61 protein-coding genes, 9 pseudogenes and 1 riboswitch (1 of these 71 only partly in view) are annotated in these 56385 nt (G+C 48.0%); of the genes and pseudogenes, 34 read left to right on the top strand and 36 right to left on the bottom strand.

The window, feature by feature from the left end:
• Positions 1 to 123: the 5' portion of a hypothetical protein gene (locus tag JCM17471_RS06595; protein WP_054777289.1), read on the bottom strand. It extends 201 nt beyond the left edge of the window; only the first 123 of its 324 coding nucleotides appear in the window; its start codon is at positions 121 to 123; its stop codon lies beyond the left edge, outside the window.
• A gap of 172 nt (positions 124 to 295) precedes the next feature.
• Here JCM17471_RS06595 and JCM17471_RS06590 point away from each other — a divergent pair.
• From JCM17471_RS06590 to JCM17471_RS06580, 3 genes and pseudogenes are all read left to right on the top strand, one after another.
• Positions 296 to 1619, top strand: a pseudogene (locus tag JCM17471_RS06590) (replication-associated recombination protein A).
• A 38-nt stretch (positions 1620 to 1657) separates the two neighbouring features.
• Positions 1658 to 2851: an acetate/propionate family kinase gene (locus tag JCM17471_RS06585; RefSeq protein WP_054777288.1), complete on the top strand. Its 1194-nt coding sequence runs from the start codon at positions 1658 to 1660 to the stop codon at positions 2849 to 2851.
• Positions 2852 to 2976: 125 nt separating this feature from the next.
• Positions 2977 to 4119, top strand: coding sequence for a trans-sulfuration enzyme family protein (locus tag JCM17471_RS06580; protein ID WP_054777287.1), 1143 nt, complete (start codon positions 2977 to 2979; stop codon positions 4117 to 4119).
• Positions 4120 to 4190: 71 nt separating this feature from the next.
• On the opposite strand, the gene JCM17471_RS06575 is transcribed toward JCM17471_RS06580, so the two are convergent.
• The 12 genes and pseudogenes from JCM17471_RS06575 to JCM17471_RS06525 form a co-directional block, all read right to left on the bottom strand.
• Positions 4191 to 4409 carry an LPXTG cell wall anchor domain-containing protein gene (locus JCM17471_RS06575; RefSeq protein ID WP_056993069.1) on the bottom strand — a complete coding sequence of 73 codons (219 nt, stop codon included), beginning with the start codon at positions 4407 to 4409 and terminating at the stop codon, positions 4191 to 4193.
• Between the two features lie 57 nt (positions 4410 to 4466).
• Positions 4467 to 5402, bottom strand: coding sequence for a WxLIP family cell surface protein (locus JCM17471_RS06570; RefSeq protein ID WP_054777285.1), 936 nt, complete (start codon positions 5400 to 5402; stop codon positions 4467 to 4469).
• A gap of 90 nt (positions 5403 to 5492) precedes the next feature.
• Positions 5493 to 6302 carry a WxL domain-containing protein gene (locus JCM17471_RS06565; protein WP_054777284.1) on the bottom strand — a complete coding sequence of 270 codons (810 nt, stop codon included), beginning with the start codon at positions 6300 to 6302 and terminating at the stop codon, positions 5493 to 5495.
• A 185-nt stretch (positions 6303 to 6487) separates the two neighbouring features.
• Complete coding sequence (locus JCM17471_RS06560) at positions 6488 to 6811, bottom strand: hypothetical protein (protein ID WP_054777283.1); 324 nt, start codon at positions 6809 to 6811, stop codon at positions 6488 to 6490.
• A 2-nt stretch (positions 6812 to 6813) separates the two neighbouring features.
• On the bottom strand, positions 6814 to 7143 hold the full coding sequence (locus JCM17471_RS13410) for a hypothetical protein (protein WP_439646755.1): 330 nt from the start codon (positions 7141 to 7143) through the stop codon (positions 6814 to 6816).
• Between the two features lie 44 nt (positions 7144 to 7187).
• A complete protein-coding gene (locus JCM17471_RS16790) occupies positions 7188 to 7478 on the bottom strand; it encodes a hypothetical protein (RefSeq protein WP_054777281.1) in 291 nt (96 codons plus the stop codon).
• A 97-nt stretch (positions 7479 to 7575) separates the two neighbouring features.
• Complete coding sequence (locus JCM17471_RS06545) at positions 7576 to 8313, bottom strand: amino acid ABC transporter ATP-binding protein (protein ID WP_054777280.1); 738 nt, start codon at positions 8311 to 8313, stop codon at positions 7576 to 7578.
• Between the two features lie 10 nt (positions 8314 to 8323).
• A pseudogene (locus JCM17471_RS06540) lies at positions 8324 to 9888 on the bottom strand (ABC transporter permease subunit).
• A gap of 118 nt (positions 9889 to 10006) precedes the next feature.
• Positions 10007 to 10182: riboswitch (Lysine riboswitch) on the bottom strand.
• 87 nt (positions 10183 to 10269) lie between these two features.
• On the bottom strand, positions 10270 to 10647 hold the full coding sequence (locus JCM17471_RS15145; RefSeq protein WP_225354166.1) for an ABC transporter permease: 378 nt from the start codon (positions 10645 to 10647) through the stop codon (positions 10270 to 10272).
• On the bottom strand, positions 10644 to 11003 hold the full coding sequence (locus JCM17471_RS15140) for an ABC transporter permease (RefSeq protein WP_225354165.1): 360 nt from the start codon (positions 11001 to 11003) through the stop codon (positions 10644 to 10646). Before JCM17471_RS15140 ends, JCM17471_RS15145 begins: the two co-directional genes overlap by 4 nt.
• Positions 10996 to 11730 (bottom strand): ABC transporter ATP-binding protein, encoded by a 735-nt coding sequence (locus tag JCM17471_RS06530; protein WP_054777279.1) that lies wholly within the window; start codon positions 11728 to 11730, stop codon positions 10996 to 10998. The genes JCM17471_RS15140 and JCM17471_RS06530 overlap by 8 nt, the downstream gene beginning before the upstream one ends.
• Positions 11730 to 12692: an ABC transporter substrate-binding protein gene (locus JCM17471_RS06525; protein WP_054777278.1), complete on the bottom strand. Its 963-nt coding sequence runs from the start codon at positions 12690 to 12692 to the stop codon at positions 11730 to 11732. The genes JCM17471_RS06530 and JCM17471_RS06525 overlap by 1 nt, the downstream gene beginning before the upstream one ends.
• 364 nt (positions 12693 to 13056) lie before the next feature.
• On the opposite strand from JCM17471_RS06525, the pseudogene JCM17471_RS06520 reads away from it, so the two are divergent.
• The 4 genes and pseudogenes from JCM17471_RS06520 (at position 13057) to JCM17471_RS06505 (ending at position 16388) form a co-directional block, all read left to right on the top strand.
• A pseudogene (locus JCM17471_RS06520) lies at positions 13057 to 14039 on the top strand (mannose/fructose/sorbose PTS transporter subunit IIA).
• A 93-nt stretch (positions 14040 to 14132) separates the two neighbouring features.
• A pseudogene (locus JCM17471_RS06515) lies at positions 14133 to 14926 on the top strand (PTS mannose/fructose/sorbose transporter subunit IIC).
• A gap of 31 nt (positions 14927 to 14957) precedes the next feature.
• Positions 14958 to 15869, top strand: coding sequence for a PTS system mannose/fructose/sorbose family transporter subunit IID (locus JCM17471_RS06510; protein ID WP_054777277.1), 912 nt, complete (start codon positions 14958 to 14960; stop codon positions 15867 to 15869).
• A 120-nt stretch (positions 15870 to 15989) separates the two neighbouring features.
• On the top strand, positions 15990 to 16388 hold the full coding sequence (locus JCM17471_RS06505) for a DUF956 family protein (protein ID WP_054777276.1): 399 nt from the start codon (positions 15990 to 15992) through the stop codon (positions 16386 to 16388).
• Between the two features lie 86 nt (positions 16389 to 16474).
• Here the strand turns inward: JCM17471_RS06505 and JCM17471_RS06500 are convergent, their stop codons facing one another.
• The 7 genes and pseudogenes from JCM17471_RS06500 to JCM17471_RS06475 all read right to left on the bottom strand — a co-directional run bounded on the left by JCM17471_RS06500 (position 16475) and on the right by JCM17471_RS06475 (position 23631).
• Positions 16475 to 18118 carry a WxL domain-containing protein gene (locus JCM17471_RS06500; RefSeq protein WP_054777275.1) on the bottom strand — a complete coding sequence of 548 codons (1644 nt, stop codon included), beginning with the start codon at positions 18116 to 18118 and terminating at the stop codon, positions 16475 to 16477.
• Positions 18115 to 18513, bottom strand: coding sequence for an L-type lectin family protein (locus JCM17471_RS06495; protein WP_054777274.1), 399 nt, complete (start codon positions 18511 to 18513; stop codon positions 18115 to 18117). The genes JCM17471_RS06500 and JCM17471_RS06495 overlap by 4 nt, the downstream gene beginning before the upstream one ends.
• Positions 18514 to 18925: 412 nt before the next feature.
• A complete protein-coding gene (locus tag JCM17471_RS06490; protein ID WP_156321631.1) occupies positions 18926 to 20617 on the bottom strand; it encodes a lectin-like domain-containing protein in 1692 nt (563 codons plus the stop codon).
• Positions 20618 to 20849: 232 nt separating this feature from the next.
• On the bottom strand, positions 20850 to 21473 hold the full coding sequence (locus tag JCM17471_RS06485; RefSeq protein ID WP_054777272.1) for a hydrolase: 624 nt from the start codon (positions 21471 to 21473) through the stop codon (positions 20850 to 20852).
• A gap of 86 nt (positions 21474 to 21559) precedes the next feature.
• Positions 21560 to 22021: an oxidoreductase dimerization domain-containing protein gene (locus tag JCM17471_RS16485; protein ID WP_369395818.1), complete on the bottom strand. Its 462-nt coding sequence runs from the start codon at positions 22019 to 22021 to the stop codon at positions 21560 to 21562.
• Positions 22013 to 22827: pseudogene (locus JCM17471_RS16480) on the bottom strand (FAD-dependent oxidoreductase); the annotation flags it as partial. The pseudogene JCM17471_RS16480 and the gene JCM17471_RS16485, both read right to left, overlap by 9 nt.
• Positions 22828 to 22980: 153 nt before the next feature.
• Positions 22981 to 23631: an alpha/beta fold hydrolase gene (locus tag JCM17471_RS06475; protein ID WP_054777271.1), complete on the bottom strand. Its 651-nt coding sequence runs from the start codon at positions 23629 to 23631 to the stop codon at positions 22981 to 22983.
• A gap of 104 nt (positions 23632 to 23735) precedes the next feature.
• Between JCM17471_RS06475 and yycF the strand changes: the two are divergent.
• The 16 genes and pseudogenes from yycF (at position 23736) to JCM17471_RS06395 (ending at position 38127) form a co-directional block, all read left to right on the top strand.
• Positions 23736 to 24448: pseudogene (gene yycF / locus JCM17471_RS06470) on the top strand (response regulator YycF).
• A gap of 11 nt (positions 24449 to 24459) precedes the next feature.
• Positions 24460 to 26352 (top strand): annotated as a pseudogene (gene walK, locus JCM17471_RS06465) (cell wall metabolism sensor histidine kinase WalK).
• Positions 26342 to 27661, top strand: a complete 1320-nt coding sequence (locus tag JCM17471_RS06460; RefSeq protein ID WP_054777270.1) for a YycH family regulatory protein — start codon at positions 26342 to 26344, stop codon at positions 27659 to 27661. Before walK ends, JCM17471_RS06460 begins: the two are co-directional and overlap by 11 nt.
• A 3-nt stretch (positions 27662 to 27664) precedes the next feature.
• Positions 27665 to 28462: a two-component system regulatory protein YycI gene (locus JCM17471_RS06455; RefSeq protein WP_054777269.1), complete on the top strand. Its 798-nt coding sequence runs from the start codon at positions 27665 to 27667 to the stop codon at positions 28460 to 28462.
• 91 nt (positions 28463 to 28553) lie between these two features.
• Positions 28554 to 29363, top strand: a complete 810-nt coding sequence (locus tag JCM17471_RS06450; protein WP_054777268.1) for an MBL fold metallo-hydrolase — start codon at positions 28554 to 28556, stop codon at positions 29361 to 29363.
• Between the two features lie 222 nt (positions 29364 to 29585).
• On the top strand, positions 29586 to 29876 hold the full coding sequence (locus JCM17471_RS06445) for a hypothetical protein (RefSeq protein ID WP_054777267.1): 291 nt from the start codon (positions 29586 to 29588) through the stop codon (positions 29874 to 29876).
• Positions 29877 to 29946: 70 nt separating this feature from the next.
• Positions 29947 to 30240: a hypothetical protein gene (locus JCM17471_RS06440; protein ID WP_054777266.1), complete on the top strand. Its 294-nt coding sequence runs from the start codon at positions 29947 to 29949 to the stop codon at positions 30238 to 30240.
• Between the two features lie 96 nt (positions 30241 to 30336).
• Positions 30337 to 31671 (top strand): S1C family serine protease, encoded by a 1335-nt coding sequence (locus JCM17471_RS06435; protein WP_054777265.1) that lies wholly within the window; start codon positions 30337 to 30339, stop codon positions 31669 to 31671.
• A 605-nt stretch (positions 31672 to 32276) separates the two neighbouring features.
• Complete coding sequence (locus JCM17471_RS06430) at positions 32277 to 32681, top strand: iron-sulfur cluster biosynthesis family protein (protein ID WP_054777264.1); 405 nt, start codon at positions 32277 to 32279, stop codon at positions 32679 to 32681.
• A 207-nt stretch (positions 32682 to 32888) separates the two neighbouring features.
• A complete protein-coding gene (locus tag JCM17471_RS06425; protein WP_054777263.1) occupies positions 32889 to 33224 on the top strand; it encodes a hypothetical protein in 336 nt (111 codons plus the stop codon).
• Between the two features lie 90 nt (positions 33225 to 33314).
• Positions 33315 to 33755, top strand: coding sequence for an Hsp20/alpha crystallin family protein (locus JCM17471_RS06420; protein ID WP_054777262.1), 441 nt, complete (start codon positions 33315 to 33317; stop codon positions 33753 to 33755).
• 165 nt (positions 33756 to 33920) lie between these two features.
• A pseudogene (locus JCM17471_RS06415) lies at positions 33921 to 35740 on the top strand (heavy metal translocating P-type ATPase).
• A 123-nt stretch (positions 35741 to 35863) separates the two neighbouring features.
• Positions 35864 to 36229: a GntR family transcriptional regulator gene (locus tag JCM17471_RS06410; protein WP_054777261.1), complete on the top strand. Its 366-nt coding sequence runs from the start codon at positions 35864 to 35866 to the stop codon at positions 36227 to 36229.
• Between the two features lie 16 nt (positions 36230 to 36245).
• Complete coding sequence (locus tag JCM17471_RS06405) at positions 36246 to 37097, top strand: ATP-binding cassette domain-containing protein (RefSeq protein WP_082395242.1); 852 nt, start codon at positions 36246 to 36248, stop codon at positions 37095 to 37097.
• Positions 37094 to 37282: a hypothetical protein gene (locus JCM17471_RS06400; RefSeq protein WP_054777259.1), complete on the top strand. Its 189-nt coding sequence runs from the start codon at positions 37094 to 37096 to the stop codon at positions 37280 to 37282. Before JCM17471_RS06405 ends, JCM17471_RS06400 begins: the two co-directional genes overlap by 4 nt.
• Positions 37279 to 38127, top strand: a complete 849-nt coding sequence (locus tag JCM17471_RS06395; protein ID WP_054777258.1) for a hypothetical protein — start codon at positions 37279 to 37281, stop codon at positions 38125 to 38127. Before JCM17471_RS06400 ends, JCM17471_RS06395 begins: the two co-directional genes overlap by 4 nt.
• A gap of 38 nt (positions 38128 to 38165) precedes the next feature.
• On the opposite strand, the gene JCM17471_RS06390 is transcribed toward JCM17471_RS06395, so the two are convergent.
• The 3 genes and pseudogenes from JCM17471_RS06390 to glpK form a co-directional block, all read right to left on the bottom strand.
• Positions 38166 to 38882, bottom strand: a complete 717-nt coding sequence (locus JCM17471_RS06390) for an MIP/aquaporin family protein (RefSeq protein WP_054777257.1) — start codon at positions 38880 to 38882, stop codon at positions 38166 to 38168.
• 173 nt (positions 38883 to 39055) lie between these two features.
• The gene (glpO, locus tag JCM17471_RS06385) at positions 39056 to 40882 is read right to left on the bottom strand and encodes a type 1 glycerol-3-phosphate oxidase (protein WP_054777256.1); all 1827 of its coding nucleotides are present in this window, start codon (positions 40880 to 40882) and stop codon (positions 39056 to 39058) included.
• A 23-nt stretch (positions 40883 to 40905) separates the two neighbouring features.
• A pseudogene (gene glpK / locus JCM17471_RS06380) lies at positions 40906 to 42425 on the bottom strand (glycerol kinase GlpK).
• 203 nt (positions 42426 to 42628) lie between these two features.
• Between glpK and JCM17471_RS06375 the strand changes: the two are divergent.
• The 3 genes from JCM17471_RS06375 to JCM17471_RS06365 all read left to right on the top strand — a co-directional run bounded on the left by JCM17471_RS06375 (position 42629) and on the right by JCM17471_RS06365 (position 44198).
• Positions 42629 to 43459, top strand: a complete 831-nt coding sequence (locus tag JCM17471_RS06375; RefSeq protein ID WP_054777255.1) for a tyrosine-protein phosphatase — start codon at positions 42629 to 42631, stop codon at positions 43457 to 43459.
• A 76-nt stretch (positions 43460 to 43535) separates the two neighbouring features.
• Positions 43536 to 43832 (top strand): hypothetical protein, encoded by a 297-nt coding sequence (locus JCM17471_RS06370; RefSeq protein ID WP_054777254.1) that lies wholly within the window; start codon positions 43536 to 43538, stop codon positions 43830 to 43832.
• A 177-nt stretch (positions 43833 to 44009) separates the two neighbouring features.
• Positions 44010 to 44198: a hypothetical protein gene (locus tag JCM17471_RS06365; protein ID WP_054777253.1), complete on the top strand. Its 189-nt coding sequence runs from the start codon at positions 44010 to 44012 to the stop codon at positions 44196 to 44198.
• A 67-nt stretch (positions 44199 to 44265) separates the two neighbouring features.
• Here JCM17471_RS06365 and JCM17471_RS06360 read toward each other — a convergent pair whose 3' ends face one another.
• From JCM17471_RS06360 to JCM17471_RS06330, 7 genes are all read right to left on the bottom strand, one after another.
• The gene (locus tag JCM17471_RS06360; RefSeq protein WP_054777252.1) at positions 44266 to 44529 is read right to left on the bottom strand and encodes a hypothetical protein; all 264 of its coding nucleotides are present in this window, start codon (positions 44527 to 44529) and stop codon (positions 44266 to 44268) included.
• A 50-nt stretch (positions 44530 to 44579) separates the two neighbouring features.
• A complete protein-coding gene (locus JCM17471_RS06355; protein WP_054777251.1) occupies positions 44580 to 45026 on the bottom strand; it encodes a hypothetical protein in 447 nt (148 codons plus the stop codon).
• Between the two features lie 416 nt (positions 45027 to 45442).
• A complete protein-coding gene (locus JCM17471_RS06350) occupies positions 45443 to 46507 on the bottom strand; it encodes an SLC13 family permease (protein ID WP_054777250.1) in 1065 nt (354 codons plus the stop codon).
• A gap of 540 nt (positions 46508 to 47047) precedes the next feature.
• On the bottom strand, positions 47048 to 47239 hold the full coding sequence (locus tag JCM17471_RS06345) for a hypothetical protein (protein ID WP_054777249.1): 192 nt from the start codon (positions 47237 to 47239) through the stop codon (positions 47048 to 47050).
• A complete protein-coding gene (locus JCM17471_RS06340; RefSeq protein WP_082395241.1) occupies positions 47236 to 47646 on the bottom strand; it encodes an ATP-binding cassette domain-containing protein in 411 nt (136 codons plus the stop codon). The genes JCM17471_RS06345 and JCM17471_RS06340 overlap by 4 nt, the downstream gene beginning before the upstream one ends.
• 64 nt (positions 47647 to 47710) lie before the next feature.
• Positions 47711 to 48448 carry a hypothetical protein gene (locus JCM17471_RS06335; RefSeq protein WP_054777247.1) on the bottom strand — a complete coding sequence of 246 codons (738 nt, stop codon included), beginning with the start codon at positions 48446 to 48448 and terminating at the stop codon, positions 47711 to 47713.
• A 220-nt stretch (positions 48449 to 48668) separates the two neighbouring features.
• The gene (locus JCM17471_RS06330) at positions 48669 to 49190 is read right to left on the bottom strand and encodes a TetR/AcrR family transcriptional regulator C-terminal ligand-binding domain-containing protein (RefSeq protein WP_263849440.1); all 522 of its coding nucleotides are present in this window, start codon (positions 49188 to 49190) and stop codon (positions 48669 to 48671) included.
• 265 nt (positions 49191 to 49455) lie between these two features.
• On the opposite strand from JCM17471_RS06330, the gene JCM17471_RS06325 reads away from it, so the two are divergent.
• A complete protein-coding gene (locus tag JCM17471_RS06325) occupies positions 49456 to 50649 on the top strand; it encodes a DHA2 family efflux MFS transporter permease subunit (RefSeq protein WP_225354164.1) in 1194 nt (397 codons plus the stop codon).
• Between the two features lie 62 nt (positions 50650 to 50711).
• Positions 50712 to 50894 (top strand): hypothetical protein, encoded by a 183-nt coding sequence (locus JCM17471_RS15135; RefSeq protein ID WP_225354163.1) that lies wholly within the window; start codon positions 50712 to 50714, stop codon positions 50892 to 50894.
• Between the two features lie 68 nt (positions 50895 to 50962).
• On the opposite strand, the gene JCM17471_RS14570 is transcribed toward JCM17471_RS15135, so the two are convergent.
• Entirely contained in the window at positions 50963 to 51133 is a 171-nt protein-coding gene (locus tag JCM17471_RS14570; protein WP_164479302.1) for a hypothetical protein, read from the bottom strand.
• Positions 51134 to 51226: 93 nt separating this feature from the next.
• Here JCM17471_RS14570 and rlmH point away from each other — a divergent pair, with 93 nt between their 5' ends.
• A complete protein-coding gene (rlmH, locus tag JCM17471_RS06320) occupies positions 51227 to 51706 on the top strand; it encodes a 23S rRNA (pseudouridine(1915)-N(3))-methyltransferase RlmH (RefSeq protein ID WP_054777245.1) in 480 nt (159 codons plus the stop codon).
• A gap of 88 nt (positions 51707 to 51794) precedes the next feature.
• Here the strand turns inward: rlmH and JCM17471_RS14030 are convergent, their stop codons facing one another.
• The 3 genes from JCM17471_RS14030 to JCM17471_RS06310 all read right to left on the bottom strand — a co-directional run bounded on the left by JCM17471_RS14030 (position 51795) and on the right by JCM17471_RS06310 (position 52939).
• Entirely contained in the window at positions 51795 to 51965 is a 171-nt protein-coding gene (locus JCM17471_RS14030) for a hypothetical protein (protein ID WP_156321628.1), read from the bottom strand.
• A 268-nt stretch (positions 51966 to 52233) separates the two neighbouring features.
• Positions 52234 to 52749 (bottom strand): TetR/AcrR family transcriptional regulator, encoded by a 516-nt coding sequence (locus JCM17471_RS06315; RefSeq protein WP_225354162.1) that lies wholly within the window; start codon positions 52747 to 52749, stop codon positions 52234 to 52236.
• A gap of 1 nt (position 52750) precedes the next feature.
• The gene (locus tag JCM17471_RS06310; protein WP_054777244.1) at positions 52751 to 52939 is read right to left on the bottom strand and encodes a hypothetical protein; all 189 of its coding nucleotides are present in this window, start codon (positions 52937 to 52939) and stop codon (positions 52751 to 52753) included.
• Positions 52940 to 53032: 93 nt separating this feature from the next.
• Here JCM17471_RS06310 and JCM17471_RS06305 point away from each other — a divergent pair, with 93 nt between their 5' ends.
• The 3 genes from JCM17471_RS06305 to JCM17471_RS14020 all read left to right on the top strand — a co-directional run bounded on the left by JCM17471_RS06305 (position 53033) and on the right by JCM17471_RS14020 (position 54097).
• Positions 53033 to 53344 carry a PadR family transcriptional regulator gene (locus tag JCM17471_RS06305; RefSeq protein WP_054777243.1) on the top strand — a complete coding sequence of 104 codons (312 nt, stop codon included), beginning with the start codon at positions 53033 to 53035 and terminating at the stop codon, positions 53342 to 53344.
• On the top strand, positions 53344 to 53784 hold the full coding sequence (locus tag JCM17471_RS06300; protein ID WP_054777242.1) for a DUF1700 domain-containing protein: 441 nt from the start codon (positions 53344 to 53346) through the stop codon (positions 53782 to 53784). The genes JCM17471_RS06305 and JCM17471_RS06300 overlap by 1 nt, the downstream gene beginning before the upstream one ends.
• A gap of 160 nt (positions 53785 to 53944) precedes the next feature.
• Positions 53945 to 54097, top strand: a complete 153-nt coding sequence (locus JCM17471_RS14020) for a hypothetical protein (RefSeq protein WP_156407390.1) — start codon at positions 53945 to 53947, stop codon at positions 54095 to 54097.
• 95 nt (positions 54098 to 54192) lie between these two features.
• Here the strand turns inward: JCM17471_RS14020 and JCM17471_RS06295 are convergent, their stop codons facing one another.
• Positions 54193 to 55050, bottom strand: coding sequence for an NAD-dependent epimerase/dehydratase family protein (locus JCM17471_RS06295; RefSeq protein ID WP_263849445.1), 858 nt, complete (start codon positions 55048 to 55050; stop codon positions 54193 to 54195).
• Positions 55008 to 55229 (bottom strand): NmrA family NAD(P)-binding protein, encoded by a 222-nt coding sequence (locus JCM17471_RS15910; protein WP_263849438.1) that lies wholly within the window; start codon positions 55227 to 55229, stop codon positions 55008 to 55010. Before JCM17471_RS15910 ends, JCM17471_RS06295 begins: the two co-directional genes overlap by 43 nt.
• A 114-nt stretch (positions 55230 to 55343) precedes the next feature.
• Here JCM17471_RS15910 and JCM17471_RS06290 point away from each other — a divergent pair, with 114 nt between their 5' ends.
• Positions 55344 to 55901, top strand: a complete 558-nt coding sequence (locus tag JCM17471_RS06290; RefSeq protein ID WP_054777241.1) for a TetR/AcrR family transcriptional regulator — start codon at positions 55344 to 55346, stop codon at positions 55899 to 55901.
• 35 nt (positions 55902 to 55936) lie between these two features.
• Entirely contained in the window at positions 55937 to 56323 is a 387-nt protein-coding gene (locus JCM17471_RS06285; protein WP_054777240.1) for a GNAT family N-acetyltransferase, read from the top strand.
• The last annotated feature ends 62 nt before the right edge of the window (positions 56324 to 56385 follow it).

Genomic DNA, 56385 nt, shown 5'->3' with positions numbered 1-56385 from the left:
GAAGAATTGATTGAGATCGGCCGGCGTTGTGTTTTCGGTATAAGGTAAGAAAAACGACATTTTAGCGGTTGAGAAAGCAGCAAATTCACCTTCTGGAAAACCGGTTAATGGGGTATCAGCCATGATAAAGCCTCACTTTCATTGGAGATGTACCGCTAGTGTAACACTTTGGGGAAATCCACGCGACAATGCTCACCGGTGAATCAGTGGCGAGATTCAAAGGGGCAATTTGCGTCATCTTTTGACAGGGCTTACAATGTTTAATATATCGCTATTATTATATAAGGAGGACGACATGACCGATTCATTATTTCAGCAAGACCAGTTTCAACCGCTCGCGAGTCGAATGCGTCCTCAAAAACTCGACGAGTATGTCGGGCAGACGCACTTGTTGGGTCACGATAAGGTGCTGTATCGGCTCATCACGAATGACGAAATCAGCTCGATGATTTTCTGGGGGCCACCCGGTGTGGGGAAGACGACACTGGCGCAGCTGATTGCCCGACAGACGGAAGCCCAGTTTGTGACGTTCTCTGCGGTCACTAGTGGCATCAAGGAAATCAAACAGGTGATGGCGGAGGCCGAGAACAATCGCGAGTTAGGCCAAAAACCATTGTCTTTGTCGATGAAATTCACCGCTTCAATAAGGCACAACAGGATGCCTTTTTACCTTATGTGGAACGGGGCAGTATTATTTTGATCGGGGCCACAACCGAGAATCCCTCGTTTGAAGTCAATGCGGCGCTGTTATCACGCATGCGGGTGTTTGTGCTGCAGGCGTTGACGACGGATGAGTTGGTTGATCTGCAGCAACGCGCGCTTTCAGATCCGCGTGGCTATGGCTTACAGCAGGTGACGGTCGATACCAGTCTGTTGCATCAAATCGCTGATTTTGCCAATGGGGATGCCCGCATTGCGCTCAACACACTCGAGATGGCCGTGACCAACGCGCAGACCAAGGATGGCGCCATCGTGGTCACGCAGGCCGACGTGGCTCAATTACTGACCAAGAAAGCGTTGCTGTACGACAAAATGGTGAGGAACACTACAATCTGATTTCAGCACTGCACAAATCCATGCGCAATTCGGATGTCGATGCTGCAATCTACTGGTTAGCCCGGATGCTCGAAGCCGGGGAAGATCCATTGTATATCGCGCGCCGATTGGTTCGTTTTGCCAGCGAGGACGTCGGTATGGCCGATAGTCGCGCTCTCGAATTGACCGTTACCGTGTATCAAGCGTGTCAGTTCTTGGGGATGCCGGAATGTACCGTGCACCTCACGCATGCGGTGACTTATTTGGCACTGGCACCCAAGTCAAATGCGCTGTACACGGCGTATGGTGCGGCTAAGGACGACGCGCTGAATACCCTGGCGGAACCAGTCCCCTTACAGATTCGCAACGGCGTGACCGATCTGATGAAGGATCTGGGGTATGGCGCCAATTATCAATATGCACATGATGCCGCCGATAGGTTGACCGATATGCAGACAATGCCTGATAATCTGATAGGTGCGACTTATTATCATCCGAGTGATCAAGGCAGTGAAGCGCGTGTCGCCGCGCGGATGGCACAAATCAAGGCATGGCACGAGCAATATCACGAGACACCAGAATAGAAACGTTCGATTCGGACGCGTAAAAGGGAGAATGAACTATGGTTAAAGTCTTAGCAGTGAACGCAGGAAGCTCCACCTTGAAATGGAAACTCTTTGAGATGCCCGAAGAAATCGAATTGGCGGATGGCTTAATCGACCGCTTGGGCCAACCAAAGTCAAACGTCAAAGTGAAGTATGGTGATGGCCAGAAGTTCACGGATGATCGTCCGATTGAGAATCACCAAGAAGCCGTTGCGTCATTAATGACCCAACTCAAGGACTTAGGATTAGTTACGCATCTTCACGAAATCGTGGGGATTGGGCACCGCGTGGTTGCGGGAGGGGAACAGTTCAATCGTTCCGTTGTCGTGGATGATCACGTGTTACTTGAAATCAAGAATCTTCGCGATTATGCGCCACTGCACAATCCGATTGAAGCGACGTATATCGATATCTTCCGTGAGGCGATGCCATGGGCGCTTGAAGTGGCCGTGTTCGACACCGCGTTCCATCAAAGCATGCCGGCAGAGAACTTCTTGTACAGCCTGCCCTATCAGTACTACCAACAATACGGTGCCCGCAAATACGGCGCCCACGGGACCAGCGTGCGCTATGTCGTGCGCCGGGCAGCCGAGATGCTCAATAAGCCATTGGAAGACTTGCGCTTAGTTGTCATGCATCTGGGCTCAGGTTCCTCCGTCACGGCGGTGCAAAATGGTAAATCTGTTGATACTTCAATGGGATTCACACCATTGGCAGGGGTAACGATGGGGACACGCTCTGGGGATGTCGATCCGTCTTTGATTGCCTACCTGATGAATAAGCTCGAGATTACGGATGTGAATGAGATGATTCATATTTTGAACAATGAATCCGGGCTGATGGGTATCTCCGAATTGTCACCGGACCAACGTGACCTCGAAAACGTTGAGGACACCAACGAACAAGCTGCGTTGGCCCTGAATATTTTCGCGAATCGCGTGTTCAAGTATGTCGGTAGTTATGCGGCACTTATGAACGGCATCGACGGGCTGATTTTTACCGGTGGTGTGGGTGAGAACGGCGCTGAGATGCGGGCCAAAATCATGGCGCATCTGAGTTATCTGGGTGCGACAATCGATCCAGAAGCCAATCAGGTCCGCGGCAAGGAAACCGACTTGAGTGCGGCGGATGCGACGGTTAAAACACTGTTGATTCCGACGAACGAAGAGTTGATGATTGTGCGCGATGTGATGGCATTAAAAGCAGAATAACAATCAAAGTGGGTGGCTCGTTTTATTGCCAGCCGCTTTTTTATTAATCTAAAAATGCTATACTAACGTAAGCAAAATTCGTGATGATGATTAGACTTACCATCAATGGAAAAGAGGATACAGACATGGAATTTGATACACAATTACTGCACGGCGGTATAAGCGAGGACGAACGGACTGGGGCGATGTCGATTCCGATTTACAACGCGTCTACCTTCCATCAACCTAAGCTGGGTCAGAATCAATATGAATATTCACGCTCGGGTAATCCAACCCGTGAAGCCGTTGAATCCCTGATTGCGACGATTGAACACGGGACAGCGGGATTCGCGTTTGCTTCTGGCTTGGCGGCTATCAGTACCGTATTCAACCTGTTCCAAAGTGGTGACCACATGGTGATTGGTGATGATGTGTATGGTGGGACGTTCCGGATGGTGGATGCGGTTTTCAAGCGGATGGGGATGACTTTTACCATCGTTGATACGCGCAATCTTGCGGCGGTTGAAGCAGCAATCACACCCGCAACCAAAGCCATTTACTTGGAATCACCAACCAATCCGTTGCTCAAGATTACGGACATCGAAGCGATTGCGACATTGGCGCACAAGCATGACTTGTTAGCAATCATCGACAACACGTTTGCGTCACCATACATTCAAAAGCCACTGGATATGGGCGTCGATATCGTGATTCACTCAGCTTCCAAATACTTGGGCGGCCACAGTGATGTGATTGCTGGCTTAGTGGTGACCAAAGACCCTGAGTTAGGGGAGCGCATCGGTTACCTGCAAAATGCACTGGGCGGCATTTTGGCACCACAAGAGAGCTGGTTATTACAGCGTGGTATGAAGACCTTGGGCTTGCGGATGCGGGCTCACTTGGCCAATGCCGAAGCGGTCTTTGCATTCCTCAAGGCACGGCCTGAAGTGGCTAAGATTTATTATCCTGGTGATCCGGATAATCCCGATTATGCCGTTGCCAAGAAACAGATGCATGGTTTTGGTGCGATGATTTCGTTTGAACTGCAACCCGGATTGAGCCCTGTCACATTTGTTGAGCAGCTCAAAGTGATTACGCTAGCGGAAAGCTTAGGCGCGCTGGAAAGCCTAATCGAGGTACCTGCTTTGATGACGCATGGTGCGATTCCTCGCGAAGTCCGCCTACAAAGTGGCATCCAAGATGAATTGATTCGGTTATCTGTGGGTGTTGAAGATAAGGATGACTTGTTGGCAGACCTGACGCAGGCGTTTGATGGATTGAAGAAGTAAAAGTTTCACGTGGAACATAACCAAAAATGCAGTAACCTCACCCATACGAGTGAGGTTACTGCATTTTTTGGTTAGTGACGTTTGCGCCACAGTCGCCAGAATAAACCGACGATAATCAATACCTCAATTCCAAGCACCAAGAGATACCATTGATTGTTATCACCTGTTGCTGGAAAGTAATTGAGCCAGTTGTGTGGCTGGCGGCCCTCGGTGACGCTGAACCAAGCCTTGGAATCAAGTGCGTGGACGGTGCGACTTGGCAGTAAGGCATTGATCAGATTACGCATCATCTTGTTCACGCTTCTTTCGCCGCCAGATGAGGAAGAGTAACAACAGAATGACCAGACCTAACACGCCAATGAGCAGCCACACCCAAGGAAATTGAGCCGGGGCATCGTCATCCATCGCTGTATTGAGTTTTGCGCCTGTGATTGACTGATTGTGAAGTTTTTGACGAAATGCCAGCTGAATGTGCCGGCTTTGGCGTCCATGGTGAGGGTGTAATCGCCAGGTGTGAGTGATTTGGTAGGAAAGGTCGCAAAATTCATGTTGGAGTTAGGCGCCATCTGATATCCCTTGACCTGCCGCGAAAATAGAACTGCTTTTTGACCGCGGCGTTGAACCTGACTCTTGATGGCTAAGTCACCAAACAGACGCGGTTGATCGTTTTGAATATTGGCGATAATGGCCGCCTTCTGTTCAGAGATGCCCGGGCTGACCTGATGCAACTGCAGACGTGGTGCAACGAGGGCAGTCGAGGTTTGCAGCTGCACGCCAATCACCATTGAGAAGAGCTTGTTGATGCGCACACCGTCATTCTTTTGGGTGCGCTTGGTGGGGTTCTCGACGAAAATACCGCCCAGTAGTTGGCCGGAAAAGCCGGCTGCTGGAATTTTGACGTTGAAGGTCACAGGCTTGGTTTGTTGTGCCTCCAGATGAACCGTGACGGGCTTCGAGGAAAGCTGGGTGAGCGTGTACTTCGCCGAGGCATCACGTGTGGCACCGGGAACATAGCCCACCTGGCCGTTATTCTGCGAGAAGGCATCGATCATCCGTGCGTTGAGCGTCATTGCCTTATCGGTCAAGTTAGCGAGCTGCACGGTGAGGGGTTGCGTGGTGTTTGGTTTGACGAGCAAATTAAACCACGTGGCCTTGTCCAATTGATTGGTAGGAATACGTGGTTGCACACTAAATCCAATTTCGTCAGCGGCATGCACTGACTGTGGCGCCCACAAGCCGACGAGCACGCCCAACAAAAGGAGATAGCGTAAGACTTTGGCCATGATGAATGGCTCCTTTCTGAGCTGATTATGAAAATGACCGACACACCCCAGAGTTTGGGTCGCATCGGTCAAATGGAGTCACGACATTAATTAGCCGGCTGGTACCTCTGCGGCTGGTACGTTGGCGAGCGTCCAGCGCAGGGTTGCTTGGTAGGTCTGAGCATCTGTATGCGCGTTTCGCTTGAGTGTGAGTGTGGCCGTGCCCGCACCAAACTTGACGTTGTTTTGACCTTGACCTGTATCAACTGCAGCTTGCCAGACAGCAGTTGATGATCCTAGTTGGCCGCCTTTGTCACCAGTGATAACAGAGACTTCTTTGGTGGGAATAGCGTTATCACCGTCAAAAGCAGTTGGTGTGACAGCTTTCAAAGTCAGGTTACCGGTCAGAGTACTGCCGTTAGCGGCGGTCTTAGAACCTTCGATAGAAGTTGGGTTCAACACGGTAAATGGGGTAATCTGGCCGTAGACCACCCAGCCAGCATTGGTGCCACGATAGTCGGTGACTTGAAGTACACCGTCAGAGTTACCATCAAAAGCATTTTTGCCCTTGGAAGTGCCACCAGTCTTTGCATCGTTCGAGCTGGAATTGAGGTTAGCGGTTGTAGTTGATTTCGTAACAAGTTGCGAAGTCTTGATGTCACCAAATTGAAAATCCGGTACGCGATCGAGCGTCAGGTTTCCAGGAGTAACGGTAAATTCTGCAGTAGAATTTGCGCTAGCTGGTGCGGCATCAGCACTCAGAAAACCTTCACCGATAGTAGTGGCTTCACTGATATTTGTGTCTGCTTTACCTGGGCCGGCTGTGTTTAAGGCAGCAGCGCCGACAAGTTGAGGACTAACTGTTAGTAGTGTGATTGCGGATAATGAGAGTAATGTTGCGAAATAGATCCCTTTACGCATGGTCGATTCCTCCAATGTAAAAAGTGTTTTTCCCAATTGAGTTGGGTTAAACCTATTATAGGAGGAGAAGTAAATGATGACAATGGAATAACGTATTGAAAATATTGAACAAAATAATTTTAATTAAAATAAAAAGCAGCCACTAACAATTAATGGATAAATTAATTGTTAGTGGCTGCTTTAATTTAATTATTGCGATCAATTACTAATTCAATGACTTGCTTATGAAAGGCAACATTCACACTGCTGATGGGTTGCGTCAGAATTTTGTGGTATTCATCGAGCACATCATCTGGCAGTGGGGTAAGGCGCGTCAGTTCATTGATGATATCACTGACGGAATGGGTATCACCAAGATTGACGAAGATATCAATCTTACTCAGGCAATCCTGCAGGAGCTCTGTGAGATAACTGTTGGGTTTGCCATCAGCCTCGGTAATCACAAATTGTTGGCGCGGTACTGCTGAATGTTCAACTTGAAGCAGTTGGAGAGCGGTATAGACAAGCATAATCAATTCACCTCATTAAATGACAGTAACAGGCGTTCCAGTAGGGACTTGTTCAAAAATATATTTGGCATCCGGCACACTGAGACGCACACAGCCGTGCGAGTTAGCACTGTGGCCGAGCGCTTGGCTTCATCCTTCAGGTAGTGACCTTTCCGATTCGTAGGCACCGTGTGAAAGAGGTAGATACCGTGATCTTTGAATGAGGTCCAGTAATGAGCCCCTTCACCGGATTTACTGTTATAGAAGAATTGGCCGCGCTCGGTTTGAATTTCAAACGTCCCTTTCGGCGTCGAATTATCTTTACCCGTGGAAGCATACATTGTGTAGAGCACCTTGTTTTTTGAACGCAAGAAGACGCGATGCTTGGTGGTGGATACTAAAATATTGAACTTTGTGGTTTGCTTGGCATTTGGATAAGCCTTTTTTCAGAAGGTTGCTGCCAATCAATGGCTTTAGCGACAGTCTTGGTCGTGGTTCTCTTAGGCGCTGCTTGATGTGTTGTTGCGATGTAGGTGGCTGTCCCACCAGCAACGGCAAGCAATAGCAGTAGCCATAACCACCAATGGCGTAAAAGGTTTTCTTTTTCATGATAATTTGATTCTATGTAATGTTTCCGCAAATTACAACTCACTTGTTCTTTTGTAATCAAATTGTGTTGTTTAACCAACGAAAAAACCGTCATGTCCCATAACGGGCATGACGGTTTTTGTTAGTTGAATGAGCAAAATTGTGCTTGCGACAGAATCAATTTTGCTTCTATATAATTAGGCGCGATTCAGGTAACGCTTCAAGAAGGCTTGCGTGCTTTCTTGTGTGGGGTGATTGAAGATTTGTTCTGGTGAGCCTTCTTCAGCGATGACACCCTGATCCATGAAGACCACGCGATCTGAAATATCACGCGCAAACGCCATTTCATGGGTCACGATGATCATGGTGAGACCGGTGTGGGCGAGTGCGGTCATTGCCGCCAACACATCATCCACCATCTCGGGATCAAGCGCACTGGTTGGTTCATCGAACAAGACGACTTCAGGATCCATGGCCACCGCACGGGCAATAGCGACCCGTTGCTTTTGGCCCCCGGATAATTGGCCGGGCTTCGCATTGATGAAGGGGTCCATACCGACTTGTTGGAGTAACTCGAGCGCGTGGGCCTTGGCGTCGTCTGCTGAGCGCTTCAACACGGTCTGCTGTGGGACAACGACATTGTCCAGCACGCTCAAGTTATTGAACAGGTTGAAACTCTGGAACACCATCCCAACCTTGGCGCGATATTGCGTCAGGTTGTACTTCGGCGTCAGAATATTCTCGCCGTGAAAAGTGATTTCGCCACTGGTTGGTGGTTCCAATAGATTGATGGCACGGAGCAAGGTGGACTTCCCGGACCCGGAACGACCGATAATAGAGACCACTTCACCTTGGTTCACGTCTAAATTGATGTCCTTTAAGACTTCATGTTCACCGAATTGCTTTTGTAAGTTGTTAATTTGAATGAGAGCCATGATAATCCTCCTAACCGATCTTTGGGGTTTCGACTTGCATCTGATTGTTCATCACGTTGTAATCCTTCGGGCCGTCCAAGCGCCGTTCAATCAGGCGGAAGAGGTGGCTGATGGTGAAGGTCAGAATCAGGTAAATCGCACTGACAATCAGGTAAGTGTGGAAGAATTGGAAACTTTGACCGGCGATGGTTTCGGCGCTGAAGAAGAGTTCAGAGACCGAGATGACGGACAGCACTGACGTATCCTTGATATTCACGATGAATTCGTTGGTAACGGCAGGTAGGCTGTTGCGAATCGCTTGTGGCAAAATCACCTTGATCATGGTTTGGAAGTGGCTCATGCCAAGTGCATTGGCGGCTTCGAATTGGCCGGGATCAACGGAGATAATCCCACCACGAATGATTTCGGAGATATACGCCCCAGTATTGATGGAGACGATGATTAACGCGGCCGCTGTGCGATCCATATTCAAATGAAAGGCTTGTGCAGCACCGTAATAAAGGACGGCCGCTTGCACAATCATTGGTGTGCCACGGAAGACTTCGATATAAACCGCGAGTAACCAGTTGCCGACTGCGAGTAAACCACGCTTACCGGTTGTCTTTGGCCGTGGAATCGTCCGAATGACACCGACTAACAAGCCAATGAGGAAGCCGACGATGGTCCCAACTAAGGAAATCAGGAGTGTCATTCCTGTCCCGCGTAACAACATTGGGCCGTATTGCTTCATGATGGTCATGAACCAGTTACTGTTGCTGTCGGTCTTTGGCTGTTGTGCCACCGCTTGCTTCATCAAGCGATTGCGTTCACTGGGACTAATTTTTGCCAGTTCAGCGTTGATGGCAGCCTTGTCGGGATCGTTCTTACGCAGGCCGACTGCAGAGACGTTATCGTCTGGGCTGGTCTTAAAACCGTTCGTCCCCTTGAAGCGAATATACTTCAGGTTAGGATTTGCTGATTCTGCCGTAATCCCTTCTGGTACTTCTGAAACATAGCCATCGATGGTCCCGGAATCGAGCGCACACGCATGGCTGGGAAGTTGTTCATCGCGGGTTCCTTGATGGCACCCGTGAGTTGCTTAATCATGTCATAGTGATACGTGTTGAGTTGCGCGGTAATCTTTGCGCCCTTGAAATCCTTAACGGAAGTGGCGTTGGCGTACTTACTGTTCTTGCGCACCACAACGGTGAGGTTAGCGGTGTAGTAGGCGTTACTGAAATCAATGGTCTTGCGCCGATCGGGTGTTGGTGACATCCCGGCGATAATCGCATCGATCTTGCCCGATGTCAGTGCAGGTGGGAGGCCATCCCAGTCGGTCTTGACCACGACAACCTTTTTGCCGAGTGCCTTGGCAATCTTCTTTGCGATCTGCACGTCGTACCCGTTTGCGTACTCAGAGCTGCCTTGAATCTTGACGGCACCATTGGCGGCAGAATCTTGCGTCCAGTTATACGGCGCATAACCCGCTTCCATGCCGACCTTGAAGGTATCATCCGCCGCGTGGACGGTTGCCTCCTGTACGTTGAACCCAATCCAGAGCAAAAGTGCGCTCATCACTAACCAAAACTTCTTCATGCTGACATTTCTCCCTTCGTTTTCGCTTTCGCGTTTTACCGTTGGGAAATAGAGAAACAAAATCGACCTTTATTAGAGAATGCTAATAAAGGTCGACTCTGCGATTTTAGTATAAAACCAGAATCATAGCGCTCCTTAGCAAATGCTAAGACAGTCCAGGAGTTATTCACCCGCTGGCCCAACAGTACGTTATCCCGTATATAACGCACCATTTCGGCGGTGATCCTTGAGCCTGATTCAACGTGTTAGGGCACTCCTCAGGGTTTGTGATCGACCGCGACCTCTATTTCTTGGTGGTGTATTCAAATGTCTGCCATGAGTTTATAATACCCATCTCATTTTTGTCAAGGCAGTATTTCTAGGGAAATATGATGCAAGCCCTTACTTCTGCCACTTAACCAGGTAACGTTCGGCCAGATTCAAGAGGCCAAACAGAATGAAGGCAACGAGGCTGATTACGATGATACCGCCGTACATCGCGGGATAATCGAGTCGATACCAAGCGTCCATGATGAAGTAGCCCAGCCCAAATTGCGTGCCATACACCTCGGTGAAAAATAAAGTGGCGATGGCGGTTCCTAGTGCCAATCGAAAGGCGGAAATAATCCCCGATAAAGACGCTGGCCAGGTGACGTACCGGAAACGTTCAAAGCGGGTGGCATTCAGGATATTCAGTGATTGATAGATGGATTCAGGAATGGCCGCAACGTAATCGCGCACGGTAATGATGACTTGGAAGACCACAATCAAGGTGATCATTGTGATTTTGACGCATCACCCAGCCCCATCAAGAGCATGACAACGGGTAATAGCGCGATCTTTGGGATCGGATAGGTGAAGTACACCAGGGGATCCACCCATGCGCCCACGCGGGGAAAGCGCACGATGATGATACCGGTCAGCGTGCCGATGACCATGGCCCATAACAGACTCCAAAATAACCGATAGAGGCTGAAGTAGATGTGCCAGCCCATCTGGGTGAGTAAGCTTGGTAACAGGGCATAGACGACGGTAGGCGCCGGCAGAATCGGCCGGTTGACGATGACTGCGGCGAGCCACCACAACAGATGCAACACAATCAAGGCGTAGAGTAACGAACGGATTTTTTTAGCCAAAGGTGAGTTGCACCTCCTGTTCTAAGCGCGCCAATTGTGGATAGAAATCCGGATGCGTGCGTCGATCGGTTTTTGCAATGCCGGCCAGCGGATTGGGGCGCATTTCACCGTGGTGATCGCGCAGAATCAGAAGCCGATCACTCAGCAAGAGCGCTTCGGTGAGGTCGTGCGTCACCAAAAGCGTGCTGACGGGCTGTTGCTGCCATTGCTGGAGAAATAAAGTGTGCGCTGTCTGTTTGAGCACGGGGTCGAGTGCCGAGAAGGCCTCGTCGAGCAATAGGAGATCCGGTATCAGCGCAAATGCCCGCGCGAGTGCCACGCGTTGCTGCTGGCCACCACTCAATTGCCCGGGAAATCGTTGCGCAACCTGCGTTAAACCCAGCGTGGTCATCAACTGCGTCACGTGCTCTTGCTGAGCGGGTGATAACTTGTGGTGTTGCCGTATCTGTGGGGCAAGGGCAATATTGCGGGCCACCGTTTGCCAAGGTAAGAGGCCGTAATCCTGTGGTACCAGCGCCAGTGTGTGCGTTTTGGTACTCAGTGGTGTCTGATTGAGGGTTATGGTGCCACTTGTGGGAATGAGCCCCAAAATCGCGCGTAATAGTGTTGTTTTACCCACACCAGATGGGCCAATGACGGCAACAATCTCTTGTTGCACATCAAACGTTAACTGGGACAAGATAGGTTGTTGGTCGTATGTGACCGTGAGTGCTTGCACCGATAGCATTAGTCAGCCTGAATCTTGAGTTGGTAAGACTCTGAATCCATTTCTTGCTTCAGAATCTGATGTTGATAGGCATAGTTGAACGCTTCACCGAGCATTTGATTAGGAACACGCTTGGCCTTGGTGTACGTTGGTAACTTGGCGGATTTAGCGATGGCTGTTGGATAGCCGAGTTGCTTGGTCAAAATTGATTGATAGTTGCTTGCTTTGTGGGCATTGATGGTTTTAACTGCGCGGTTGTACGCCGTGTAGAACCGTTTGCGAACATCGGCATTTTTACTGATCTTGCGATCGAATGCCATGATTGTTGTTTGATAGTTCTTGGGATTACTTTGAGCGAGCACGCGCAATCCAGCCGCCTTACCCATACTCAAGAAGGGATCAGGAACGACGGTGGCGCTCACCTGTTTATTTTCAACCAATTGCAGCCGCACGGGAATTTGTGGCACTTCACTGATGCTGACCGATTTTTCAGTCAGATTGGCTTTGGCCAGTTCAGTATTCAAATAGAATTGTGGTGTCTGCCGTGGTAACAGGGCGACTTTCTTGCCCGCGAGATCGGCGACGGATTTGACGCTGTCGTCGCCAGTGAGAATTCCGAAATACCCTGTGAGCCCACTACCGATTTTCCAACCCAATTGCCCATTTACATAGGTGGTGAATGCAATGATATCGGTCACGGCGCCATCCAATTGGCCGCCAGCAATCGCGGTGTCACGATCTTTGGGCGACTTGAAGTTCTTCAGATCGACATCGAGTCCAGCATCCTTAAAGTAGCCCTTTTCTTGTGCTACGTAGAGCGGCAGGGAATCGGGTGCGGGCATAGTACCCAAGGTCAGGTGGGTAGTTGTGCTATTGCTAGCTGATGAGGATGACGATTTGATGCTCGATTCCTTTGGCGCACAAGCTGCCAATAAGGTGACCAAACTGAGTCCTAATAAACCTACGAGAAACCATTTCTTCATAACAATACTGCCTCCAAATCTTTGTAGTAATGTCAGTGTAGCATAGCCAAAGAATAACGCCCAATTTGTTATTATGTTTATACATATATTAACCATGCCTAATGTAACCGATTTAATTTGGGTCATTTTGAAAGCGGTTAATCGCGTTGTTGTCGTTATTTGTTCGAATTTGAATAAAAAACACCTAAAACGAAAACCGGTGGTATAGGCCTTTCATGAAAATGACAGAAAACGATACCAGAAAGTGCTTGCATTTGGCCGTTTAACAGACCATACTTAATGACTGTGCAAGAGCTATCTATCGATTACTGTTATTATTTTTTGTTAGTAACGCACAATATAACATCATTTAGGAGGCGACATCATGGTCGGAATTATCCTCGCTAGTCACGGCGAATTCGCAGCCGGGATTAAGCAATCAGGACAAATGATCTTTGGTGAACAGGAAAAGGTCGAAGCAGTCACCTTTATGCCTAATGAAGGTCCAGACGACCTCAAAGCCCACCTCGAAGCAGCTATTGCAAAGTTCGATCCAGAAGATGAAGTACTCTTCTTGATTGACCTGTGGGGGGGTTCACCATTCAACCAGTCCAACGGTTTGTTTGAAGCTCACAAAGACAAGTGGGCAATCGTTACTGGTTTGAACTTACCAATGTTGATCGAAGCTTATGGCTCTCGACTCAGCATGGATTCCGCGCAAGAGATTGCAGCACACTTAGTTGATGCTGGGCGCGATGGCGTGAAGATCAAGCCAGAAAATCTCGAACCTGCTAAGGAAGAGAAGTCTTCTGCAGCAAGTACACAACCTCAAGGGGCATTACCTGAGGGGACAGTTGTTGGTGACGGCAAGATTAAGATCGGGCTCGCTCGTATCGACTCTCGTCTGTTACACGGACAAGTGGCCACAGCATGGACCAAGTCAATTGGCCCTAACCGGATCATTGTTGTTTCAGACAACGTTGCGAAGGACTCATTGCGTAAGACCCTGATTACGGAGGCCGCTCCTCCTGGTGTCAAGGCAAACGTGATTCCAATTGACAAGATGATCCAGATTTATAAGGATCCACGTTTGGTGGCACTAAGGCCTTGTTACTGTTCGAAAACCCTGAAGATGTTGTTCGGGTAGTCGATGGTGGTGTTGATTTACCAGAAGTTAACGTCGGTTCAATGGCGCACTCCGAAGGTAAGGTTATGGTCAACAACGTGTTATCAGTCAACCAAGAAGACGTCGATGCCTTCAAGCACTTGGAATCCAAGGGTGTGAAGTTCGATGTTCGTAAGGTGCCAGCTGATTCACCTGCCAACCTCGATGATTTATTGAAAAAGTCTGGGTTACAAAACGTCTAAGTGTGAGTCACACTTAGCACATATTGGAATGACAGACCCCATCCTTGCCTTACCGTTTGGATGGCGGTCAGACATATATTTAGGAGGAAAACAATGTTAGCAGTTATTCTTGCACTTATTGTGGCATTCTTTGCTGGCATGGAAGGGATTTTGGATCAATTCCAATTTCACCAACCAATCATTGCTTGTTCCTTAATCGGTTTGGTTACGGGACATCCAGTTGAAGGCCTTGTCTTAGGTGGTCAATTACAAATTATTGCTTTAGGTTGGATGAACATCGGTGCCGCTGTTGCACCTGATGCCGCCTTAGCTTCTATCGCTTCTGCCATTCTTGTCTGCATGAAGGGTGCCAGCGTAAGTAACGGTATCGCTTTAGCTATTCCTTTGGCTGTTGCTGGTCAAGTTTTAACTATCTTCGTTCGTTCATTAACTGTTGGGTTAGCTCATGGTGCCGATGCCCAAGCTAAGAAGGGTTCATTCCGTGGTGTTGAAACCATGCACTTGATCGCCTTAATGCTTCAAGGGTTACGGATTGTGTTACCAGCTGCGTTGATTATGGCTGTGCCAACCAGCGTTGTTACTGGGACACTGAACTCGATTCCTGATGTAATTACCAATGGGTTGGCTGTTGCCGGTGGGTTCATCGTTGCCGTTGGGTATGCGATGGTTATCAACATGATGGCAACACCACAATTTGGCCATTCTTCTTCTTAGGTTTCGCGTTATCCGCGGTTTCCGAATTGAACTTAATCGCTATGGGGATCATCGGTCTTGTTATCGCACTTGTTTACCTGCAATTGTCACCACAATTTAATGGCGGCGGTAAGGGTGGCAACAGCGGTAGCACCGGTGGCGATCCTCTCGACGACATCCTGAACGATTACTAGAAGGAGGACTAGACATGGCTGAAGAAATCAAATTAACCAAAAAGATCGAATTAGCGTTTGGTGGCGTAGTCAGTTCCTCCAAGCTTCTTGGAACTACGAACGGATGCAAAACGTTGGTTGGGCATATTCCATGATCCCAGCCTTAAAGAAATTGTATAAGACCAAAGAAGACCGTGCTGACGCCTTGAAGCGTCACTTGGAATTCTTTAACACTCACCCATACTTAGCTGCTCCTATTCTTGGGGTTGAATTAACCCTTGAAGAAAAGCGCGCAAACGGTGCTCAAATTGATGACGCCGCTATCCAAGGGGTTAAGATCGGGATGATGGGCCCTCTGGCTGGTGTCGGGGATCCTATCTTCTGGGGTACCATTCGCCCAGTTATTGGTGCTTTCGCTGCTTCCATGGCGATGTCACAAAACTGGATGGGACCTATCATCTTCTTCCTGGCTTGGAACTTAATTCGTATGGCCTTCCTCTGGTACACTCAAGAATTGGGTTACCGTCAAGGGGAAAACATCACCAAAGACCTCTCTGGTGGTTTGATGCAAAAGATCACTACCGGTGCTTCAATTTTAGGGATGTTCATCATGGGGGTTCTGGTACCTCGTTGGACAACCATGAAATTCCCTATGAAGATTTCCGAAGTGAAGGTTGCTAAGGACGGTCAAGTTGACTTTAGTGCGTTAACACATGGCCACGAAGTAACTGCAGATGCAATTCGTAAGGTTATCGGTCAAATCCAAGGTGGCGCAAGCGTTACTCCAACTAAGGTAACAACCTTGCAAGACACATTGAACCAATTGATTCCTGGTTTAATGCCACTTCTTCTGACCTTCTTATGTATCTGGTTACTGCGGAAGAAAGTTAGTCCTATTGTTATCATCTTCGGTTTATTCGCTGTTGGGATTCTCGGCTACTGGGCTGGTATCTTCGGCGTTTAATCGCAAAATGGTGTGGTGCTTCTACAGGGCGCACACAAACAAAGGCCGAAACCTCACGGGGTTTCGGCCTTTGTCATGCTATAATTGATCAGGTAGACAAGCACGTTAAGGAGGCCAAACATGGTTGAATCACTGAATAGAGAAGTTGAATATGCAATCAAGGTGAATTCGATGCTGAACCCTAATGATCCAAAACCCGGTGTCATGGCACTGGGGGATGCAGGTATCGAATATCGGGCCAACAATGGTGTCGGGTTTATCCAGATTCCGTGGGAGAATATTAAGCTGGTGCGCGCCCAAGTGATGTGGAAGAATCACATTCGGGGGTTTTATATCGATCTCGATGACAGTCGCACGATTAATTTCGTTGCGAGCGATGCGATACCCGCACTCAAGGTGATGCGTGAACACTTGGGTTCAGCCAAGCTGGTTCGCACCAAAACCATTGTGGGATCAGTATCGAAGTGGTGGCGGAAGAGGCATCCGAAAAAGCATAGCTTGTGTTGTGATAGGATTTAATTGTAGTGGTTGAACCCTACCTGTTGAAGACAAAAGGCGTTGATATCCCTCTAAATGAAGGAATATCAACGCCTTTTTTGGTAGATTTATCCTGTTGGCGTTGTCGCCAGCATCCAGGTCAACTGTGCGGTGTAGGTACCTGCCATGATGTGTGGCAGGCGCTTAATGGCAATCCCGGCAGCCGCGGCAGAGATGTTGACCGAATTCTGACCGGTTTTTGTGGCCGGTGGCGCACTGGTGACAGGAACAACTTGGTGAATGTCGCGAATACGGTAGGATAGCTGGGTATTCGTTGTAACGTTATTCCGCATGATCATTTGAATCATTGCGGTTCCGGCGTCATCCGGGTGTTGTTCGAGCGGTTGTTGCGTCACTTTATTGATAAATGGGCCCATTTCAACACTGAGATTCCATCCTGGGCTTTGATTACGTGCATCAGTGACGATGATTGACTTCAATTGTGCCGTATTTTGCTGAAGTAACCATTGTGACCGATCAGTCATAAGATTGGCGACACCAGGATACCGTTGATTAAAAATATCGGCGACGGAAAGGTTGGTGCCATCTGCTTTCTTGAATGAGAAGCTCGGCACGCTATCGAGCGTGAGGTCACCGTCTGGGACTTCAGGTTGGGTCACCTCTTTGTTTGGGGCAATCAACTGATAACTGAGTAACTTGTCAGCTGTTGCGGTCTCAAATATGAGCTGCGCATTATCACCGTACACAGTTCCGGTTTGCGCTTTGACTTGTTGTGGTGGAATGCCCGGTTCCATGGCATCAACTTGACCGGGAATCGTGAAGGACAACTTGACGTCCCTGCCTTGGGGGAATTGTGGAATACCGGTTACTGTTAATGTGTCGAGTGCGGTGAGTTGCGCGGTGAGCGTGACAGTGGTGTTGCCGACCGTGGCAGTAATAGGCATGGTTTGGCCTAACGTGAGCCGGGTACCGTTCGTATTGAGATAGCTGATACCAGATGCTTTGCTCAAAACGGCGGTCAGTGTGCCCGAAATGGGCCACGATTGTTTACCATCGCTCATGGCATGCAAGTCATATTGATAGTTAACGCGGTCGTTTGATTGTAAGCCTGTATTGGCAGTGACCACCTGGTTATTTTTGTACAGTTCAACTTCACCTGAAGCACTGACAATCCCTGGAATGGACCGGAAACTGACAACATTCGCTTCGGTGTTAAGGCCGGTTGAGCCAGTAAATCCCATATAGAGCTTGCTTGTGCCAAAAATCCGTGTAACATCGGCATTGCTCCAGTGAATATTCTTGCTGATTAACCCTAAGTTGCCTCCTGTACTGAATTGATAGGTGAGCGTACCGCCACCATTATCGGCATCGCGCTGCCAACTGACGTTGAAGGCGTGCCAAGCGTTATCGGCGAGATTATTGGGTACTTTGGTGATAGCATCTGCTGGGAAGTCCAGTGCCACTCTTGATCCGATAAATGGAATCCCAAAAGTCGTGTAGGCACTCGGCTGATTAGGATAGCCATGCGCAAGATACTGACGCACCGGGCCACCGCCACCGGGCCATATGCTGTGATCAAGCTCGTTTTGATTAGGATAGGTGTCAAACGCAACAACAAAACTCTTCTTTAATGTTTTGGCATCGTTAGCAGCACCAGTTGCAGCACTTGCTTCCTGCGAGCCCCACACACCGATGGATGCACCATTATTACCAATGACAGTCGGCTTGACACCAGTTAGTGCAAACGTCATTCCATCACCAGGATTAGAGAAAAATTCACCGGAACGTTGCCAAAGAACAGATTCATACTTGCCTGAAATGCACTTGAGGAAAGGTCCACAATGGGGGCATCACTCCACATGGCACCAGATTGCCAGGCTTGCTGTGGATTGACTTCAACACCGACATCGTATTGGCCACTCTTGATGACGTTCGCAGAATTTCCCGAGACTTGTAACGGTGAGAAGATTTGATTAAAAGGAATGAATCCTGGCCTGCCGTTGGTTCGGGGCGGTTCAAAGTAGCGATTGCCCCACGGTACTGTTGATACATCGGCCGCCGAAACGGGATTGAGCTTAACTGAGACAAATAGAATGAACAACAAAGTTAGCGCTATCATTTTTTGAACATGATTGTTGTTGGCCAAATACGATGGCCGCTCCCTCCCATAAATGATTATTTAAAATCATAGCACGATAATTTAGAGAGGTATATAGAATAATTTGAAATAATTTACATTATAAAAAGACACCGTTATACTCATGTTAATGAATATAACGGTGTCTTTAATTTATGCAGGCACAGCGGCAAGCTCCCATGTGAGTTCCGATTGATAATCATCCGCGATCACATTAGCGATGCGCTCAGTGATTGCTAATCCTGATGCCAAAACGGAGAAGCGATGCTCGTTGCTCGCTATTGGTAAGGTACTGATCGGAACGGGCTGTGCATCATCGCGAATTTTGGGGTGAGCCTTTCGACTTGGTTCGATTCATCCCGCAGAATAAATTCGAGCGCGGCTGCTTCATGGGCGCTGAGTAAGCGATGGGTATGCTGACTCACAAAGGTGACATGGCCACATTGAGGCGTAATGGGGCCTTGTGGTGGCCATCAATGCGAATGGCATCCTGCTGGTTACTAGGACCCCTCAACCAACTGCGATTATTCATCGGCAATGGGGATTGACCATCGAAGCGCTGATTGATGATGTCCGCGACAGTGGGATTGGTACCTTCAGGTGTTGTGAATGCAAAATTGTCGGGCACTTGAATCCCACCAGATGGATGTGGAGGCGTAATCGGCGCTGGTGGCGCCACCAGCAGATAATCAAGGGTGTTGTCCGTCGCCGCCGTTTGAAACAGGATGTGCGCATTATCGCCATAGACTGTCCCCGTTTGAGCACGCACTGCATGACTGCCACTACCGGGTGTGAGTGCATCAACTTGTAGCGGTAGAGACAAGTGCAGCGTCGTGGTCGTATTCAATGCAAATGCAGGGATATCAGTGATGGTTAGTGTCTCTGCCGTGGTCAGTTTGGCCGACAATGTGATGGGTTGCTGGTTAATCGTGGCGTTGAGACGCATGCTCTGATTGACGGCGAGGTGCGAGCCACTAGGTGTCAGATAGCTGAGGCCCTGAGGCTTATTGAGAACAGCGGTGAGGGTGCCAGCCAGCGGCCAAGGCTGACGACCATCACCAGTTGACATCAGGGTATACTCACTATCGACGCGATCGCCACTGTGGAGTTCAGTTGTCGCATCAACGGGTTGTTGATTGCGCGATAAGCTGGCCTGACCATTGGCAGCCACGACCCCGGGAATCGCTCGAAAGCTGGCGACATTGGCCTCAGTGCTATTGCCCGTGGAACCTGTGAAGCCCAAGTAAAGTTCTTGTGTTCCAAATATGCGATTGATGTCACTGTCTGTCCAGTGCACGGCTTTGCTGATGAGGCCCAGCGCACTACCGGTCTCGAATTGATAGGTCAGCGTGCCGCCTTTGTGGTCATCATCGCGTTGCCAACTCACATTAAAGGTGTGCCAAGTGCCATCTGAAAGGTTATTGGGCAATCGGGTGACCGCGTCGGTAGGTAAGCTGAGAATGGCCCTGTTGAACCACCATTCCTGTCGGGTGCCATAGTTGCTGGCGAGATTCGGATATCCATGTGCGATGTATTGTTTGGTATTGGCCGTAACATTCTTCCAGATATTGAGGTCAAAGTCATCCGCATTCGGATAGGTGTCAAAAGCGACCACAAAGCTTTTTTTCAAGGTTCTAGCGTTGGTCGCTGCCGCTGCTGCACTGTCATCATCCTTTGACCCCCAGACACCAATAGAAGCGCCGTTATTACCGATGACAGTTGGGCGCACACCGGTTAAGGCAAAAGCCATGCCATCACCTGGTTGTTTTGGCACCTGACCGAAAAAGAGTGCCATGCTAGCTTGAAAAGAATCGGCGCTCAAGTCCACAATACGATCCTTGCTCCAAATCGCACCGGATTGATTGGTCTGATTGGGATTCACCTCAACCCCAACGTCATACTGATTGCTGGGATCGCGGATGACATTGGCCGCATTGCCTGGAACCGAGAGCGGCGCAAATATCTGATTGAAGGGAATAAACCCGGGTTGCTGATTGATGGTGGGTGGTTCAATGTAGCGATTGCCCCATGAGACGGCCTCGACCGACAATGTGGGCATCAGACCGACCAGTAGCAAACTAACGAGGGTGAAGCTGACAATGATTTTTCGCATGACTGACAATGGACGCCCGTGAGCTGGCGTTAATTTCCTCCGATTATGATGATAGCAGCATCATAACATGTTCAGAATGGTGATTAAATAGAATATTCGAAAATTATTATTGTAATAACGATGATTTTGGATGAATAAATATAATTTTAAAAATAAAAAAGCACATATGGCTGCACTGCTAAGTACAACCATATGTGCTTAATATGTTTGAGGAATTTCTGATGACGAAAGCTTAGTCACCTAAGTTAATGAAGTCGCCGGCTTCGAGTAAGATCTTAACGAAATCGGGCACGGTGTCTGTCCGGTTCCAGTCACGTTGCCATTCGCAAGCAATTTGGGCATTGGTTGTGAGTTGGGCACCGGCTTGTTCAACTCGACGCAGGGCAGTTTCGTGGGAAACAAGGGAAGTCCCACCGACAGCGTCAACAACAGGATAAACTTCATAGCCTTCCTTTAAGGCATCCAGTGTTGGGAAGGTTAAGCAGGCTTCAGTCCATAATGCGGCGATCAATAACTTCTTGCGACCAGTTGCCTTAACGGCTTCGACGAATTGTTCATCTTGCCATGCATTGATGGATGAACGGTCGATGCTTGGTTGGTCAGGTAAGAGTTGCTTGATGTCGGGAATGGTGTCCTTGTTGCGGCCACTTTGAACGTTAACAGTGGACAACACGATAGGAACAGAATAAGCCTTTGCCAACTTGATTGTCGTTGAAATATTTTGAATTAAGGTGTGATGATTCATCGATTCAATTGACGAAATCTGAGTTGGTTGATAATCGATTACCAATAATGCAGTATTTTCTGGTGTCATCAGGATATCAGTTGCGGGATCGCGACGTGGAAAACTTGTCATAAATAATCACTCCTAAAATAAAATTGGAAAGGCTTTATCGGCTTTTCAAAAACATTATAGAATTAAATTGCAAAATTGGCGACGATTTAGACTTTTCGCATATAACTGTGCGCAATACTTGGGAAGATATAGATCAAACGTTCCACTTGTTCGTGCGTTGTCTTCGCTTCAATCAGATCGGTCAGGCCGTTGATGGTTTCAACCGCATCGTTGCCGACGCTGGTTGCACCGACCAGTTGATGATCGCGATCAAAGACCACAGAAACACCCGCGTGCACTTCATTACCGACTTGGCGGAACCAGTCATTTTGGTAATCGAAGTGTTCAACAGTGTATTGATCGGATTCCTCCGCTTCTGCGGCACTGACACCGACTGTCGCAATCCGTGGTGAGGTGAAGACAGTGTAGGCAATGGCTGGGTAATCGATGGCGTCACTGGTTTCCTTGGTGAACAGGTGTGCCAAGTATTGAGATTCAAAAATAGCGACAGGGGTAATCTTGGGTTGTGGCTTATTCAAGATATCACCCGTGGCATAGACACCTGGCACATTGGTTTCGAGGTGATCGTCGACTGTGATACCGGCCACAGGATCGTATTCGAGACCGATTTGATCCCAGTTCATGTCGGTTGTGACCGCTGTGCGACCGGTGGCATCGACGACGTAATCCGTGGTGTGTGTGTAGCCATCAGGACCGGTTAGTTCGATGGCATCACCGCGCTTGGTTGCGGCTGTAATGCTAGTTTGATAGTGGAACTTCACCCCACGATCACGCAGATCGGCAATGACGGTATCCACGTATGGGGCGTAGAAATCACGTAATGCCCGACTGCCGCGCAGGATGACGGTGACATCAGCGCCGAAAGCATTGGCGATGGTTGCAAATTCCATGCGACGTAGCCTGCACCGATGATGGTCAAGCGCTTAGGCATGTCTTCGAGAACCAGAAAATCAGTACTGTCATGTAACAGTTCCTTACCAGGAATATCCAGGCGATGTGGCACACGACCAGTGGCAATCACGATTTTGTCTGCGGTGTAATCCTTATCGTTGACGCGCAGGGTGTGGGCATCCACAAAGGTGGCGTGGCCGATAATGTTGGTGACGCCGGCACCGGCCAGTTTCATTTCGTTACCATAGGCCAAACCATCGATGACTTCATGCTTGTGGGCCATAAGATCATGCCAGTTGAGCGTTGGTAATTGATCAAAACCGCGCCCTTGCAGTTGTTCCACCTGGCGCATCAATTCAACGGGCCGATCGAGCGTAATCTTAGCGTTACAGCCGCGATTTGTGCAGACCCCGCCGAAGCGACCTTCTTCGATAACACCGACGCGCAAGCCCGCTTTGCTCATTGGGATGGCGCCATTCCAGGCCGCTTGGCCGCTACCAATAAATAACACATCAAAATCCATTTGTGTTTCCCCCTTATGTATGACTAATGAAATGACTACTCTCTTAGTCTAGCGAACTTTAATGGCAATGCCACGTAATTTGCTTTGCCCAGCTTAGAGAAACCCTTGTACCAGGTGTAAAAGCTGTGCATTATCGCGGATATAACTACTGTGGTTGGCATGTGGCACGATGGTCAGTGTGGCGTTTGGAATATTGGCGGCGATGCGCAGGGTTTCTTTGCGGTCGATCAAATCACGACTGCCGGCTAATACCAGTGTGGGTGCTTGAATACGCTTCAACGCACGTAAGGAGATATTGGGCTCATTGCGCATCATTTGAATCAAGGGGTCATGACTCATATTGGCGGATACCGCAAAGAGCGCACGAGCCGAACGGCGCAGGCCTTGCGGGGTGAGGTTGGCGCCAGCGACAACCAGCTTATTGATGCGGGTGGGATAGTGGATGGCAAGCAGCAGCGCCACGATCCCGCCGTCTGAGAAGCCCAGGACGGTGGCACGCTCCAACTGTAACCGGCGAATAAAGGCGGCAACATCGTGCATCATCAGATTGTAGCTGACGGGAGCTTCTTGGCTCAGCCCGTGGCGCCGACTGTCCAGTGCATAAACGGTGTAGCGGGTGCTCAGCTCGCGACGCAACTGATCGAAGAGATGATGATTTTCACCGTTGCCGTGCAGTAGGATCAGAGCGGGACCGTGACCACTTTTGACGTAGTAGAGTTGAACTTGATTGACTGTGATAAACATGTATTTCCTCCAATGTCTATTTTCCGGGAAATAGGGGTGCGTTCGCACTTCTTTGCAGAAACCAGTATAATAGGGAAGTAAACTATCCCAAGGAGGCCAAATTAATGGCAAAAAAGATCCTCGTGGTCGACGACGAAAAGCCAATTTCAGATATCGTGAAATTCAATTTAACTAAAGAAGGCTATGATGTCGTGACCGCTTATGATGGTGAAGAAGCGATCGCTAAAGTGAATTCTGAAGAACCTGATTTGATTCTCTTAGACCTGATGTTACCAAAAATTGATGGCCTTGAAGTTGCACGTCAGGTACGCAAAGATCATGATACACCGATCATTATGTTGACAGCAAAAGACTCTGAAATCGATAAAGTATTAGGCCTGGAACTCGGGGCCGATGATTATGTGACGAAGCCATTCTCTAACCGTGAATTGGTAGCGCGTGTAAAGGCTAATTTGCGTCGGCAAACCAGCAACGCCACTAACAGCAACGAAGCAGACGATGAGAACAAGGAAGTCAGTGTGGGCGACCTCACGATTCATCCCGACGCTTATACCGTTTCAAAGCGCGGTGAGAATATCGAATTGACGCACCGTGAATTCGAACTGCTGCACTACCTCGCGCGGCACTTGGGCCAAGTGATGACCCGTGAACACTTACTGCAAACGGTGTGGGGCTATGATTACTTCGGCGATGTACGGACGGTGGACGTTACCGTGCGGCGCTTGCGTGAAAAATCGAAGACAATCCTTCCCATCCCGAATGGTTGGTCACCCGTCGTGGTGTCGGCTACTTTTTGAAGAATCCTGAAGCAGAATAGGGGCGACGTCAGTGAATAAAAAGATTCGGCTGTTTCAGTCGATCCACTTCAAGATTGCCATCGTGTTCATCTTGCTTCTATTGGTCACGGTGGAAATCATCGGGGCCTATTTTGTGCGCTCATTGGAACAACAAATGTGGATACCTTCAAGACCAGCATCAATATCGATCCCTATATTCAAGACAAGCTGGCCACTGATCTGATGCAGGAAGGCAACGAAACCAGTGACCGCGATATCAAGTCGACAATCAGTCAGGCGGAAGTGGCTAATTCTGGGCAGGTGCAAGTCATCGATGCCAAGGGCACCATCCGTGGTAACAGTAACGTCAATGAACAGTCGAGCGTCGGTCAAAAGGCGACTTCGGCCAGCATTAAGAACGTCTTGTACAACGGTCAAACCTACGAAGGCTATGAGTATGGTGATAAGACTGGGGCGGCATATACCAAGATTATTCCACTAAAGAGTACCAGTACGACTGGTGACACCGGGAATATCGTGGGTGCCGTCTATATCAGTGTCAATATGAACTCGGTCTACGACAACATCAATCAGATTGTCCGAATCTTCTTGATTGCGAGTCTGGTTGCCGGGTTGCTCGGAACGTTGATCTCAATCGTCATCAGTCGAGCGATCACTCGACCGATTGATGAAATGAAGAAACAGGCGATTCGGATGGCGCGCGGGGATTACTCCGGTCAAGTGCGCATCTACGGTCAAGATGAGCTGGGTCAATTGGCGGTTGCCGTCAATAATCTCTCTGTTCGGGTTGAAGAGGCGCAAGAAGCGTCCGAATCCGAGCGGCGACGACTCGATTCTGTGTTAGCCCATATGACGGACGGGGTGATTGCGACTGACCGTCGAGGAAACGTCATTATCATCAATGAAACCGCACTTGAATTCTTGAATCGCAAGAATGAAGATACCATTGGTGTCTCGATTTTGAAGTTGTTGAACATCGATAAGGACTACACCTTGCGCGATTTGTTGGAGAACCAGCAGGAACTCTTGCTCGATTTCTCCGAACAGACCGATCATGACCTGATTCTGCGGGCCGACTTCTCACTGATTCAGCGTGAAACTGGCTTTATTTCTGGCTTGGTTGCCGTGCTGCATGATGTCACGGAGCAACAGAAGAACGATCGTGAGCGGCGCGAATTTGTCTCCAATGTGTCACATGAATTGCGGACACCGCTGACCTCCATGCGCAGTTATATCGAAGCGTTGAACGATGGCGCTTGGCAAGATCCGAAGTGGCACCTCAATTTTGAAGGTGACACAAGAAGAAACGGATCGAATGATTCGGATGATCAATGATCTGTTGAGCCTGTCACGCCTGGATTCAGGGACCAGCAAAATCGATTTGGAATACCTCAATTTGAATGAATTCTTCAATTATATTCTGGATCGCTTCGACATGATGTTGAAGACCGATAATGAACATACCGGTGAAGCCTCATCCGCCAATCAATCCGAGAAACGCAAGCAGTACACGATCAAGCGTGAAATTACGCGTCGTGATCTGTGGGTTGAAGTGGACCCCGATAAGTTTATGCAAGTGATCGATAATATTTTGAACAACGCGATTAAGTACTCACCAGACGGCGGTGTCATCACCGCGCGGCTGCTCGAGACGCACAATCACGTCATCCTCTCAATCAGTGACCAAGGCTTGGGGATTCCACGCAAGGATCTCAACAAGATCTTTGACCGCTTCTACCGTGTTGATAAGGCGCGTTCGCGGAAGCAAGGTGGGACCGGGCTGGGACTTGCGATTTCTAAGGAAGTTGTCGAGGCACTGAATGGCCGGATTTGGGTCGATTCTCAGGAAGGTCGAGGCAGTACCTTCTATATTTCACTGCCTTACGATCCATTAGACGATGGAGGTGAATGGGATGAAGCTTAGTGGTTGGCTCTTGCGCATTGCGTTGATTACAGTCGTCGTCATCAGCGGTGTCTTCTCATGGCTCATCCTGCAGAATCCATCACGTTTGGAACGGCAGGATACCAGTACCGTGCAGACGACAGTTCCGATTAAAACCAATACGACACAAGAAAATAGTGTGTACCTGCCCACGTCTGCTTATTACCAGGGTGATGCACAGAAACAGTTCTTGACCGTAGCGACGCACGATATTGTGAGTCAGTTGCAACAAGAGCTGAAAGGTAGCAGGATGGGCCCGATTCAGAGCAATACCAAGCTCAGTACGGCCGCCTACAATGCCTTAATCACCAGCAAGAATTCATTACAGCTGGTGTACGCCGATAGCGTGCCATTTGCACTGTTCAATGGCCGCTTCTTCAAAAAGGCGCTCAGCACCAAAACGAATTTTCAGTTCAACCGAATCTTGATCCGGACCCAAACAGCGGCCCAGATTATTTTGGTCAACGATAAAACCCGCCAGATCTACACGGCGCGCTTGCGTGGTGTTGATACGAAGAAATTGATGGCGGTGATCAAAAAAGGCCAAACAGCCGGATTACCGATGACCGAACAGCGGTTTAAGAATCGCGAGGTGGCGATGTTCACTGAACCAGTGTCCGTGCGGCCTTACGCATACCTGCTGGATCGGCAAAGCGCCAATCACTACATTTCGAGTCTGTTAACCGCGCAAGCGCGAGGCAGTGTTGATGCGCGTGAGCTCGGCAACGAAACCGTGTATACGGTCGGCACCACCCATCGATTGACGACAAATGCCGCCACTGGGGCGATGCAGTATGAAAATACCGCGATGCCTGATCCACCAAAGGCGCAGGATAAGTTGTTCACCGAGACGTTTAAGGCGCTGGCTCAACTCGATCTCCCAAGTGTCACCACCATGCGTTACTTTGCGCTAGATCCCGTGGCACATGCCGTCACCTATCGCAGTTTTGTGCAGAGTTTTCCAATTTTTAACCAAACCGAGAATGGCACGGTCAAGGTGACGTATAACGATACGGCACTGCAAGTTGATTTCTCAAGCGATAACGTCACGGTGCCAATTCCAACGGATCAGAGTGCTGTTAAGTTGCCTAGCACAGTGGACCTGTTAGCACAACTGAATGCAGCAGGTTATGCCAATAACAAGATCAACAACATTGTGCTGGGTTATCAGTGGATGAAGCAATCCGCGACTGACTTGGTGGTGGACTTACAACCGGCATACTATGTCGAAATCAATGGTGTCTACAAACAGGCAAATGATTGGCTCAAAAACACCAGTGAGGAGGGATAACCAGTGGACTTTAGACGTATTGAATGGATTTTCTTAGTCATCTTTTTGGCACTGGATATTTTTCTCGGGGTGAGCTTCTATCAGAGCCAAAAAGTGGAACTATCCGTCAGCAAGGCACCCACCACACAGATGATTACGGAAATTAAGCGTGATCAAATCACGCTGCCTGAACTGAACAATAAGACACCAAAAGGCGCCTATATTGCGAGTCGGCCCAATACGTTGTTGTATCAAAATATGCGACAACTGCAGGGCCAATCTGTTAGTTTTGATAGCAATCATCAAGTGCTAACCAGTAACCTCACGCCCACGGTCGCCATTAAAAAGGGCGAAGAAGTGGCAACGATTGAGAAGTGGATGAAGGGTAACCACAACGTGCTGTTTGGTTCGGAGTATAGCTACAGTAAGCGTCTGTCCAGCAAGAACATCTATGCCTTTGCACAGAAGTTCAAAGAAGGCGCCATCTATGACGACCGCGCGATGTTATATGTGCGCGTTGAAGGCAATCGGGTGATGGGCTACACCCAGATGTACACGGCCCAGCCCGAGATTCTGCGCGATGGCATCAAGCTTGTCAGCAATGAGGACGCCGTGATTGAGTTGTATCGCGACAACGATATCTTGAACAATTCCAAGGTGTTGTGGACCAAGTTGGGGTACACCTGGTTGCTGGATGCTAAGGGCAGCAGTGTTTATGTGCCTGCCTGGTTTGTCGGTATCGAGAACCGGAATTCACGTAATGTCACAGTGAAGAAGATCAACGCGATTACGAAGGCTGTCATCAAGACACCTAACCAGTGAGGACAGGCATTAGAGAGGTTCGCTGTTGTAGGAACACAAAACGTGCTAGAATAGCTGGTAGTAATTCGAGTGAAGGGAATGGCAATTAATCATGAGTGATGATTTTGGAATGCGGGTCAGTGTCTTGGCAAGTAGCAGCACGGGTAATGCCACTTATATCGAGACACCACAGCACAAGGTGTTAGTCGACGCGGGATTTTCCGGTAAAAAATTGGAACAATTAATGCAGAGCATTGGGCGTGATCTGAAAGATGTCGACAGCCTCTTCCTCACCCATGAACACACGGATCATATTCGTGGCGCTGGTGTGTTAGCACGCCGGTATCCACAATTGACCGTTTATGCCAATGAGGGCACGTTTAACGCGTTGCCACACTCGACGGGGGTAATTCCACCCGATCAGCTGCAGCTGTTTGAGATGGGCACTGTGAAGACGCTCGGCGATTTGGATGTCGAGAGCTTTGGGGTCTCCCATGACGCGGCGGCACCACAGTTCTACCAGTTCTATCATGCTGGCAAGCGGTTTGCGATTCTCACAGATACTGGCTACGTGTCCGATCGCGTGGTTGGGACGATTCGTGATGCGGATGCCTATGTGATGGAGTGCAACCACGATCTCGAAATGTTGCGGATGGGGCCTTATCCTTGGTCGCTCAAGCAGCGTATCCTGAGTGATCGCGGTCACTTATCCAATGAAGATGGCGCAAACGCGGTGATGGATGTGATTGGACCTGAAACCAAGCGCATCTACCTGGGCCACCTTTCACCACACAATAACGTGAAATCGTTGGCTCACATCACTATGGCGTCAATGTTGCAGGAACAGGGGCTGGGTGTCGGTCACGACTTCAACATCTATGATACTGATCCTGAAGTGGCGGACGAATTGTTTGTTGTTTAGAGCGCGACAAGACCCGTGTAGCAATCGAGCACTAACGGGACTCACGAAACAATCAAAAATATATAAATAGGCCTGTGATCACCCCAGCGGTGCTGTCACAGGCCTATTTTTCGTGAAAAAATCATCGCGATTCAGATGTTGAGTGGTTTTGGCATTCCTTTTATTTTAGGTGATGTAAATGTTGGTGTATACTGGCGGTAAAAGTGGGTTGAGGTGATTAAAGTGAAACGAGTGGAACAAGAAACGAAAGCTAAAGCGCTGGTCAAGGAGATGCACGATGCTCTGGGTGACGAGTACAGTGACATCAAACAATTACTTGGGCAAATCTATGTTGCCATTGATAAACAAGGAATTTCACCACGCGTGAACAAAATGATCGGGAACCTTCAAGTTGCAAGTACGAAACCCCATACACCCTACCCGAAAGTTTTCAACGATGACTTGGAACAGTTGAAATTGCTCACGAGAACGAAATGGTGGAACAATTTTACTGTCCGGATTTGGCCTTCATAGCAAGGGGTGTGGGCTTAACTTTCTGGCATAACGCTATCGAGGACTCTAAAAGTGGGTTGAGGTGATTGAAATGAAACAGGCAGAACAAAAGGCCGCCGCTAAGGCATTGATCAAGGAGATGCATGATGCTCTAGGTGACGAGTACAGTGACATCAAGCTGTTATTGGGACAAACCTATGTTGCAATCGATAAAAAGGGAGTATCCCCCCTTGTGAACAGTATGATCGGTGACATTCAAGTAGCGAGCATTAAGCCGCACAAACCATACCCCACGATCTTCAATGACGACTTGGATAAACTCGACGCTCTTACCAAGACTAAATGGTGGGACAATATTGGCCTCTTTAGAGGGTATACGGGCTGAGTTTCCCGAATTAATCAGGCCTTGTTCATAATTTCGTCAAATACTGTGGTTATAGTAAAAATATACAATAAATGAAATCGATGGAGGGACCATTTCATGGATAACCAATCACATAATTTTCAAGAAGGACCAAATACTTCTGGACCAAAGCGTAGCGGCGGTTCAAAGACGATGGTCGTCGCGCTCGTCGCAGCATTGATCGGTGGCGGTGTCGGTGGTGGTGCCGCATACTGGGGCTTTTCCCAAAAGGGGCAAGACCTGGGCGTCGTTAACACAACCAAGTCTGCGGGCACCACACAGGTTTCTAACGTGTCTGTAAACCAGAGCAGCGCTTCTGAGACGGCATTTGCCAAGGTGAAGGGCGCGGTTGTTTCCGTGGTCAACTTGCAAAAAGCACAGAGCACAAGCAGTGGGCTCGATGACTTCGGTGATCTATTTGGTGGTAGCGGCAGTAGCTCGTCCAACTCTAACTCGAATAAGAGTAGCAGCAGTAGCCTCGAGGAATACAGTGAAGGTTCTGGTGTCATCTATCAAAAGAAGGATGGCACAGCCTACATCGTCACCAATAATCACGTTGTCGCTGGTTCCGATGAACTCGAAGTGATTTTGAGTGATGGGACGAAGATTAAGGCCAAATTAGTCGGTACGGATTCCGTCAGTGACTTAGCTGTCTTGAGTATCGACGGCAGCAAGGTTAACACCGTGGCTAGTTTCGGCGATTCCAACGCAATCAAGGCTGGACAAACCGTGCTGGCCATCGGTTCACCACTGGGCTCTGAATATGCTTCTAGTGTGACCCAAGGGATTGTCTCCGCTAAGAGCCGGACAATCGACGTGCAGGATGAAGAAACCGGCCAGACAACTGGCCAAGCAACGGTCATCCAAACAGATGCCGCCATCAACTCCGGTAATTCGGGTGGTGCTTTAATCAACTTGTCTGGTCAGGTTGTCGGCATCAACTCCATGAAGTTATCGACAGGGAGTTCAGATAGCAGCACCGCAACGATTGAAGGGATGGGCTTTGCCATTCCAAGTAATGAAGTTGTGACGATCATCAATCAATTAGTCGCTAATGGTAAAGTGGTTCGCCCTGCATTGGGGGTCACCGTGCGTGATCTCTCATCTGTTACAGCAACCCAACAGCAATCCGTGCTGAAGCTGCCTTCTAGTGTGACCGGCGGGGTTGTCATTGCGGGCTTTACCAGCGAGAGTATCGCTAAGAAAGCCGGTCTCAAGCAATATGATGTGATTGTGGGCGTCGATAATACCAACGTCACAGGCCTGGCAGATCTGCACACCGCACTCTACAAGCACAAGATTGGTGATACAGTCACCTTGCATTATTACCGTGGCGGTAAGAAGCAGAGTGTCAGTCTCAAGTTGACACAAACAACCAGTCAATTGTCTGAATCACAGACGACAAAGAACTAGTCGAACTATCAGAAAAGCAGTTGTTTCCAATGTTTGGGAACAGCTGCTTTTTTGTGTCCAGCACGGGGACTAAACAGAGAAGGTGATTGTTATCCAGATAATAGGACGCGATTTTTAGCCGAATGTTCAGTGTTCATCCTGGGGATGTGGAAAGTCAGCGGGGATAAAATCACGAGCAAACTGTGGATAACTCTGTGGATACTGTTCATAACTAGATTTTTAGGGTGTTGATTTTGTTATCCACAGGATGTGGATAGTATGTGCATAAGTTTTTTTATCGTGTGGGAACGTATGTTTTGTGGGGTTCTGGCGGGATTGCGCGCGGTTACAGCGGTGAGGCGAACATTATTTGAGTGTGGATAAACGTTGGTGCTTAAAAAAATTCTTGCAATTCTTCGATGCAAAATCTGGTGTCAGGTTTTTATGTGACTACCATATTTGGTATTCACTAAAAGTTGGTGTGGATAATTCGTGGGGATAAGATGTGATTGCCCTATTTTCAGAAAAAGAAGCCCTCAACTTGACTTACTGATATTAAGTGAGTAATATAGAACTTGTAAATAGATTGTGCGCAATCTAAATTTAAAGAAAAAAGGGTGACGCTGATGAAAATCGCAATTAAGGATCAAGCAAAAGCATATTTGGACAAGAAGGTAACCCCATCCAGCCACATTTTCCTCGCGCTCGATGATGGTTCAAGCAAGTTCTCTAAATTAGGCGGTTCCTGTGCCATTGGGAATAAGTTCCAATTGGTGGTTTCCGATCAAGCTGATGCAGAATACTCTCTGCCCCTTGATAACGATGCCGGTTTAAACATTACCACCGCAATGCCTGAAACCATGTACTTGGCTAATGGCTTAACACTCGACTTCAAGAATGCTTCCTTAGCATTGAAGGATGACAGTGGGATCCTCGATGGTGCCGTAATGGTTGAACAATACCAAGCACCAACTGAAGAAGAGAATAAGTTACGTGAAGAAATGAAGTCCTTGGGCGGCAAGATTTGCTAGCCGATTGCGACTGATTAAGAAGTTGTGACAAAAGAGCTGTGACGACCCGAAAGGGTTTTGTCGTAGCTCTTTTTTTGATTGTGGGCGTTTATTAATGAAAATAATTGATTGATAATTTTCGGTGCAAAAAGATGGCCTATATTAGGAAGCAAAATATTTCACTTTTTTGAGAATGCGTGTATGAATAGAGGTAATGGAGGCGATCTTATGTTAGATATTCAAGGTTCACTTGATCAATTAGCATGGAACACACAACACCACTATGCTCATATTGAAGCACAGCATGAGTTCATTCGGATTTGGGCGGTTCAGTTTGAATTGGGTTACTCTGATATGCGGATGATTCAATTGGCACTGCAATTGGATAAGCAAGATGCGCTGTTGGCTAAGTTCACGGCCGCTTATCAAGCTGTCTATGCCTATGAATATGCGTTCGCAGCAGACGGTTTGGAAGGCTTCAATGCCAAGTTTGGTAATGATATGCCTGCCTATAAGACAGCAGCAACGAATTTACTCGACGTGATCGATGAAATTCGCGCGTAAGATTAGCACTCTACTTGCACGAGTGCTAAAAGGTGTTATAATAGATTCGTAATCAAGGGAGCATCCCTTATAAGAAAGGAAGTTTTCAATATGGCAAACAATTTATCACGGCGTAACGATTGGTTAACAGATCCTGTCTTTGGTGACATGGGTCGGCGTTTCTTTGATGGTTTCTTGCCAACACAAAATCCAATTGGGGATCGCGTGCTGAAAACAGATATTAAGGACACAGACAAGGCATATATTGCTAAGGTTGATGTCCCAGGGATCGATAAGAAGGATATCCAACTCAACTATCAAGATAATGTCTTGAGCATCAGTGTTAAGAAGGATGACTTCACCGATCATGAAGATGAAGAAGGCAACTTGTTGATGAGTGAACGTAACTATGGCCGGATGAGCCGCAGCTACCGGATTCCTAACGTTGACGAAGGTGCTATCACCGCTGCTTATGACGCCGGTGTTTTGACAGTCACATTGCCAAAACTGACTGGTAAGCCAGAAAGCACACACCAAATTGACATTAACTAATTTGAATTTGACGTTTAAACACGCATCATCCAAAAATGCACTGTCAACAACCTAGCTGGGTTGTTGACAGTGCGTTTTTTGTTTATGGGTTTAAAGGTAGACTTTCTAGTTTGGAATCATTATAATTAAGATATTAAGTAATGAGCAAACTAAGGAGGAATTGGCATGCGTAATTATGGTCGACTATGGGCCGTGCTTGGTGTGAGTGCTGTTGCGTTAATCTTGGCCTTTGGATTTGGTCAGTTAAAAGCTGCACAAATTGTGATCACTGTGATGGGCTCGGGGCTGGCCCTCATGATGCTGTGGGACATGATTCAAACACTGCGGTCAGGCAAATTCGGAATCGATTTACTGGCGATTACGGCCGTTGTTGCGACATTAGCCGTGGGTGAATACTGGGCCGCGATGATCGTGTTGCTGATGCTGACGGGTGGTGACGCGCTTGAAGACTTTGCGGCACATAAGGCTAAGCGTGAATTGAAGAGTCTGTTAGACCAAGCACCGACAAAGGCACACCGGCAAGAGACATCCGGGCTCAATGACGTGCAGGTTGATGATGTCGCTGTTGGCGATATTTTGGTGGTGAAGCCTGGTGAACAAGTCCCCGTCGATGGTGTGGTCATCGAGGGTGAGAGTATGGTCAACGAAGCGAGTTTGACGGGTGAATCCAAGCCAATCGAAAAAGGTGTGAGTGCCGAGCTGATGTCTGGGACCATCAATGGCGATGTCGCGCTGACAATGAAGGTCACCAAAACTGCAGCCGATAGCCAGTATCAAGGGATTGTGCGCCTGGTCAAAGAATCAGAAGCGAAACCCGCGCGGTTCGTGCGGATGGCCGATCGATATGCGGTGCCCTTTACCTTAGTGGCCTATCTGATTGCTGGTGTGGCATGGTGGTTATCAGGTGATCCGGTGCGTTTTGCGCAAGTGTTAGTGGTTGCCTCACCATGTCCGTTAATTCTGGCGGCGCCGATTGCACTGGTTTCTGGGATGAGTCGCACCAGTCGCCACGGCATCATCGTGAAGTCTGGGACCACGCTGGAGAAGCTGGCGAGTGCCAAGACCTTTGCGTTCGACAAAACAGGGACGATTACCAGTGGTGTCTTGCATGTGACGCAGGTGAAACCCGTTTCGCCTTGGCGCGAAGACCAGTTATTGCAATTGGCCGCTTCTGCTGAGCAACAATCCACTCATATTTGGCCCGCTCACTGGTCACGGCACTCCCTAAAACAGACCTGTTGGCGGCCAGTGATGTCAGTGAGGTTACTGGGATGGGTGTCAGTGCCAAAGTCGCGCAACACACGGTTAAGGTCGGAAAAGCCAAATTTGCCGGCGCGGCTGACCCTGTGACGGGCACAGCGGTTTACGTCAATGTCGATGGACAGTACGCGGGTGTGATTATTTTGGCTGATCACATTCGCCCCGAAGCCAATGCCACGATGCGTCAGTTGCACACACTAGGCGCGCATCAATTGATGATGATCTCTGGTGACCAACAGGCGATTGCTGATCAAATTGCCGAAGAAGCTGGCATCGACCAAGTGTATGCAGAACAATTACCTGCACAAAAAATCGCCGTTTTGGCGGCTGTTCCAGCAAAGGAACGACCAGTCGTGATGGTGGGTGACGGCGTGAATGATGCGCCATCACTGGCAACGGCGGATGTCGGGATTGCGATGGGCGCACATGGCGCGACAGCAGCGAGTGAATCAGCGGATGCCGTGATTTTGCCCGATGACTTGAGCAAGGTTGCTGAGGTGACAATTATTGCGCGCGATACCATGGTGATTGCGCGTGAAGCGGTCTTGATTGGGATTGCTATCTGTACGATTCTGATGTTGATTGCGAGCTTTGGCGTCATTCCAGCCATCATTGGGGCGATGTTCCAAGAAGTTGTCGACACCGTGACCATTCTCTATGCCTTGCGGGCACGGACAGGCCGCACGCACATTGCAACAGCGATGCAACAACAAGCAGAAAACTAACATCTATCAAAAATAAGCTGTGATTCCACCTTTTTGGTGGTCACAGCTTATTTTTTGTGGCGAGCTATTGTGTATTCACGTGTACTGTGTATAATAGTACACATAATACAGAGGAGGCGTGAAATGAATAATTCAGGTCAAGGATTAGCCTATTATGAAGCCTTGGTACTCAAAATAAAGCAGCAAATCCTCGCCGGTGTGTATGACCCGAACGATAAATTACCTTCTGTTCGCGAACTCGCTGTCGCCGAAAGCCTCAACCCGAATACGGTCGCTAAAGCGTATAAACAGCTAGAGCAGGATGGTGTGCTCTACGTGCAACCGGGGAAGGGGTCGTTTGTCAGTCCGCCTCAGGATGAAACGGCGGCTCAGACACAAAAAATGGCTGCGAAATTCAACCAGTTATTGGTTGAGGCCCACATTGCTGGTGTCTCAAAGCGCCAAATCTTGGATTGGGTCGAAACGGAGTATAAGGAGATGGGTAAATGAGTCTGGTGGTTAAAGCATTAAGCAAAAAATTCAAGAACGACAAATTCTTTCTGACATCGATATCGTGCTGACACCCGGTGAAATTGTCGGGCTCATTGGCCGCAATGGTGTGGGGAAAACAACGCTCTTCAAAACAATCATGCATCAGTATCTGCCTGAAGCGGGGCAGGTCATCATTGATGAACGCGATGTGGACGTTGATCCGAGCTTTTATCCGCGCGTGTTCTTTCTCGATGATCAGCATCTCTATTTTGCGCAGGAGAGCCTACAATTTGCGGTCAATATGGCGCAGATGGTCTATCCCGAGTTTGACGCCAAGCGATTTTGGACATTGATGGCCAGCAACAATTTGGGACCAAAGCAGCGGTATAACCAATTATCGCGCGGGCTCAAGGCCTATGTGCGGATTGGATTGGCAGTCGCAAGCGGCGCGCCTTATATCTTATTGGATGAACCATTCGAAGGGTTAGATATCATCGTCCGCCAACAGATTTTGGCGCTGATTCTGCAAGAGGTCACGGATCATAATCGGGCATTCTTATTAGCTTCCCACGATCTCGATGAATTGGATGGTCTGAGCGATCGGGTTTACATGCTGAAGGACACGCATATTGCGGGTGAATATGATCTGGAAACCCTGCGACAGCACGCCCAAAAACTGCAGTTGGTGTTTCAGGATAATGTCGTCCCCGAGGTTGTGAACCAGGGTCATATCATCGCACAAACGGGTCGGGTATTTGAAGTGGTCTTCACCAACTATACGGAGACGATTGATGCGAACTTGCGGGCCGCGCAACCGATTTTGATGGAGCCGATGAGTTTAACGTTGGTTGATTTATTCAAGCTGAATGTGGAGGATGCAAAATGACAAACAAACCTGGGCGTATAATTTTCTATCGATATCGCTTCTTGTTACTCGCACTGCTCGTGTTTGGGATTCTCTTTGCTTGGATGAACAGCTCATTGCTGACAACAAATGTTTACTATCAACAAAGCATGAACCAACGGCTGCGCAAATCGCTCATGATAAGAATCAGCATGATCTTCGGGTGACATTGTCGCTAGATCATCAATCTATCAACGATTACGTGAACCGACGGGATGCGGTGTTTACCCGAACGAGTGAACAGAAATTTGAAGTGACAAAGGGGACTCAAGGTGAACAGCTAACCCCGGATTCAGGGTTAGTTGCCATCGTCTCACTGATGATTGGTGTAATTTTCGCACTCTTTGGCCGCCGCAATCACTTCAATGAGTGGATGCGTGGGAGCGGCATTAAGAACCGAAAAGTGAATACCACACAATTGATGACCTGGCTGCTTGCGTTTAACCTTGTTGTGTTGTTGAATCAAGTCGTGTGGTTCACAACCTTGTTCACACAAGTTGCGAGTCAGAACATTCATTTGACATTCATCAGCGGTTTGGCCGTCTTAGTTTTGAATCAGGTCGTCACCAATGTGTGGTTATTGATGGGGATTGTACTAGGCACAATCATCAACAGTGCGCTAGCAGCCTTGTTTTATGGCTTCTTTGTGAGTTTCATGCTAACGACCTGCCATGTCACATTAGCTAATCACCGTGACCTGAGCCTCGACTGGTTGTATAATCCAGGCGCCTACACTGTTGGCGTCATCATATTGGCCTTGGTGCTCATTGCTGGGCTGTCACTGTGGTATGTGCGACTTGCCGGACGGCTCTCATACGAAGGGCGAACGACGCTTCTCGCTTTTCCACGCTGGAATCTCGTATTTGCCGTTCTCTTGTTGGTGGGCACGTTTGCTGTAATGACGAGTTTTAGATATTACTCGTGGGAACCTTTTGCCATCGTCATCGGCCTGGCAGGGGTAATGGGCTGGCAGATCTATGGTGAGCGCTGGCGGGGGAGTGTTACTGAATAGAACGAAAAAGGAGTTGCGATGATCGCAACTCCTTTTTACTATGGTAAGACGTTGAACAAGACAGCACCGACGATCCCACCGAGAATTGGGCCGACGATTGGAATCCAGCTGTAACCCCAGTCAGACTCACCCTTGTTGGCGATTGGTAAGACCGCGTGGGCTAACCGTGGACCGAAATCCCGGGCAGGGTTGATCGCGTAGCCGGTGGTCCCACCGAGGGAATAACCGATAGCGGTAATCAAAAGGCCGACACCGATTGGATTCAATCCTTCTGTCCATTTGCCGCGGGTGAATGCTAACAATCCAAAGACCAGAATAACAGTGCCGAAGAATTCACTGAATAAGTTTGCGGCTGGCTTGCGAATAGCAGGTCCGGTCGCGAATGTTCCTAAAATAGCAGCTTGATCTTTTGTTTCTTGCCAGTGTGGCAGGTATTGCAGCCATACCAACACGGCACCTAAGAAAGCACCAGCGACTTGGGCGATGATAAAGATTGGGACGTCAGCCCATGGGAATTTGCCGATTGCGGCAAAACCGATTGTGACAGCTGGGTTCAGGTGGGCAGGGCCGAGATAACTCGATGCGTATACCCCAAGTGTGACCGCGAGACCCCACCCGATAGCAATCGCATTCCAGCCGGCGCCTTGTGCCTTTGTCTTGTTCAGTGAAACACCGGCAACAACACCATCACCAAGTACGACCAGGATGAATGTTCCGATGAATTCACCGAGTGCTTGCGTCATGACATCACTCATAATTTCTCCTCCTTATTAACCGATTTGCTCAATTGTTAACGTTTTCAATTTTAATCTAACAAAAGGGGTGTGCGACAATGATTCAATTCTGCCACAACCCCTTTTGGGTCAATCGGTTGTTCCGATTAACGTGTTAGTGAAACTTGATGCTCATTCCACCTTTTGTCGCACTTCTATTTCAATGCGTCCAATTGTGTTTCCGCAATAACTTCCTTGGTCTTAGCCAATTGTGCAGCTTGCTCATTCGCATCCCAATCGAGTAAGCGACCCATTTCAGCAACAACAGGTTCTACTAAAGTAGGCAAGGTGTCTGCGTGGAATAAGATGGCATTTGTCCGCCGCAACAGATAGTCGACAGGGGTGAGTGCCATTTCTTCATTGACGGAGTAACGCAGGCTGATGGTTTCCTTCAGGCTCAAGCCGTCAGCGGCACCATTTTGAACATAGGTCACCACGCGACCCGTGTTAGAACCAAAACGGTTAGCCAAGTCTGTGGCTTCTTTTTCACTCATGCCAACTTCCTTAGCAATCCGAGTGTAGAACTTGATGGTTTCTTCAACGTTGGTTGGATCGAAATGACCACCGGAAACTTGCAGCTTCTTGCTGTCGATTTCCTTGGTTGTCACGTTGAATTCGGAATCAAGGATGGTGCGAATCAAGGCTAATGCCCCGGCAGCCATCTTCCGATAATCCGTAATCTTACCACCAGATAAAGTGATGATGCCGTCATCGGAACGGTTCAACGCGCTCCCACGGGAAACTTGTGATGGGCTGAGTGTTTCTTCAGCGTGAGCCGTCTTCAAGTTACTGATGGCGTGCTCAACATCTTCACGGGTTGCCTTCTTGTCTTCGAATTCGTTGACGGTGTGGATCAGGGCGTTGAAGGAGTCATCAGAAACCTTCCCAGCGTTGGCGCCACCACCGTTATAGTCGGAGCTACCGTTAGCCGCAATCAGTGGCCGTAAACCAACCCAGCTTGCTTCGATATCGTCGAGCTTGATGTCGGCTTCTGGATAACGGTTATTAATCGCTGCTAACAGGTAATCAACATCGGGTTGTTCAACCGTTGGATGTTCGTAATCACCGGTAAAGTCAGTATCGGTTGTCCCGAAGTAAGTCTTACCTTCACGAGGGACAACGAAGATCATCCGGCCATCGTCGGCACCTGAGTCAAAGTAGGTGGGTTGTGGCACTTGCAGACGACTGTCATCGACAACTAAGTGAACCCCCTTGGTTGGCCGCAGCGTTGGCGTGAAGGTTTCGCCCTTATCCAGTGCCTTGAACTTATCAACCCAAGGACCTGTTGTGTTGATGACTAACTTGGCATGAATATCAAAGGTTTCACCGGTCAAGTTATCCTTGGCTTGTAACCCGATAACCTTGCCGTTGTCATCATGCAAGACACCGACAGCTTCAACGTGACTCGCCACCATGGCGCCTAATTCATCGGCTTCTTTGATGTTTTCAATCACCAGGCGTGCATCGTTGTTCACGAAGTCGAGGTAAACGCCACCGCCCAATAACTTGTCCTTCTTCAGGCCAGGTTCGCGTTGCAAGACTTCTTCACGTGAGATAGTGTAGTTCGCGTATTGGGTACCCGTAACCCCAGCTAAGCGGTCATAGAGATCCATCGCGATTTTGACACTGAACATATCATAAGTGGAGTCCGGTTCGTCATAGATAGGTAACAGCATTGGGAAAGGCCGTGGAATATGAGGTGCAATCCCTTGAACAACGGCCCGTTCTTGAACGGTATCAGCGACAACGCCGACATCGAATGTCTTGAGGTAACGAATCCCACCGTGAACCAGCTTTGTTGACCGGGATGATGTCCCTTCAGCGAAGTCCTGCATTTCAATCAAACCAGTCTTGATGCCTGAAGCAGCGGCTTGAATCGCCACACCGGCACCGGTAATCCCACCACCGACAATCAAGAGATCTAGCGGGGTGTTCTTGAGATTTTCAATCGTTTGTTTGCGTGATTGTTTAGAAAATGCCATGGTAGATAATTCCTCCTATTAACTTATTGTTGATTCGAATCGAGTGAGCGGTGCTTGAACATGGTTGTTGCCTTAACGGCCTGTTGCCAGCCCTCATAGAGGTTGTCGCGCTTTGCTTCACTCATCTGTGGGTCAAAGTGTTTCCCGATTTCAAAAATGTTGTGCAATTCATCAACATCTTTCCAGAAGCCAACAGCGAGGCCGGCGAGGAAGGCAGCACCCATGGCAGTGGTTTCGAGGTTCTTAGCCCGTTCATTGGTGTGCCGAGGATGTCTGCTTGGAATTGCATGAGGTAATCATTGTTGGCCGCGCCACCATCGACACGCAATGCAGGGATATCGATATGAGTATCCTTGTACATGGTGTCGACAACGTCACGCGTTTGATAGGCGAGTGCTTGCAAGGTGGCCTTGATGAAGTCTTGGCGGGTTGTCCCACGGGTGAGACCAAAGACCGCCCCGCGTGCTTCACCGTCCCAGTAAGGCGCACCCAGACCAGTGAAGGCCGGTACGACATACACTTCATCAGCACTGGTTGATTCAACCGCTGCTTCTTCTGAATCAGAAGCATGTTCCACTAACTGCATCGCGTCACGCAGCCACTGAATCGCTGAACCCGCCACAAAGACAGAACCTTCAAGCGCATAAGTGACCTTGCCATTGATGCTGTAGCCGATAGTCGTCAACAGGTTGTTGGTGGACATGGTTGGTGTTTCACCGGTATTCATCACGATGAATGACCCGGTCCCATAAGTGTTCTTCACCATGCCGGGTTTAAGTGCTAACTGACCAAAGAGGGCACTCTGTTGATCCCCAGCCATACCAGAAATCGGTACGGCGCTACCATAGAAGTGATACGCTGCGGTACTACCGTAGACTTCAGAATTGCCCTTCACCTCTGGCAACATGGCCTTTGGAATGTTGAGCAGTTTCAAAATATCATCGTCCCACTTGAGGTCGTGGATATTGAACAGCATGGTCCGACTCGCATTGGTGTAGTCGGTCACATGGAAAGCACCACCAGAGAGTTTCCAAGACAGCCATGTGTCGATGGTCCCAAAGAGCAATTCGCCTTTTTCTGCCCGTTCCTGTGCACCTGGCACTTGATCGAGAATCCAGCGAATCTTGGTTGCAGAGAAGTAAGCATCGATTAACAGACCTGTTTTGTCGTGAATCATATCACTGTAGCCGTCCGCTTTGAGCTTCTCAGCTAACTCATTGGTTTGCCGTGATTGCCAAACAATCGCGTTATAGATAGGTAATCCAGTTTCTTTGTCCCAGATAACAGTAGTTTCACGCTGGTTGGTGATCCCAATCCCAGCGATTTGTTTCGGCTGGATACCCGACGAAATAAATGCGGTGGCAATTGTTGAAAGAACCGCATTCCAGATTTCATTGGCGTTATGTTCAACCCAACCTGGTTGCGGGAAATATTGCGGAAATTCACGCTGTGCATCAGCGACTTTGTTTCCGTCATGATCAATAATAATGGCACGAGTACTTGTTGTTCCTTCATCAATCGCTAAAACATATGTGTCGTTCATCTTAGCCCTCCTTTTGGGTATATTTGAAAACGATTACGTTCCCACACAAGTATGATAACGCATTCAAGGTCTTAAATAAAGAATTTTGTGCATTTTGTTTGTCAGCTATTCAATTGTGCGAAACGAATGTTATTTAATCCGTGTCCCGGACGCTTTTCGAGTATAATTGAAGTAACAGACAACAATTAATAGGAGGACATGGCATGCAGACAGATAAGGCATTACCAATCACAGGCGGGCGCAATTTTCGCGAGTTGGGCGGTTATCAAACGATGGACGGCCAACATGTGCGCATGCATAAGCTGATTCGTTCAGGGGCGTTGAATCAGTTGTTACCTGAGGACATGCAGTTTCTCAGTGATTACGGCCTGCGTTATGATATCGACTTCCGCTCAAAAGATGAGGTCACACCGCGGCCGGATCGTGTCCCAGCAGGAGCTGAATATCTTTGGCTGCCCACTTTCACTGCCATGCCGAATTCCAAGCAGAGTGAAGATGCAGCGACAGTCAAAGATGCGGGGAATGATGATGCTCGTTTCGTCATTCAGAATTTGAAAGACGCACCAGCAGATATGGGTTATCAGCGGATGCTCAATGTGTATCAGGGGCTGATTACGGCGGAAAGTGCGCGGGAGGCCTATCGTGGCTTCTTTGCGACAGTACTGAAGAACACGGCAGCCGATCAGAGTGTGATTTTTCACTGCAGCGCGGGTAAGGATCGCACCGGGATTGCTGCCTTTCTCTTACTCTCTGCGTTGGGCGTGGATCAAGCGACGATTACCGCAGATTATTTGATCAGTAATGAATTCGGTCAGGCGCGCGTGAATCGCCGCCAACAAGAACTGCGTGATGCCGGCGCGGGGGATAACGTTTTGAGAGTGGTACACGATCGCATGACGGTCCAACCGGCCTACCTCGAACACGCGCGGCAGTTGATTAAGACCAATTGGGGCGACACGACTCGATACCTCAACGAATGGTTGGGAATCGATGACGCCATGATTGCGCAACTGAAGCAAACCTACCTCGATTAATCACCAGCTTTCAGATTGTGATACCAGTAGATTACGCTGGATGGGTTCGCTTGTAATAGCCAGGAGGACATGACAAATGAAGAATAAATCCTATTTACAAAAACTGCTTAACTTACCTGACGGAAAAGCCATTGAACTCGAATTGGCGATTTCAACGCTTGTCCTAGTTATAGGTATTATTCTTCGTGCCTTGGCCATCAACGAACTGGGCTACGGATTTCTCAGTACGGCGATGCTGCTGTACGCGGATCCGTTCATTCAACTTTTTTCTCAATGGATGCCCAATAAAGTGTTGGCGATATTCATTGCAGTGTTTGTTCTATTGATAGTTTATGTCCTCTTAATATTTGGACTAGGGTTAATATTTAGGTGAGTACTGCAACGAAGAAAAAGTTATGGATGATTGGCTGACATAAATTAATTGATATTGGTCGATAGCGGTATGACAATTTTGTTAGGGGAACCATGCTTGCCATTGCACACTTTTGCGATTATGCTACAGCTATAAAATGTAGCTCTGGTATATGTCTTTATCGAGGGGGCAATCAGAATGACGGATCGAAAAATCTTCTTGTTTTTTGATGTGTTAGTGTACGCGTATTTGTTCTATGTGCTCAATCCAGCGTTTGCGGCTGCCGGCCATTGGTTTTCATGGCAAGGCACGGGAATCACGGTGTTGGTCATCATCGTTGCCACAGTGTTAGAGCGCAGCGGCTTCTGGCATTTGTTCAAATTGTGAACGTAAGCCATACAAAAACCCGCCACAAATCGGATTCGGTTTGTGGCGGGTTTTTGTCGTTCACTCTTTACTTAGCGTTATCAACCAGTGCATTGATGTCTTGTTGCAGCTTAGTTTCAGCTGGTGTTTCTGATGCGTTCTTAGGGACTGCCGAATCAGTAGATTTCTTTGACCGCATTGCTGCAGGACCGGCAGCAGTATGCATCACATATTTATCAGTCCCCATTGCTTTATAAAACATCATTTCTGGCGTCAAAGCGACATAGTATGTTTGACCTTTATAGACATTCTTAGCTAAGGGGACGAAAATCTGATCACCAGGCTCAGCCAACGCCCAGCCATTCTCTTTGACATAAGTTGTGGCTTGTAGTTCCTTATCTGTTAATTTTTCATCCTTTGGAATATAGTTCTTTTGCTGATAATCATGATAAATGTCTTTATTTCTGGCGAAGCACCGAATGCAGTGAGTGTCAGGGTTTGCCCCACTAAATGTTTATCACCAGCATAGACCTTTTGGATATAGACACTGTATGTAGAGGTAACCATCGATGAGTTAGGCCTGTAATCTGCCTTAACTTCCTGAATAATGCCTTCAACCGTAGCGCTGGTATCTGCCATTAAGCCAGTCAGTGTATCTGGTGTGGAATCGACGGCATAATCGGATTTAATTGTTTTTGATGGCACCTGACTAATCTGCTTTTTGTATGCTGCGCGATTAACCGATGCAGTTTTTAAAACCGTTTTTTCTTTAGACTCAAGAGGAGATACTTTTTGAAGAAGCAATAGCAGATGAGCCATTACTTTTTGATGTTGCTTGCTGACAGCCAATTAGCAGAAAAATGACACCCAACGCAGTAGCTATCGTACTGATCTTCTTACCCATAAAGATATTTCACACCTTTCATTTCATCGCTTAAAAATATTTTTTAGAAAATGAAATATATTCACTTGATATAATCGTATAGTAAAGTATCGGAGTAAGCAAATCGCATTGTGAATTCGTCGCACAAAAAAGCCGCCGTGGGTAGCGGCGGCTTAGGTATATTTGGGTGATTGGCTGGGTGACCAATCACCGATTTTTACTTTGGAGGAGTAAAATGAAAAAGTTGGGTTTGGGAAAGAAATGAGTGGGTGGCTCATTTCTATGTTTCCTATATTACCCAGAGAGTGTGAATAATTTGTGACGTAAACATAACGGTTCGGTGAAGGATTGGTTGGATTTTGTTTAAGTCAATCCTGCCGCGCTATTTCACGGTGATTGCAAGCAACCAACCGAGTGTCCCTAAGATCAATAACCCGGCAAAATTGACGGCCGTGAAGCCGGCGAAGAACCGTTTGCGATCGTGGTTACCGAATTGTGAGTACTGCTTGAAGACCAAGAGATTGGCCATGGAACCAACAATGGAACCCAGGCCCCCGATGTTTGACCCATAGAAGAGGGCCGCAGCGTGCGGGGTGAACTTGGCAAGCAGGACTGTGGAAGGCACATTACTGATGAACTGGCTCGTCAAAATGCTACTGAGGTACACCGACGTTGGTGATTTTTCAAGGGCGCCCAGCGTCGCAACTAGCCATGGAATCTGGCTGATGTTGCTGACGATGATGAAAAATCCTGTGAAGGTGAGGATAATAGCGTAATCGACGTGTTGCAAGATAACGGGGTTGAGGCCGATTGCGAGAGCGACAGCGGCGATGGCGCCCACCCAAGTAGGTAAGACGCCGAATACACCAGCAAAAATTAGTAATGCGACGCCAACAGTGACGAGTGTGGGACGCATTTGAATGCGAATGTCTCGCACGGGCACTTCTGGCACAGGTGTTGGCTTCACGAAGAAGCTGAAGACGGTCAGAATCAGAATGTCGGCTAACAGGAGTGGCAGCGACCACTTAAAGAAGGTGAGTGCTGGTACCTGATAGTGCATCAGAATGAAGATATTGTGCGGATTCCCGAATGGGGTAAAGGCACTCCCGAAATTGGCTGCCATACCGATGAGCGTGACAGGGATAATCTCTGGTAGGTTATATTTTTTGGCAATACGCAAATACAGTGGAATCAAAGTTAAAACGGTGACGTCGTTGGTCAGAAACATCCCACTGACCAACGCTAACACAATGAAGAGACGTGTTAGTTGTCTGGTATTGTTTGCATTGCTGGTCAGGCGATACGCCCAATAATCAAGAATATGTAGGTATTCAAAAATCTGGATAATTGTCATCATCCCGAGCAGTGACCAAAGCGTCGAGAAGTTAATGTCAGCAAGTTTTGGGCGAGCGAAAAATAGGCTCGCGAGGGCGAGGATGACGGTAATCTGAAGTACCGGATCCTTCGCTGTTTTTTAATAACGGTCATACGTTAACCCTTTCCTAAAAACCTCAACTCTCCTATTTTGCACTTTATTTTCACGACTGACAATATTGTTATTGCAATGATGAAAATTAACGAGTAATTAACTCATTGAATATTAATGTTTAGTATATATGGTAAATAGTCAACGCCCGTGCAAGGCGATTTCAGAAAATAAAAACCGGAGGTGTGACAAAACGTAGTTTTGTCACACCTCCGGTTTCAATTTCCGAACAAAATAGATTAATTGTGGTCCAAAATACTGAGAATTCCGGTTAACTAGGATTGATTCAAATCCTAAGTTCGTACTTTAGCATCAATCTCCTGTTAATCCTCCCACTCAAAGCGTCTTTTGTCACGACTTCTTCGGCTTTATTTTGAACCACGATAATCTGACTAGTGGTTGGAAATGAAGTTTCTGGTGTTCCTTAATCTGTCTCAGTAAGGATGTCGTGCGCTCAATGGATGGCACAATTAGCGCGATGGTTCATCTTGGTGCGCAAGCTCAAGAAAAAATATCGAAGTCCGTCAGATGATCCTGTGACGCCGTTAATTCAGCGTAGGTACCGGAGAACGCTGTCCCGGTTGGTGTGAGGTATTTGAAAATCGCGGATGTGTCTTGGAAAGGCAAGATACTGTGTGAGGTCACAATCACCGGTTTGACGGCGCTGAGTTGGTCTAGAATCGTCACAATCATTTTTGATTTTCGGGATCAACACTCGCAAGTGGTTCATCAAATAAGTAGAGGGCCTTATCAATCGCGGCAGAGGCGTAAACGAATAGGAGCGTGAGTTCACCGCCAGAGAGGGCGCCAAGCTTGCGTGATAGCAGGGGTGTGATGACATCGACGAAGAATGAATCGTCATTGGAGAATGCTGGATTCTTGTGATTCATGGCCGTGTACATGTCGAGTAACTCCGCCCCAGTGATGTTTGCCGTGTAGGGAATATCCTGAAAAACGTACATCATATCCTTAGGCGCTGGAAAACCGTGACGTTGACCGGAATCGGCTTTAACGAGGCCACTGATAATATCGAAGAGCGTTGATTTGCCGATACCATTCTTACCCAAGACAACAGACAGCCCGGGATTATCAAAACTGATGGAGGCGTGATCGAGACGCGGTGATGCTCATAATTGAAGGTGAGATTCTCGATAGTTAATGTACTCATGCGCGACCTCGATTCTGTAAGTTGAAGTGTTGATAGCTGATAACACCAATAATGGCATAGATGGCAATAATGATGAGCTCAACAGCCGACCGTTGAAGGGAGATATCACCTAACAGGATACGTAATGTATTGGCAATAAACTGATAGGGATTGAGTGCGATCAGCATGCTGAGTAACGGGTTGGAAGAATCAATCCCGTACAGCATGAGAAGTCCGATCAGTAGCGAGGTGCCCAGTGCCGAGAGACTGTTTTGCTGGAAGGGTAAGAGTAATATCCAGTTGAAAAACAGGGAGATCAGCGGAAACGCCACGATGGTAAGCAATATAACCGCTAGCAGCAAGCGTAATGAGAAGGTTTGATAGAGCGCCATTGAAAATAGGGTGTAGATGATATTCTCCAGCACAACTAATACGGTCTGAACGAGCACGTTGGCGCTGAACATCGGCCAGCGGCTACCACTGACGAAGAAATAAGACTTGAGAAAGCCGTCATCTCTGGTCGCAATCGTTGCTAGCGTGACACCATCTAGCGCTGTTGCGGCGATGATATAGGCGACAAGTGGCACAATTGCGGTAATCAGTCTCTCTGGCGAAAAGGACTGGGAACGATGTGACAGTCCTTGGTATAAAGTCCAAATAATCGGGAATAGAAGCGTAAAGACCAGATTGATGCGATTCAAAAAAGTCTGATGCAGATAGAATTTTGTAAAGCAACGCACTTTTTGCAGGGACATCCCAACACCTCCAACCAAAGTCATAAATGAGATTGTTATCATTTTATTTTAATTCATTTTCAATCATGACACGTGGCTTGTCAATATTTTTTATTGGGTGAGTGGATGTTATTTTGTGTGTAATAGCGATTCGGATGATATTCGTTAAGACGTGAGATCAAAAAAAGATTGTGACAAGCTCCTCGAGGGGGTGTCACAATCTTTTTTCTTTATAGGCTAGTTACTCTCGGTGCTCTTCAACACCGGGTTGCCGGGTCAAGATGGGCAACATGACCTCATCCACGAGATTAATCATGAAATCTGTCGTTAACGGTTGCTGCGAGATGATGATTTGATAGCGAATGGATTCAAAGGGGAGAAGCTTGGTTTCATCGGAGATAGCATTGATTTGCTCACCACGATGACGTGCTAAATCGAGAACACGATTGATGATTTCAAGATTGCTATCTCTGGTTGCTTTTAATCGATTGATCAGGGCGTTGTCCGCATTCCCAATCTCCCCAACCATCGCGCGCAAGACTTCAGGACCCATCAGATTGGACAAATCGAGGAAATGCTGAAAAATCTGCAACAGATCGGTCCGCAGATGGCCCGTGTTGACAGGTTCACTGAGAAGCGAACCCGCTTTATCGAGATTTCGCGCGCGGACGGCATCAAACACGAGATCAAAAACATTATTCCAGCGCCGATACAATACGGGGCGGTTGGTGCCAGCCCGCTCAGCGACAGATTTGAAATTCACGGCCGCATATCCGGATTCATCCATAATCGCGATGACAGCGGCATAGATATCGGCGAGTAATTCATCACCGCGCTTACGTGTTGTGCCATTGGTGCGCCTCCAAAATGTGTTTGTTCATTACGTTTAGTGTAGCATGTCGCGTATGATTTTTAAAATAAATTACACAATGTAACTTAATTGCTTGCCATTTTGATGTCAGGCGACTATACTTCGTTTTGCACATAAGTTACACGCTGTAACTTAAATATTGATGGAGGCACCTCACATGCAAAAACAAACAACCAAAAAGGCACCCGTTCCTAAGAGCATCATCAATACAGGATGGATTCTTGTTCTTGGGGCCATTATGCCCATGCTGGATTCAACGATGGTCAACATTGCGATTAATCACTTGAGCCGGGACTTCAATACGGGATTAGATGCGATTCAGTGGGTCACCACGGGTTATGTGTTGGCCACCGCGATCTTCGTCCCAATAGCGGGGTGGGCGATTCAGCGGTACGACGGCAAGCAATTGGTCATCGGAGCAAACGTCCTATTCTTACTCGGATCGATTCTATCCGGGTTGTCATGGAATATCGAATCAATGATTGTGTTCAGAATTATTCAAGGCGCTGCCGCCGGATTTATTTTGCCACTGATGAGTACACTGATGGCCCAAACAGCCGGATCAAAATACATGGGCCGCGTGATGTCGATTGTTGGGATTCCTGTTGTTTTGGGCCCGATTCTGGGACCCGTTCTCGGCGCCATTATCATTCAGAATTTCTCGTGGCGATGGATCTTCTTTGTGAATGTACCGGTGGGAATTATTGCGATTATTCTGATGACAATGAAACTGCGGCACTTCACGCCGATTAATAAAGCGGCTAAGTTTGATTTTGTGGGAATCACGTTACTCGCGTTGACATCATCGTCATTGATCTATGGCATTACACAAGCTGCCAAGAATGCGACGTTCAATAACTCGTCGACCATCAGCTTCTTGATCGCAGGCGTCGTCATCCTGTTGGCTTACGTCGGTTATGCGGCTTATAAGAAGAATGATGCGATCCTGCCACTACACCTGTTCAAAATGAAGAGCTTTGACGGCGCCATGATAGGGTTGTTTCTGACGGGGATTGCGACCAATGGGCCAATGCTCTTACTACCGCTGTTCTTCCAGAATATCAAAGGCTTTAGCGTCATCAATGCGGGGTTAATGTTGATCTCACAGGGAGTCGGGATGTTAGTTGCGCGACCACTAATCGGTAATCTGACAGACAAGTTAGGCGCACGCACCGTTGTGATGGTGAGTCTGGTGTTCACAATTGCTGGCTCACTACCATTTATTTATTTTGATGGTCAGTCGTCATTAATCTGGATCAGTATCGCGCTGTTCATTCGAGGAATTGGCATCGGCGGGGTGGCGATCCCGATGATGACAGATGCCTATACCGGCATGGAAAAGGGGACGTAGCCGCGTCATCGATTGGTACCCGAATCATTCAGAACATCGGTGGTGCATTTGGCTCAGCCGTTTTGGCCACAGTCGTGAGTCTGTCTGTGACGAAGAATACTGTACCTACGCTAACTGTCATGACGCATGCGTATCAAAATGGTTTCCAAGTCGCCTTGATTGTGAGCGTCATTCTGTTCTTACCGGCACTGCTCCTAACGAATCGGAGCAAGCAAGCTATCGATGTAGAAGCGACAAAGGCATAGTTTCACGTGAAACAAAATAGACTAGCGAATGACGAAAACTTGTTGCTTTCGACATTTGCTAGTCTATTTTAATGGGTACGCTTGCTGTACAGGCCAATGAGGTTGACCACGGCATCAATGGTCATAATCCCAGCCATGAGGTACATCGCGGCCATATTTTGCATCGAATACACCAACCAAATCAGAATGACGTTCAAAGCCAACATGCACCATGCCAACCACTTCTGTTGCATCATCATAGAATCGCCTCCAACTCCAGCATACGCCTGCTGCTCAAGAGTACACATGTAAACGTGCATGCTATAATATGCGTGTAGAGATGGAGGAATCACATGAATATCAAAATTATCGGGGTCGGCAAACTCAAGGAGAAGTACTTTACGGCTGGGATTGCCGAATATAAGAAGCGACTGGGCAAGTTTGTCAATGTCAGTATTGTTGAAGTGCCGGATGAGAAGGCCCCTGAATCACTGTCAGATGCCGAAATGACCCAGGTCAAGCAGGCTGAAGGGGAACGTATATTAGGTAAGATCAAGGACAAAGAATGGGTCATTGCACTCGCTATTGAGGGTAAGCAGCGCAGTTCCGAAGTGTTCGCCAAAGAGATTGCGGATCTCGCCACCTATGGCCACTCGGATATCACGTTTGTTATCGGGGGATCATTGGGTTTGAGTCCTGAAGTGATGAAGCGTGCCGACAACACATTGAGTTTCGGTAAGCTGACATTGCCACATCAACTGATGCGTTTGGTGTTGATTGAGCAGATCTATCGCGCCTTCATGATCAATGCGGGAAGTCCGTACCATAAATAATGCACGCGATTGAATGCTTTCTTGCATGAAAAGAGCACCTAGTCGCTAGCCGAACACTCGCACTAGATGCCATGATGTGTCAGTCGATTTATTTTTCAAACAGATGAATTTCGTCTGCTTTAAAGTAAACCTGTTGACTCGCACCAATCCGCACTAAATATTGATCGCGCTTTGTATCATGCGAGATAACGACGCCGGTAACACCTAACCAAGGCTTCTGTGGTAATTGAACAACATCGCCTACGTTAAAGGTTTGCATATTAACTCCTCCTTATATCATTCAAGGCGAGTATAGATATGCAGTGGTGAGGCGTCAATTGTTTTGCTCGGAAGTAGATTTTCCCAGTACATCAATCGGGGTTAAACTGGTGCTCGATTTGACATGTATTTAGGTAATCACGTCTTTCACGCTCAACGTCAGTGCACACAAAAGACCAGGAAACTTTATTCTGGTCTTTTTGTGTGGTTATTTAACAATTGCGCGCTGCGACAACCATTTGATTTTGTCAAAAGAAACGAGATCAGCATCAATGGTACCTGATGTTGTCGCAATGAGATACTCCAGAACGGGGGGTGTACGCGTAAGCCATGAGGACATCATAGTTGATGGCGACAAAGACGTCTTGAGCCGTGGCGCGCTCAACAAAAGTCGCCAGTACTTCGAATCCGGCATAGGCATCTTGAACAGTGATACCCAATTGCTTCAGAATCGCGGCTTGATTGAATTCCCGAATCAGTAACATATCATCTAGGTGCTGCTTGCCATAGTCAAAAACCAAGTCCATGAAGTGATTGAGTTCTTGTACGGGATCATTAGCGAGATCAATGGTGGTGATGGCTGCGGCCAGTGCCTTTTTTCGATTGAGGTAGAGGGTCCGTAACATGTCGTTCTTATCCGTGAAGTAAGTGTACAGTGTGCCCGGTGCGATATTGGCCGCCTTGGCAATTTTACTCAGCGAAACGGCCGCAATACCATCGGTGCGGATAATCTGTTCGGTGCTGTCCAAAATTCGTTCGCGTTTCTCTAAATCTTGTGTGCGCATATTATTTCTCCGTGGCTTGTGAGCTGTATTGATTGATGAACCGCCATGCAGCTTGACGAGTGGTGACGGCTTCGGGCAAAGTCTCTTCCCAATTAAAGCCATGCCACATGCCATTTTTAATGGCTGTTTGCATCTTAAAAGTGAAGCGTAAGATGCTACTCCACATCTTATCACGCGAACCAGTGCGCATAAAGGTAGCGGAAACCACGAATCAAATTTCTTATAGCGTGTCTAAGGCTTGCATATAATATTATACGATGTATAGTATTGATGAGGTGATAACATGGAGATTCAACTTTCATCTGATGTGCTCGACGGGTTGGTGTTAGCCGCCTTACATCGAGAAGATCAGTATGGATACAGTCTGACACAGTACGTACAAAGCTATGTTCAGGTGTCGGAGTCGACGCTATATCCCGTTTTGCGACGCTTAAAAAAGAATCAACTCGTTGAGACTTATGATGAACAATATCAAGGTCGTAATCGGCGCTATTATCAGATTACGGCGCAAGGGCAAGCGTACTTATTAGATTTTCGAGAAGCATGGACTAGATATCAAACACAAATCAATCACATGTTAGGGGAGGAAAACTGATGGCCTATTTTGATCAATTAGCAAGTGAACTAAAAGACTTGACCCAGGAAGAACGTGCCGCCTCAATCGATTTTTATCAAGAATTTGCGCACGATGCCGGGCTGACATCGGATGCTGAAATCAGTCAACATTTCGGACGGCCACAACAATTAGCACGGAAAATACTGGCTGATTACTCGATTGATCAGATTGAGACTCAGCAAGCGGAGACGCCCAAAAACTATTGGAAGCTTATTGGGATTGTTATTCTGGGCTTATTGTCGTTGCCACTAGGTGTGCCGCTCGGCATTGTCATCATCATTACAATTATTAGTATCGTGATAATGATTGCGGCTGCTTTTTGTCGGTTCAAGTGGTCTTGTGGTCGACTGGGTTACTGGGTGTTGTGTTCGTGGTTGCTGGTGTGGGTGTCATCGGTGCTAGCATTGGCGTCGCATTGAGCTACATCGGTATCGGATTAGTCATGTTCGGAATTTTTATGTTGCTGTGGCCAATGATGTATCGGGAATTGAAACGCTTGTCATACTGGAGTGCTCAGAAGTTTGGCCAGCTATATCAATGGACAAAGACACGCGTACAAGCTAGATAGGAGTGGCAAAAATGACAAAAAGAAAAATGAGCCGATATGCGATTGCATTAATCGTTCTAGGCGCTGTTTTGACGGGCATCGGGCTGAAAATGACAGGCCTACATAGCGTTGAATTTGATTCTACAGGATTTCACGTCAGAGAAGCCGTTAAATTTGATGACTAATGCCTCAATTTTGGCATTTGACGCATACTAGACAAAGAGACGGGGTTGCGACAAAACTATTTTTGTCACATCCTCGTCTCTTTTTTCGTTTTGTATTAGGCCAGTGTCACAATGCCCAAATCAATCATGGATTGGGCGGTTGCGATGATGGCTTCCTTAGCTGAACGTGGATGCCAGTTCAATAAGGTTTGTGCTTTTTCGTTGCTGGTATCAGCGAAGTTGCCTACCAGCGTTGCCATCATTTTGAGCATCGGATTGGTTTTGGCGTTTGCCTTGAGCACGTCATCCGGAATCACCGTCGTTGGTAACTTAGCCGCAAATTGTGGGAAGGCATCGCGCAGAATATTCGCCACATCCAACATGGACAGTGTTTCGCCCGTCGTTGCCAAGAAGCGTTCGCCATTGGCTTTGGGGCTGGTCATCGCAAGCAGATGGAGGCTGGCGACATCACGCACATCGATGTAACCAGAATTGATATTAGGAACGGCAGGAACATCACCGCTCAACAACTGAACGATTTGTTGATTCGAGTGGGAGAAGTCGCTGGCAAGGACGGGGCCCATCACACCAACGGGATTGATGGCGGCCATTTCTAAGCCGTTGCCCTCTGTTTCGATGAAGTTCCATGCCGCGTGTTCGGCCAGTGTCTTGGAACGTTGGTAAGGGTCGAGATGCGGATTGTCTAAGTTGGTCCAGTCCTTTTCAGTGAATGGTGTGGTACGGTTGGTGTGGCCCATTCCGACAGCGCCATAAGCGGATGTGAGGACGACGCGCTTGACCCCAGCATCGCGGGCGTGGGTTAAGACGCGAATATTACCGTTAACCGCAGTTTGCGTCATCGCATCGGCGTCAGCGAACTCACCCGTTGGCGTTGACGAAGCGACACTCATGACATAATCGGCGCCCGCCATTACCTGATCCCAGTTGGTATCTGTGGTGAGATCGGCTTCGATGAAGGACAGTTGATCAAATTGTGGATGCCGGCCTGAGTCAGCATCCCTTTCACAAGCTCAACCTTAGCGAGTGACCGGACTGTGGCCCGCACTTGATGACCTTGTTGTAGTAATTGGGCGATGATATGACTTGCGATAAAACCTGTGGCACCTGTAACGACGATTAATTGTTTAGACATATTAAAATTCCTCCTCATGTGTTGCACTTGTAACGTATGCAAGAGCATCGTACAATGATGGCAGACAGAAAACAACAGCTGACAAGGCATCTGTGACGAAATGAGGAAAGTGTAATGGCAGCAACCAAACATGCACAATCGATTAAAAATGACTCTAAGAACTACCTGGCAACAGCATTACTTGAACAGCTTCAAACCACCAACTTGGAAGATATCAAGATTTCAAAGCTAGTGACGCGTGCCGGCGTGAGTCGCATGGCATTCTATCGTAATTTTGAAACAGTTGGTGACGTGCTCCATGATTATTTTGAACCCAAAATCCGCCAGTTGTTCGACGATGTTATTCAACAGACACCAACGGACGACAAAATGGTGGCGGTCGATCGGTTCTTTGCGGAATTCGAGGGAACAATGATACTGTCGATTGAACGCCATTTTGAGTTTGTGATTCGGCAAATTTTCTTCGACAACATGCAACGCCTGTATCGCCAGTTACCTACCATTGAGGCCATTCCAGAGATTGAACGGCGCTATTGGGTGGGCTTTATGAGCGCTGGTGTTTACAACATCTGGCGCGAATGGTTATTGCACGACAAGCAAGATTCGCTCGATGAGATTCACACATTGTTAGCCACGCTACAAACCACAACCTTCAATGCATTGAAGCAGTAAGCGGTTCAGACTGCTGTGAGAGGAGCATAATCACAATGATCCAATACACAACGCAACAACCCACACAAGCGCAAGCGACCGCGCTGTACACGGCGGTTGGCTGGAAAGCTTATACACAAGATATGCCAAGTTTGATGCAGGCGCTGCAACATTCTGTCTTGATAACAGCGTGGGCAGAAGACGATTTGGTTGGCTTGATCCGTGGCGTGACGGATGGCCATAGCATCTTATATATTCAGGATTTGTTGGTGCTACCCGCCTATCAGCGCCAAGGCATTGCGACTAGGTTAATGCAACAATTGCGCAGTGCCTATCCAACGGGCCAAACTGTATTACTGACGGATGATAAAGCGGCAACCAAACGATTCTATACATCGGTCGGTATGAAAGACGTAGATGCGCATCAGTTACGCGCTTTTTGATGATACGCGGCAGTGATTTTGCAAAATAAAATAGCCTCGACGATTTGTTTTCGTCGAGGCTA

Origin of the sequence: Lacticaseibacillus saniviri JCM 17471 = DSM 24301 (assembly GCF_001311785.1) — a bacterium.
Taxonomy (GTDB): Bacteria; Bacillota; Bacilli; order Lactobacillales; family Lactobacillaceae; genus Lacticaseibacillus; species Lacticaseibacillus saniviri.
The sequence above is the reverse complement of the archived record's forward strand: the minus strand, read 5'-3'. Positions and strand labels throughout refer to the sequence as shown.

Excerpts from the sequence above, each read along its gene's own strand:
- JCM17471_RS06585 (WP_054777288.1), top strand. The coding sequence starts at position 1,658 with ATGGTTAAAGTCTTAGCAGTGAACGCAGGAAGCTCCACCTTGAAATGG.
- JCM17471_RS06580 (WP_054777287.1), top strand. The coding sequence starts at position 2,977 with ATGGAATTTGATACACAATTACTGCACGGCGGTATAAGCGAGGACGAA.
- JCM17471_RS06575 (WP_056993069.1), bottom strand. The coding sequence starts at position 4,409 with ATGATGCGTAATCTGATCAATGCCTTACTGCCAAGTCGCACCGTCCAC.
- JCM17471_RS06570 (WP_054777285.1), bottom strand. The coding sequence starts at position 5,402 with ATGGCCAAAGTCTTACGCTATCTCCTTTTGTTGGGCGTGCTCGTCGGC.
- JCM17471_RS06565 (WP_054777284.1), bottom strand. The coding sequence starts at position 6,302 with ATGCGTAAAGGGATCTATTTCGCAACATTACTCTCATTATCCGCAATC.
- JCM17471_RS06560 (WP_054777283.1), bottom strand. The coding sequence starts at position 6,811 with ATGCTTGTCTATACCGCTCTCCAACTGCTTCAAGTTGAACATTCAGCA.
- JCM17471_RS06545 (WP_054777280.1), bottom strand. The coding sequence starts at position 8,313 with ATGGCTCTCATTCAAATTAACAACTTACAAAAGCAATTCGGTGAACAT.
- JCM17471_RS15145 (WP_225354166.1), bottom strand. The coding sequence starts at position 10,647 with ATGATCACCTTGATTGTGGTCTTCCAAGTCATCATTACCGTGCGCGAT.
- JCM17471_RS06530 (WP_054777279.1), bottom strand. The coding sequence starts at position 11,730 with ATGCTATCGGTGCAAGCACTCACGGTCACATACGACCAACAACCTATC.
- JCM17471_RS06525 (WP_054777278.1), bottom strand. The coding sequence starts at position 12,692 with ATGAAGAAATGGTTTCTCGTAGGTTTATTAGGACTCAGTTTGGTCACC.
- JCM17471_RS06505 (WP_054777276.1), top strand. The coding sequence starts at position 15,990 with ATGGTTGAATCACTGAATAGAGAAGTTGAATATGCAATCAAGGTGAAT.
- JCM17471_RS06500 (WP_054777275.1), bottom strand. The coding sequence starts at position 18,118 with ATGACGTTTGCACTAACTGGTGTCAAGCCGACTGTCATTGGTAATAAT.
- JCM17471_RS06490 (WP_156321631.1), bottom strand. The coding sequence starts at position 20,617 with ATGCGAAAAATCATTGTCAGCTTCACCCTCGTTAGTTTGCTACTGGTC.
- JCM17471_RS06485 (WP_054777272.1), bottom strand. The coding sequence starts at position 21,473 with ATGACAAGTTTTCCACGTCGCGATCCCGCAACTGATATCCTGATGACA.
- JCM17471_RS06475 (WP_054777271.1), bottom strand. The coding sequence starts at position 23,631 with ATGTTTATCACAGTCAATCAAGTTCAACTCTACTACGTCAAAAGTGGT.
- JCM17471_RS06460 (WP_054777270.1), top strand. The coding sequence starts at position 26,342 with ATGAAGCTTAGTGGTTGGCTCTTGCGCATTGCGTTGATTACAGTCGTC.
- JCM17471_RS06450 (WP_054777268.1), top strand. The coding sequence starts at position 28,554 with ATGAGTGATGATTTTGGAATGCGGGTCAGTGTCTTGGCAAGTAGCAGC.
- JCM17471_RS06440 (WP_054777266.1), top strand. The coding sequence starts at position 29,947 with ATGAAACAGGCAGAACAAAAGGCCGCCGCTAAGGCATTGATCAAGGAG.
- JCM17471_RS06435 (WP_054777265.1), top strand. The coding sequence starts at position 30,337 with ATGGATAACCAATCACATAATTTTCAAGAAGGACCAAATACTTCTGGA.
- JCM17471_RS06430 (WP_054777264.1), top strand. The coding sequence starts at position 32,277 with ATGAAAATCGCAATTAAGGATCAAGCAAAAGCATATTTGGACAAGAAG.
- JCM17471_RS06425 (WP_054777263.1), top strand. The coding sequence starts at position 32,889 with ATGTTAGATATTCAAGGTTCACTTGATCAATTAGCATGGAACACACAA.
- JCM17471_RS06420 (WP_054777262.1), top strand. The coding sequence starts at position 33,315 with ATGGCAAACAATTTATCACGGCGTAACGATTGGTTAACAGATCCTGTC.
- JCM17471_RS06410 (WP_054777261.1), top strand. The coding sequence starts at position 35,864 with ATGAATAATTCAGGTCAAGGATTAGCCTATTATGAAGCCTTGGTACTC.
- JCM17471_RS06400 (WP_054777259.1), top strand. The coding sequence starts at position 37,094 with ATGACAAACAAACCTGGGCGTATAATTTTCTATCGATATCGCTTCTTG.
- JCM17471_RS06390 (WP_054777257.1), bottom strand. The coding sequence starts at position 38,882 with ATGAGTGATGTCATGACGCAAGCACTCGGTGAATTCATCGGAACATTC.
- glpO (WP_054777256.1), bottom strand. The coding sequence starts at position 40,882 with ATGGCATTTTCTAAACAATCACGCAAACAAACGATTGAAAATCTCAAG.
- JCM17471_RS06375 (WP_054777255.1), top strand. The coding sequence starts at position 42,629 with ATGCAGACAGATAAGGCATTACCAATCACAGGCGGGCGCAATTTTCGC.
- JCM17471_RS06370 (WP_054777254.1), top strand. The coding sequence starts at position 43,536 with ATGAAGAATAAATCCTATTTACAAAAACTGCTTAACTTACCTGACGGA.
- JCM17471_RS06365 (WP_054777253.1), top strand. The coding sequence starts at position 44,010 with ATGACGGATCGAAAAATCTTCTTGTTTTTTGATGTGTTAGTGTACGCG.
- JCM17471_RS06345 (WP_054777249.1), bottom strand. The coding sequence starts at position 47,239 with ATGATTGTGACGATTCTAGACCAACTCAGCGCCGTCAAACCGGTGATT.
- JCM17471_RS06335 (WP_054777247.1), bottom strand. The coding sequence starts at position 48,448 with ATGTCCCTGCAAAAAGTGCGTTGCTTTACAAAATTCTATCTGCATCAG.
- JCM17471_RS06325 (WP_225354164.1), top strand. The coding sequence starts at position 49,456 with ATGCAAAAACAAACAACCAAAAAGGCACCCGTTCCTAAGAGCATCATC.
- JCM17471_RS14570 (WP_164479302.1), bottom strand. The coding sequence starts at position 51,133 with ATGATGATGCAACAGAAGTGGTTGGCATGGTGCATGTTGGCTTTGAAC.
- rlmH (WP_054777245.1), top strand. The coding sequence starts at position 51,227 with ATGAATATCAAAATTATCGGGGTCGGCAAACTCAAGGAGAAGTACTTT.
- JCM17471_RS14030 (WP_156321628.1), bottom strand. The coding sequence starts at position 51,965 with ATGCAAACCTTTAACGTAGGCGATGTTGTTCAATTACCACAGAAGCCT.
- JCM17471_RS06315 (WP_225354162.1), bottom strand. The coding sequence starts at position 52,749 with ATGCGCACACAAGATTTAGAGAAACGCGAACGAATTTTGGACAGCACC.
- JCM17471_RS06310 (WP_054777244.1), bottom strand. The coding sequence starts at position 52,939 with ATGCGCACTGGTTCGCGTGATAAGATGTGGAGTAGCATCTTACGCTTC.
- JCM17471_RS06305 (WP_054777243.1), top strand. The coding sequence starts at position 53,033 with ATGGAGATTCAACTTTCATCTGATGTGCTCGACGGGTTGGTGTTAGCC.
- JCM17471_RS06300 (WP_054777242.1), top strand. The coding sequence starts at position 53,344 with ATGGCCTATTTTGATCAATTAGCAAGTGAACTAAAAGACTTGACCCAG.
- JCM17471_RS14020 (WP_156407390.1), top strand. The coding sequence starts at position 53,945 with ATGACAAAAAGAAAAATGAGCCGATATGCGATTGCATTAATCGTTCTA.
- JCM17471_RS15910 (WP_263849438.1), bottom strand. The coding sequence starts at position 55,229 with ATGTCTAAACAATTAATCGTCGTTACAGGTGCCACAGGTTTTATCGCA.
- JCM17471_RS06290 (WP_054777241.1), top strand. The coding sequence starts at position 55,344 with ATGGCAGCAACCAAACATGCACAATCGATTAAAAATGACTCTAAGAAC.
- JCM17471_RS06285 (WP_054777240.1), top strand. The coding sequence starts at position 55,937 with ATGATCCAATACACAACGCAACAACCCACACAAGCGCAAGCGACCGCG.